This is a genomic window from Streptomyces sp. NPDC057002, assembly GCF_042673825.1.
GTDB lineage: Bacteria > Actinomycetota > Actinomycetes > Streptomycetales > Streptomycetaceae > Streptomyces.
In genome coordinates this window covers 57672-113376 of the sequence record NZ_JBHURZ010000013.1, presented here as the reverse complement: position 1 = coordinate 113376, position 55705 = coordinate 57672, and the positions used below count along the sequence as shown (strand labels likewise).

52 protein-coding genes, 1 pseudogene and 1 riboswitch (2 of these 54 only partly in view) are annotated in these 55705 nt (G+C 72.1%); of the genes and pseudogenes, 34 read left to right on the top strand and 19 right to left on the bottom strand.

Going from position 1 to position 55705, the window contains the following annotated elements; translation table 11 throughout:
- A protein-coding gene (locus tag ACFT32_RS42270; RefSeq protein ID WP_382499819.1) for a nucleopolyhedrovirus P10 family protein crosses the window boundary here: on the top strand, positions 1-506 show its 3' portion. 208 nt of this gene lie to the left of the window's left edge; 506 of the gene's 714 nt are visible here — the last part of the coding sequence; its start codon lies beyond the left edge, outside the window; its stop codon occupies positions 504-506.
- A gap of 30 nt (positions 507-536) precedes the next feature.
- Here ACFT32_RS42270 and ACFT32_RS42265 read toward each other — a convergent pair whose 3' ends face one another.
- From ACFT32_RS42265 to ACFT32_RS42255, 3 genes are all read right to left on the bottom strand, one after another.
- A complete protein-coding gene (locus ACFT32_RS42265) occupies positions 537-1340 on the bottom strand; it encodes an enoyl-CoA hydratase/isomerase family protein (protein ID WP_382499817.1) in 804 nt (267 codons plus the stop codon).
- Between the two features lie 106 nt (positions 1341-1446).
- Entirely contained in the window at positions 1447-1665 is a 219-nt protein-coding gene (locus ACFT32_RS42260; RefSeq protein WP_010037790.1) for a helix-turn-helix domain-containing protein, read from the bottom strand.
- Between the two features lie 352 nt (positions 1666-2017).
- Positions 2018-3616, bottom strand: a complete 1599-nt coding sequence (locus tag ACFT32_RS42255) for an ABC-F family ATP-binding cassette domain-containing protein (RefSeq protein WP_382499816.1) — start codon at positions 3614-3616, stop codon at positions 2018-2020.
- Positions 3617-3773: 157 nt separating this feature from the next.
- Here ACFT32_RS42255 and ACFT32_RS42250 point away from each other — a divergent pair, with 157 nt between their 5' ends.
- Complete coding sequence (locus tag ACFT32_RS42250; protein WP_382499814.1) at positions 3774-4187, top strand: VOC family protein; 414 nt, start codon at positions 3774-3776, stop codon at positions 4185-4187.
- Here the strand turns inward: ACFT32_RS42250 and ACFT32_RS42245 are convergent.
- From ACFT32_RS42245 to ACFT32_RS42235, 3 genes are all read right to left on the bottom strand, one after another.
- Positions 4184-5584 carry a hypothetical protein gene (locus tag ACFT32_RS42245; RefSeq protein WP_382499812.1) on the bottom strand — a complete coding sequence of 467 codons (1401 nt, stop codon included), beginning with the start codon at positions 5582-5584 and terminating at the stop codon, positions 4184-4186. The genes ACFT32_RS42250 and ACFT32_RS42245 overlap by 4 nt on opposite strands.
- A 203-nt stretch (positions 5585-5787) precedes the next feature.
- A complete protein-coding gene (locus ACFT32_RS42240) occupies positions 5788-6915 on the bottom strand; it encodes an alpha/beta hydrolase (protein WP_382499810.1) in 1128 nt (375 codons plus the stop codon).
- Between the two features lie 764 nt (positions 6916-7679).
- Positions 7680-8411, bottom strand: coding sequence for a class II aldolase/adducin family protein (locus tag ACFT32_RS42235; protein WP_382499808.1), 732 nt, complete (start codon positions 8409-8411; stop codon positions 7680-7682).
- 198 nt (positions 8412-8609) lie between these two features.
- Here ACFT32_RS42235 and ACFT32_RS42230 point away from each other — a divergent pair, with 198 nt between their 5' ends.
- The 3 genes from ACFT32_RS42230 to ACFT32_RS42220 all read left to right on the top strand — a co-directional run bounded on the left by ACFT32_RS42230 (position 8610) and on the right by ACFT32_RS42220 (position 11000).
- On the top strand, positions 8610-9362 hold the full coding sequence (locus tag ACFT32_RS42230; protein WP_382499806.1) for a lysozyme: 753 nt from the start codon (positions 8610-8612) through the stop codon (positions 9360-9362).
- A gap of 145 nt (positions 9363-9507) precedes the next feature.
- Positions 9508-10743 (top strand): anion permease, encoded by a 1236-nt coding sequence (locus tag ACFT32_RS42225; RefSeq protein ID WP_382499804.1) that lies wholly within the window; start codon positions 9508-9510, stop codon positions 10741-10743.
- 35 nt (positions 10744-10778) lie between these two features.
- A complete protein-coding gene (locus tag ACFT32_RS42220; protein WP_184599685.1) occupies positions 10779-11000 on the top strand; it encodes a hypothetical protein in 222 nt (73 codons plus the stop codon).
- A gap of 60 nt (positions 11001-11060) precedes the next feature.
- Here the strand turns inward: ACFT32_RS42220 and ACFT32_RS42215 are convergent, their stop codons facing one another.
- Positions 11061-15281: a trypsin-like peptidase domain-containing protein gene (locus ACFT32_RS42215; protein ID WP_382499803.1), complete on the bottom strand. Its 4221-nt coding sequence runs from the start codon at positions 15279-15281 to the stop codon at positions 11061-11063.
- 244 nt (positions 15282-15525) lie between these two features.
- A riboswitch (cobalamin riboswitch) is annotated at positions 15526-15599 on the top strand.
- A gap of 120 nt (positions 15600-15719) precedes the next feature.
- Between ACFT32_RS42215 and ACFT32_RS42210 the strand changes: the two genes are divergently transcribed.
- The 8 genes and pseudogenes from ACFT32_RS42210 to cobC all read left to right on the top strand — a co-directional run bounded on the left by ACFT32_RS42210 (position 15720) and on the right by cobC (position 24689).
- Positions 15720-16661 (top strand): cobalamin biosynthesis protein, encoded by a 942-nt coding sequence (locus ACFT32_RS42210; protein ID WP_382499801.1) that lies wholly within the window; start codon positions 15720-15722, stop codon positions 16659-16661.
- Complete coding sequence (locus tag ACFT32_RS42205) at positions 16658-18169, top strand: cobyric acid synthase (RefSeq protein ID WP_382499799.1); 1512 nt, start codon at positions 16658-16660, stop codon at positions 18167-18169. The genes ACFT32_RS42210 and ACFT32_RS42205 overlap by 4 nt, the downstream gene beginning before the upstream one ends.
- 103 nt (positions 18170-18272) lie before the next feature.
- The gene (locus ACFT32_RS42200; protein WP_382499797.1) at positions 18273-20282 is read left to right on the top strand and encodes a putative cobaltochelatase; all 2010 of its coding nucleotides are present in this window, start codon (positions 18273-18275) and stop codon (positions 20280-20282) included.
- Positions 20282-20881, top strand: a complete 600-nt coding sequence (gene cobO, locus ACFT32_RS42195) for a cob(I)yrinic acid a,c-diamide adenosyltransferase (protein WP_311124958.1) — start codon at positions 20282-20284, stop codon at positions 20879-20881. Before ACFT32_RS42200 ends, cobO begins: the two co-directional genes overlap by 1 nt.
- Positions 20881-22263, top strand: coding sequence for a cobyrinate a,c-diamide synthase (locus tag ACFT32_RS42190; protein WP_382499794.1), 1383 nt, complete (start codon positions 20881-20883; stop codon positions 22261-22263). Before cobO ends, ACFT32_RS42190 begins: the two co-directional genes overlap by 1 nt.
- A gap of 20 nt (positions 22264-22283) precedes the next feature.
- Positions 22284-22721: pseudogene (locus tag ACFT32_RS42185) on the top strand (cobalamin biosynthesis protein); the annotation flags it as partial.
- A 101-nt stretch (positions 22722-22822) separates the two neighbouring features.
- The gene (locus ACFT32_RS42180; protein ID WP_382499792.1) at positions 22823-23644 is read left to right on the top strand and encodes a sirohydrochlorin chelatase; all 822 of its coding nucleotides are present in this window, start codon (positions 22823-22825) and stop codon (positions 23642-23644) included.
- Positions 23634-24689: an Rv2231c family pyridoxal phosphate-dependent protein CobC gene (cobC, locus tag ACFT32_RS42175; RefSeq protein WP_382499789.1), complete on the top strand. Its 1056-nt coding sequence runs from the start codon at positions 23634-23636 to the stop codon at positions 24687-24689. The genes ACFT32_RS42180 and cobC overlap by 11 nt, the downstream gene beginning before the upstream one ends.
- Before the next feature lie 196 nt (positions 24690-24885).
- Here the strand turns inward: cobC and ACFT32_RS42170 are convergent, their stop codons facing one another.
- Both ACFT32_RS42170 and ACFT32_RS42165 read right to left on the bottom strand, forming a co-directional pair.
- Positions 24886-25809 carry an SCO1860 family LAETG-anchored protein gene (locus ACFT32_RS42170; RefSeq protein WP_382499787.1) on the bottom strand — a complete coding sequence of 308 codons (924 nt, stop codon included), beginning with the start codon at positions 25807-25809 and terminating at the stop codon, positions 24886-24888.
- 156 nt (positions 25810-25965) lie between these two features.
- The gene (locus ACFT32_RS42165; protein WP_382499785.1) at positions 25966-27057 is read right to left on the bottom strand and encodes an amidohydrolase family protein; all 1092 of its coding nucleotides are present in this window, start codon (positions 27055-27057) and stop codon (positions 25966-25968) included.
- A gap of 120 nt (positions 27058-27177) precedes the next feature.
- Between ACFT32_RS42165 and ACFT32_RS42160 the strand changes: the two genes are divergently transcribed.
- The 6 genes from ACFT32_RS42160 (at position 27178) to thpD (ending at position 32481) form a co-directional block, all read left to right on the top strand.
- Positions 27178-28278, top strand: a complete 1101-nt coding sequence (locus tag ACFT32_RS42160) for a pyridoxal-phosphate-dependent aminotransferase family protein (protein ID WP_382499783.1) — start codon at positions 27178-27180, stop codon at positions 28276-28278.
- 129 nt (positions 28279-28407) lie between these two features.
- A complete protein-coding gene (locus ACFT32_RS42155; protein ID WP_382499780.1) occupies positions 28408-28947 on the top strand; it encodes a DinB family protein in 540 nt (179 codons plus the stop codon).
- A gap of 340 nt (positions 28948-29287) precedes the next feature.
- A complete protein-coding gene (gene ectA / locus ACFT32_RS42150; RefSeq protein WP_382499778.1) occupies positions 29288-29794 on the top strand; it encodes a diaminobutyrate acetyltransferase in 507 nt (168 codons plus the stop codon).
- Positions 29795-29852: 58 nt separating this feature from the next.
- Positions 29853-31124 carry a diaminobutyrate--2-oxoglutarate transaminase gene (ectB, locus tag ACFT32_RS42145; protein ID WP_382499776.1) on the top strand — a complete coding sequence of 424 codons (1272 nt, stop codon included), beginning with the start codon at positions 29853-29855 and terminating at the stop codon, positions 31122-31124.
- Between the two features lie 43 nt (positions 31125-31167).
- Positions 31168-31566, top strand: coding sequence for an ectoine synthase (locus tag ACFT32_RS42140; protein WP_184599670.1), 399 nt, complete (start codon positions 31168-31170; stop codon positions 31564-31566).
- 6 nt (positions 31567-31572) lie between these two features.
- Positions 31573-32481 (top strand): ectoine hydroxylase, encoded by a 909-nt coding sequence (gene thpD / locus ACFT32_RS42135; protein WP_382499774.1) that lies wholly within the window; start codon positions 31573-31575, stop codon positions 32479-32481.
- Between the two features lie 65 nt (positions 32482-32546).
- Here thpD and ACFT32_RS42130 read toward each other — a convergent pair whose 3' ends face one another.
- The 5 genes from ACFT32_RS42130 to ACFT32_RS42110 all read right to left on the bottom strand — a co-directional run bounded on the left by ACFT32_RS42130 (position 32547) and on the right by ACFT32_RS42110 (position 37318).
- On the bottom strand, positions 32547-33599 hold the full coding sequence (locus ACFT32_RS42130; protein ID WP_382499772.1) for an aminotransferase class V-fold PLP-dependent enzyme: 1053 nt from the start codon (positions 33597-33599) through the stop codon (positions 32547-32549).
- Positions 33600-33696: 97 nt separating this feature from the next.
- A complete protein-coding gene (locus ACFT32_RS42125) occupies positions 33697-34437 on the bottom strand; it encodes a DsbA family oxidoreductase (RefSeq protein ID WP_382499771.1) in 741 nt (246 codons plus the stop codon).
- Positions 34438-34529: 92 nt separating this feature from the next.
- Positions 34530-35036 (bottom strand): GNAT family N-acetyltransferase, encoded by a 507-nt coding sequence (locus tag ACFT32_RS42120; protein ID WP_382499769.1) that lies wholly within the window; start codon positions 35034-35036, stop codon positions 34530-34532.
- A 45-nt stretch (positions 35037-35081) separates the two neighbouring features.
- Positions 35082-35690 (bottom strand): DUF1349 domain-containing protein, encoded by a 609-nt coding sequence (locus ACFT32_RS42115; protein WP_382499767.1) that lies wholly within the window; start codon positions 35688-35690, stop codon positions 35082-35084.
- Positions 35691-35788: 98 nt separating this feature from the next.
- Positions 35789-37318, bottom strand: coding sequence for an aldehyde dehydrogenase (NADP(+)) (locus ACFT32_RS42110; protein ID WP_382499765.1), 1530 nt, complete (start codon positions 37316-37318; stop codon positions 35789-35791).
- A 150-nt stretch (positions 37319-37468) separates the two neighbouring features.
- Between ACFT32_RS42110 and ACFT32_RS42105 the strand changes: the two genes are divergently transcribed.
- The 6 genes from ACFT32_RS42105 (at position 37469) to ACFT32_RS42080 (ending at position 43291) form a co-directional block, all read left to right on the top strand.
- Entirely contained in the window at positions 37469-38242 is a 774-nt protein-coding gene (locus tag ACFT32_RS42105) for an IclR family transcriptional regulator (RefSeq protein WP_193480774.1), read from the top strand.
- Positions 38243-38245: 3 nt separating this feature from the next.
- Positions 38246-38716 carry a GNAT family N-acetyltransferase gene (locus tag ACFT32_RS42100; RefSeq protein ID WP_382499762.1) on the top strand — a complete coding sequence of 157 codons (471 nt, stop codon included), beginning with the start codon at positions 38246-38248 and terminating at the stop codon, positions 38714-38716.
- A 90-nt stretch (positions 38717-38806) separates the two neighbouring features.
- Complete coding sequence (locus ACFT32_RS42095) at positions 38807-39817, top strand: hypothetical protein (protein ID WP_382499760.1); 1011 nt, start codon at positions 38807-38809, stop codon at positions 39815-39817.
- The gene (locus ACFT32_RS42090; protein ID WP_382499758.1) at positions 39814-41067 is read left to right on the top strand and encodes a sensor histidine kinase; all 1254 of its coding nucleotides are present in this window, start codon (positions 39814-39816) and stop codon (positions 41065-41067) included. The genes ACFT32_RS42095 and ACFT32_RS42090 overlap by 4 nt, the downstream gene beginning before the upstream one ends.
- A gap of 49 nt (positions 41068-41116) precedes the next feature.
- Positions 41117-41779 (top strand): response regulator, encoded by a 663-nt coding sequence (locus ACFT32_RS42085; RefSeq protein WP_382499756.1) that lies wholly within the window; start codon positions 41117-41119, stop codon positions 41777-41779.
- Between the two features lie 54 nt (positions 41780-41833).
- The gene (locus ACFT32_RS42080; RefSeq protein WP_382499754.1) at positions 41834-43291 is read left to right on the top strand and encodes a peptidoglycan D,D-transpeptidase FtsI family protein; all 1458 of its coding nucleotides are present in this window, start codon (positions 41834-41836) and stop codon (positions 43289-43291) included.
- 96 nt (positions 43292-43387) lie between these two features.
- Here the strand turns inward: ACFT32_RS42080 and ACFT32_RS42075 are convergent, their stop codons facing one another.
- Positions 43388-44845 (bottom strand): NCS2 family permease, encoded by a 1458-nt coding sequence (locus tag ACFT32_RS42075; protein WP_382499752.1) that lies wholly within the window; start codon positions 44843-44845, stop codon positions 43388-43390.
- Between the two features lie 271 nt (positions 44846-45116).
- On the opposite strand from ACFT32_RS42075, the gene ACFT32_RS42070 reads away from it, so the two are divergent.
- Complete coding sequence (locus ACFT32_RS42070; RefSeq protein ID WP_382499750.1) at positions 45117-45716, top strand: SigE family RNA polymerase sigma factor; 600 nt, start codon at positions 45117-45119, stop codon at positions 45714-45716.
- Positions 45713-46576, top strand: coding sequence for a hypothetical protein (locus tag ACFT32_RS42065; RefSeq protein WP_382499748.1), 864 nt, complete (start codon positions 45713-45715; stop codon positions 46574-46576). The genes ACFT32_RS42070 and ACFT32_RS42065 overlap by 4 nt, the downstream gene beginning before the upstream one ends.
- 366 nt (positions 46577-46942) lie before the next feature.
- Here the strand turns inward: ACFT32_RS42065 and ACFT32_RS42060 are convergent, their stop codons facing one another.
- From ACFT32_RS42060 to ACFT32_RS42045, 4 genes are all read right to left on the bottom strand, one after another.
- Entirely contained in the window at positions 46943-47437 is a 495-nt protein-coding gene (locus ACFT32_RS42060) for a cupin domain-containing protein (RefSeq protein ID WP_382499747.1), read from the bottom strand.
- Positions 47438-47598: 161 nt separating this feature from the next.
- Complete coding sequence (locus ACFT32_RS42055; RefSeq protein WP_382499745.1) at positions 47599-48822, bottom strand: MFS transporter; 1224 nt, start codon at positions 48820-48822, stop codon at positions 47599-47601.
- Positions 48823-48969: 147 nt separating this feature from the next.
- Positions 48970-49380 (bottom strand): hypothetical protein, encoded by a 411-nt coding sequence (locus tag ACFT32_RS42050; RefSeq protein WP_382499742.1) that lies wholly within the window; start codon positions 49378-49380, stop codon positions 48970-48972.
- 156 nt (positions 49381-49536) lie between these two features.
- The gene (locus ACFT32_RS42045; RefSeq protein ID WP_382499740.1) at positions 49537-50460 is read right to left on the bottom strand and encodes a LysR family transcriptional regulator; all 924 of its coding nucleotides are present in this window, start codon (positions 50458-50460) and stop codon (positions 49537-49539) included.
- Between the two features lie 49 nt (positions 50461-50509).
- Between ACFT32_RS42045 and ACFT32_RS42040 the strand changes: the two genes are divergently transcribed.
- The 7 genes from ACFT32_RS42040 to ACFT32_RS42010 form a co-directional block, all read left to right on the top strand.
- Positions 50510-51478, top strand: a complete 969-nt coding sequence (locus ACFT32_RS42040) for a nitrilase-related carbon-nitrogen hydrolase (RefSeq protein WP_382499738.1) — start codon at positions 50510-50512, stop codon at positions 51476-51478.
- Positions 51479-51545: 67 nt separating this feature from the next.
- Positions 51546-51737 (top strand): alpha/beta hydrolase, encoded by a 192-nt coding sequence (locus ACFT32_RS42035; RefSeq protein ID WP_382499930.1) that lies wholly within the window; start codon positions 51546-51548, stop codon positions 51735-51737.
- Between the two features lie 84 nt (positions 51738-51821).
- Positions 51822-52655 carry a pectate lyase gene (locus ACFT32_RS42030; RefSeq protein ID WP_382499736.1) on the top strand — a complete coding sequence of 278 codons (834 nt, stop codon included), beginning with the start codon at positions 51822-51824 and terminating at the stop codon, positions 52653-52655.
- Positions 52656-52923: 268 nt separating this feature from the next.
- Positions 52924-53496, top strand: coding sequence for an RNA polymerase sigma factor (locus ACFT32_RS42025; protein WP_382499734.1), 573 nt, complete (start codon positions 52924-52926; stop codon positions 53494-53496).
- A complete protein-coding gene (locus tag ACFT32_RS42020) occupies positions 53493-54323 on the top strand; it encodes a zf-HC2 domain-containing protein (RefSeq protein ID WP_382499733.1) in 831 nt (276 codons plus the stop codon). Before ACFT32_RS42025 ends, ACFT32_RS42020 begins: the two co-directional genes overlap by 4 nt.
- A gap of 31 nt (positions 54324-54354) precedes the next feature.
- Positions 54355-55164 (top strand): ABC transporter ATP-binding protein, encoded by an 810-nt coding sequence (locus tag ACFT32_RS42015; RefSeq protein WP_382499731.1) that lies wholly within the window; start codon positions 54355-54357, stop codon positions 55162-55164.
- Positions 55161-55705, top strand: partial view of a hypothetical protein gene (locus ACFT32_RS42010; protein ID WP_382499729.1) — the start only. 787 nt of this gene lie beyond the right edge of the window; 545 of the gene's 1332 nt are visible here — the first part of the coding sequence; the start codon lies at positions 55161-55163; its stop codon lies beyond the right edge, outside the window. The genes ACFT32_RS42015 and ACFT32_RS42010 overlap by 4 nt, the downstream gene beginning before the upstream one ends.

The window sequence follows — 55705 nt, the reverse complement described above, 5'->3', positions numbered from 1 at the left end:
TACCGGCCCCGCCGAGTGCGCAGCCGCCCGGACCGCTGCGGGTGACGGCGGAGTTCGCGGCCACGGCCTCGCAGCCGCTGCCGGCGACGGCGTCCCAGCTGCGGGCGACGCTGGCGACCGCCGCGACGCAGGGGCTGGGTCTGGCGGTGTCGGAGGTGGACCTGCGCGTGACGGGGCTGCTGGACGAGGAGCCGGAACCCGGGCCCGCCGTACGTCTCCCCGAACCTCCTCGGGCCGCGCGGCCCGAGGGCGGTGACGAGGGCCGCGTCGCGACCGCCGCGCTCGAGGTCCCGGGCGTGCTCCACCTCACCGCCGCGCTGGGCCACCCGGTGCACATCGAGGAACTCCCGGGCGAGGCCGCGCTGCCGCACCGTCATGTCCGGCTGGAACTCGCGGTGGGCGCGGACCACCAGGCCCGTGAGGTGGCCCGCGCGGTCCGCACGGCGGTGCGCAGGACACTGCCGGACCACCCGACGGTGGCGGTCCTGGTGAGCGGGATCGGCTGAGGGATCCCTGCTGGGCCGGGAGGTTCCGCCTCAGTCCCCGATGCCCGCGAGGTCCCGCAGCCGGCGGGCCTGAGCCTGGCGTTCCGCGCCGCGCTGGGCCTCGTACGTGCGGTCCTGAGCGCCGCGCAGCAGCGCCTTGGTCTCGACGACGGCGTCGCGGGGCGCGGCGAGCACGGCCGAGACGAGGTCGCGGACCGTGTCGTCGAGCTGGCCGGCGGGCACGGCCACATTGGCCAGGCCGGTGTGCACGGCCTCCTCGGCCGTGACGAAGCGCCCCGTCACGCAGATCTCCAGCGCGCGGGCGTATCCCACGAGGCCCACCAGCGGATGCGTGCCCGTCAGATCGGGCACGAGTCCGAGGCTGGTCTCGCGCATGGCGAACTGCACGTCGTCGGCAACGACGCGCAGGTCGCAGGCGAGGGCGAGCTGGAAGCCCGCCCCGATGGCATGCCCCTGGACGGCGGCGATGGAGACGATGTCGCTGCGCCGCCACCAGGCGAACGCCTCCTGGTACTCGGCGATGGTCGCGTCCAGCTCGGCGTCGTCACCACGCGCGAGGTCGATGAACGACGGTTCCCCGTCGAAGCCCTCGGGCGTGAACGCCTGCCGGTCGAGGCCGGCCGAGAAGGACTTTCCCTCGGCCCGCAGCACCACGACACGGACGGAGCCCGGCAGCTGCCGACCGGCCTCGGTCAGCGCCCGCCACAGAGCGGGGCTCTGCGCGTTGCGCTTGACCGGGTTGGTCAGCGTCACCGTGGCGACCGCGTCGTCGACGGTGAGCCGTACGCCGTCCTTGTCGAGTACGGGAACGAGGTCCTTGTCGGGCGAAGCCATGGACGCCTCCGATGTGTGCGGTCAGCTAAGTGACTGCACAGTAACCACCCGGTCGATCAGCCGACCGACCGGGTGGCCACCATCGAAGCCGAGGGGCCACCCGGGGTCAGGCCGTGGCCTTTTTGCCCCGGGTCGCCCCGCCACGCCCTCGCAGCGTGACGCCCGACTCACTGAGCATGCGGTGCACAAAGCCATACGAGCGGCCGGTCTCCTCGGCCAACGCCCGGATGCTCGCACCGGCGTCGTACTTCTTCTTCAGGTCTGCCGCGAGCTTGTCGCGCGCGGCGCCGGTCACCCGGCTGCCCTTCTTCAGAGTCTCGGCCACCCGTGCCTCCTCATGGGAAGTGCGCTCTGGTCTCCTCATGATCACCCCTCCGGGCCTTGATGGCCACCCATTCGGCAAGGTCCGTGAGACAAGGTTGTGACGACGGGAGCACATCCCCACATCCGGAATACGGAATTCCGAAGAGCGGCGTCCGTACGGCCGAACGGATTGTCCCGGGAAATGCCAGGTCAGAAAGGCGTCACGGCCGAGCCCGGAAGAATCGTGGGCTCGGCCGCGAAATCGATGTAGGACACACCTCGGTACGAGGAGATCTCACACAGATGATGGATCACCGCTAGGCCGAATGATCCATACGCCGTTGATCACGTATTCGATCAAGCGGCACTGACGCTCAGGCCAGGGCGACGAGGTCCGCGTAGTCGGCGCCCCACAGGTCCTCGACGCCGTCCGGCAGCAGGATGATCCGCTCCGGCTGGAGCGCCTCGACCGCGCCCTCGTCGTGCGTGACGAGGACGACAGCGCCCTTGTACGTGCGCAGCGCGCCGAGGATCTCCTCGCGGCTGGCCGGGTCGAGGTTGTTGGTCGGCTCGTCGAGGAGCAGGACGTTCGCCGAGGACACGACCAGGGTGGCGAGCGCCAGACGGGTCTTCTCGCCGCCGGAGAGGACCCCGGCCGGCTTGTCGACGTCGTCGCCGGAGAACAGGAACGAGCCGAGCGTCTTGCGGACCTCCACCAGATCCAGGTCGGGGGCGGCCGAGCGCATGTTCTCCAGGACCGTGCGCTCCGGGTCGAGGGTCTCGTGCTCCTGCGCGTAGTAGCCCAGCTTGAGGCCGTGGCCCTCGATGACCTCGCCGGTGTCGGGCTTCTCGGCCCCGCCGAGCAGCCGGAGCAGGGTCGTCTTGCCCGCGCCGTTGAGGCCGAGGATGACGACGCGCGAGCCCTTGTCGATGGCCAGGTCGACGTCGGTGAAGATCTCCAGCGATCCGTAGGACTTCGACAGGCCCTCGGCCATGAGCGGGGTCTTGCCGCACGGCGAGGGCTCGGGGAAGCGCAGTTTGGCGACCTTGTCGGACTTCCGCTCCGCCTCCAGGCCGGCCAGCAGCTTGTCCGCCCGGCGGGCCATGTTCTGCGCGGCGACGGTCTTGGTGGCCTTGGCCCGCATCTTGTCGGCCTGCGAATGGAGCGCGGAGGCCTTCTTCTCGGCGTTCTGCCGTTCGCGCTTGCGGCGCTTCTCGTCGGCCTCGCGCTGCTGCTGGTAGAGCTTCCAGCCCATGTTGTAGACATCGATCTGGGAGCGGTTGGCGTCCAGGTAGAACACCTTGTTCACGACCGTCTCGACCAGCTCGACGTCGTGGGAGATCACGATGAAGCCGCCGCGGTAGGTCTTCAGGTAGTCGCGCAGCCAGATGATCGAGTCGGCGTCGAGGTGGTTGGTCGGCTCGTCGAGCAGCAGGGTGTCCGCGTCGGAGAACAGGATGCGGGCCAGCTCGATACGGCGGCGCTGACCGCCGGAGAGCGTGTGCAGGGGCTGGCCGAGCACACGGTCGGGCAGATTGAGCGCGGCGGCGATGGTGGCGGCCTCGGCCTCGGCGGCGTACCCGCCCTTGGTGAGGAACTCCGTCTCCTGGCGCTCGTACTGCTTGAGCGCCTTCTCGCGGGTGCCGCCCTTGCCGTTGGCGATGCGCTCCTCGTTCTCGCGCATCTTGCGGATCAGTATGTCCAGGCCGCGCGCGGAGAGGATGCGGTCGCGGGCGAGGACGTCGAGGTCGCCGGTGCGGGGGTCCTGCGGGAGGTAGCCGACCTCGCCGGAGCGGGTGATGGTGCCGCCGGCGGGGATGCCGTCGCCGGCGAGGCACTTGGTCAGGGTGGTCTTCCCTGCGCCGTTGCGGCCGACCAGGCCGATGCGGTCGCCCTTGGCGACTCGGAAGGTGGCGTTTTCGATGAGGACGCGGGCACCGGCGCGCAGCTCGATACCGGAGGCGGAGATCACGGACAGACTCCAGGGCGGATACGGGGGCGGGATGGACGGCTGAGGACGTTCCCGCCGTCTAATGCGCGAGGAGAATGGCCATGGGGGACAGTCTAACGGGGACGTGCAAGCACTTTTTGACTGAGTCAGGCAGCGGGACAAAGAGGAAGTGATCGCCATGGCAGGCTCGTCCGGCGGACGTCCGAGCATTTACCCGACGCTGCTGTACACGGACGCGAAAGCGGCGATCCGGCAGCTCACGGAGGCCTTCGGCTTCACGGAGCTCTCGGTGTACGAGGGCGAGGACGGCTCGGTGATGCACGCCGAGCTGACGCAGGGCAACGGCGCGGTGATGGTCGGCAGCAAGGGCCGCGGCGGCCTGTTCGACGCGGCCATGAAGGAGGCGGGCACCACGGGGGTGTACGTGGTGGTGGACGACGTGGACGCACACCACCGCCGCGCCGTGGACCACGGCGTGGAGATCCTGATGCCCCCGACGGACCAGGACTACGGCTCGCGGGACTACATGGCCCGGGACCTCGAGGGCAATGTGTGGAGCTTCGGGACGTACACGCCCGAGATAACCCTCTAGCTGCCGCCGGTGTGCACCTGGAACGCGGCCCGGCGTACGGCCTTGGCCAGGGCCGGGTCGGGGTGGGCCGCGGCGAGGGCGACCAGGACCTGCACGGTGCGCGGGTGCCCGACGGCGCGTACCTCGTCCAGGAGCATCGGGATGGTGGGCTGGATCGCCGATTCCAGGTGCCGGACGAGCAGCGGGGCCTCACCGTGGTCGGCGACGGCGGCCGCGGTGTCCACCCACAGCCAGGTCGCCTCCTGACGGGTGAGGACCTCGTGGGCGTCCTCCGGGTCGGCGCCGTCGTGCTCGGCCAGCCACAGCAGGGCGTACGGCCTGAGCGTCGGCTCGGCGACCACGCCGCGGACGTCGGGCTCGGCGGGAGCGCCGACCACGCGCAGCGCCTCGAAGGCGAGGCCGCGCAGCAGGGCGTCCTCGCCGCGGGCGGCGCCGAGGAGTTCGGTGACGGCGCTGCCGACGGGGCGGGCGGCGAGCCAGGCGCGGTACTCGGCGCGGGCCGCGTTCGGGCGCAGCTGGGCGCAGCCGCGGAGCATGTCCTCGGCCGCCTGCTCGATGTTCCCGGCGGGGCTCTGCGCGGCGACGCAGATCTGCTCCAGCTTGACCCAGACGGCCCAGCTGCCGAGCGGGGTGAGCGTGGCCTGGCCGTCGCCGTAGGTGAGGGCGCCGACGGAGGCCAGGGCGCGCAGGGCCCAGTCGAGGAGGGGGGCGAGCGGGGCGTCGGTGGGCTCCGGCTCGGCCACCGGCTCGGGCCGGGGGCCGTAGGGGATCTCGCAGCGTGCGGTGCGCAGCTCGGTGACGCGCTGCTCCAGGAGGTCGAGGAGCTGCTCCACGGGGACGGGGCCGGCGGACAGCTGGAGGAAGGAGAGCGCCTGCGGCATGGCCGAGACGACCTCGGCGACGGCGGCGGCCTCGCGGTCCCCGGGCTCCGGATGGGCGAGCGACCAGGCGTCGAAGAGGGCGACCCAGCCGCGCAGGACGGCGCTGTCGTCGCGGTCCCAGGCGCGCAGCCGCCAGCCGGGGCGGGCGCTGTCGCCGTGCACCTCGACGAGGCCGGCGAGGCGGGCGGTGTCCCAGTCTCCTCTGACCTGAGCCGGGGTCAGGCCCAGGTCGCGGGCGGCCCGTTCGGCGGTCGCGTCGGAGAGGGTGGCCTTGCCGTCGGCGGTGGCGCTGTCCCCGCCGGGGCCGAGCGCGGCGTCGGCCCAGCGGGCGACGCGGGCCGCGGCGGCCAGACCTGAGCGCGCCATTCTGGCCAGCTCCGCCGGTGCCGGGGTGCCCTCCGGGGGGCGCGGTGCGGGTCGGCGCGAGCGCCGCTGGTTCATCGCTCTGGGGGCGGCGGCCAGGGGTCGCGGGCGGACGAGTCGAAGCCTGGAGTCGCGCGGGATACGGGACGTCACGGGTGCAGTCTTCCGGTTGACGGTCCGAAAACCCAAACGGAATGTCACGGCGGGCGACGGGGATGGCCAACGCACCGGGCCCGGCGAGCGGCCGAGGGCCGGAAACAAGCCAGTGGTACGACGCTAAACGGAATCATCGCGACCGGTCGGTGCGGAGCGGGGCGGGACATGGTCGCGACGGGGCGCGGGGGCGAGTGGCGGGGTCACATGAGTGGCGTCAGGAAGCGTCGCAGCGCCTCCTCGTAGGCCTGCGGGTCGGCGTTCCACATCGCTCCGTGGGGCGCGTTGCCGACGGTGTAGAGGGCGACCATGTCGGGGCGCGCGTCGGCGAGGTGGCGGGAGAACCGCCAGGGAGCCACCGTGTCGTCCGGGCCGTGGAAGACGAGCGCCGGGATGTGGAGCCCGTCGAACGGGGCCGGGCCAGCGACGCCGTCGTCGTACAGGCCGGTGCGGCCCTGGGCGGCGCGGACCGCGAGGGGCAGCAGCGCGCCCGGGGTGCGGCGGGCCGCGGCGAGGGCGCGCAGGGTGGTCTGCCAGCTGAGCACCGGGGAGTCCAGGACCAGCCCCGAGACGCGGTCGCGCAGTCCCGAGTGCGCGGCGGCGCGCAGGGCCATGGTGGCGCCGGTGGACCAGCCGTGCAGGACGACCTGCCGGGCGCCGTGGCGCACGGCGTAGCGGATCGCCGCGTCGAGGTCGCGCCACTCGGTCTCGCCGAGGTGGTTCAGTCCGTCGGGCCGGCGGGGTGCGCCCAGGTCGCCGCGGTACGCGAGGGCGAGCACCGGGAAGCGGTTGCGGTGCAGGAACTCCATGACGTTCATGGCCAGTTCCCGTGTGGTGCCCAGGCCGTGCACGGCGATCACCCAGGTGTCCCGGGCGCCGGGCACGAACCAGGCGGGCAGGGCGCCGAGTTCGCCGGGGATGTCGACGTCGGCGTGTTCGAGGCCGAGGGCGGCGCTCGGGTTGCCGACGTACACGTTCGCGGTGAGCCAGGCCTTGTCTCCGGCCTTCAGGGTGCCGTGCGTGACGCTCTCCAGGCGGCGTACGACGGTGTCGGCGGTGTGCGGGGCGGTGTCCAGCACGGGACCGACCACCGCGTGGGAGCCGTCCCCGGAGAGGCCGTAGCGGCCGGGCCGCAGGGCGGCCAGGTCCCGGGTGAGGGTGATCTGGCCCGCGTCGGTGCCGTGCACGGTGAGCCGGGGTTCGGTGGGCAGCGGCCTGCCGGGGGGCGCCTTGAGCGCGGCGTCGCTGGCGACCCGGCCGGCGGCCACGGCGGCTGCCCCGGCTCCGATCACGGCGGTGGCGGCAGCGGCCGCCGCTCTGACAGTGCGCACGGCTCCAGTCTCCCGGCGGACCGGGCGAGGGACCAGTGGGCGGGGGCGGTGGGGTGATGTGCGCCGGAGCGGGGGTGATCGGCCGGGTGACGAGCGCCGGGGCGCGGGTGATCGGCGGGGCGGCGGTTTCCGGTGGGCGGGCCCGGACAGCCGACGGAGCGATGGCCGCGCCCGCGGGGCGGGATGCCGGTGGCCGGTGGCCGGTGGAGCCGACAGCCGCCGCGGGGCGGAATGCCGGCGGCCGGCGATGGCGCCCGCGCCTGCGCGGCGAGATTCAGGTGGCCGGCAGAACGACGGCCGCGCCCGCAGGGCAAGACGCCGACAGCCCACGGAGCCGTGGCCGCGCCCATCAGGGCGGAATGCCGACGGCCGGCGGTGGTGCCCGCACCTGCGCGGCGAGATTCAGGTGGCCGGCAGAACGACGGCCGCGCCCGCAGGGCAAGACGCCGACAGCCCACGGAGCCGTGGCCGCGCCCATCAGGGCGGAATGCCGACGGCCGGCGGTGGTGCCCGCACCTGCGGGGCGAGATTCAGGTGGCCGGCAGAGCGATGGCCGCGCCCACGGGGCAGGACGCCGGCGGCCGACGGTGATGGCCGAGCCTGCAGGGTGGCTTGCCGGCGGCCGGCGGTGGTGGCCTCGCCCGCAGGGCGGGATGCCGGGCGGCCGGTGGAGCGGTGGCTGCGCAAGCGGCGGGTTGTGTGACGGGCACCCGGGGGATGGGCGACGGCGAGGGTCGGTGGGGCAGGAGGCCGGGGCGGACGGGTCAGCCGCGCTGGCCGTATCCGCGGAGCCGGTTCTCCACCTCCGTCAGTTGTTCCGTGGACAGCAGGCTCGGGGACAGGCCCGGGACCGATGCGGCGGTCAGCCACAGCCGGCACATCCATTCCAGCTGGGCGGTGCGGTCGTAGGCCTGGTCCAGTGATGCGCCGTAGGTGATCGTGCCGTGGTTCTGGAGGAGGCAGCCGGAGCGGTCGGCGAGGGCGCGGAGCATGTTCTCGGCCAACTCGTCACTGCCGTACGTCGCATACGGGGCAACCCGGACGGGTCCGCCGAGCGCGGCGGCCATGTAGTGGATCAGCGGGAGCTCGCTCACGAGGGTCGAGACGGCCGTCGCGTGCACGGCGTGGGTGTGGACGACGGCGCGGGCGCCGGTCGTGCGGTAGACGGCGAGGTGCATGGGCAGCTCGCTGGTCGGGACGAGCCCGCCGAGGACCTGCCGGCCGTCGAGGCCGACCCCGGTGACGTCGTCCGGCGCCAGCCGGTCGTAGGGCACGCCCGACGGCGTGACCAGGACGATGTCCCCGACGCGCACCGAGACGTTGCCGGACGTTCCGACGACGAGCCCGTCGCTGACCGTCCGGCGGGCCGTCGCGACGAGGTCTTCCCAGGCGCGCGCCTCCTCGGGGCGCACACCCCTCCGCCGTGACTCCGTCACATCCTGTCCGCCGCCTCGGACGTCCCCCGTGTCCCGCGCGTCGCCTCGCTGCTCAGCCATGCGGCGATCCTGCCAGGCAGCCCTTCAACGCGCCGCCGGGCGGGGGCACTTTAGGCCGGAAACCGAGCATCCGTAAGGGCGCATACCGGCACAAACACATCGCGGATCTCTCTTGGCCGGAGATCATCGGACATTCAACGGCCCTCCAGTACTCTCTGGGGGATTTGCCGTGCACGTAGCCATTCCGGGGGGAACCACATGGCCCGTGACTACATATCGACCCGCCGACGCGGCCGCTTACTGGCGGTCTCCGCCGCCGCACTCGCGCTGGGAGGGACCTCGCTCGCGGAGTTCCCGGCCGCGGCGGCGAGCCGCCCCAAGGGGCACGACGTCTCGTCCCACCAGAAGAACGTCGACTGGCGGAGCGCGAAGGCGAAGGGCGCCAGATTCGTCTACGTGAAGGCGACCGAGTCCACCACCTACCGCAACCCCTACTTCAGCCGGCAGTACAACGGCTCGCGCGCGGCGGGCCTCGTCCGCGGCGCCTACCACTTCGCGCTGCCGAACAGGTCGTCGGGCCGGGCACAGGCGGCCCACTTCGTCCGCAACGGCGGCAGTTGGAGCGCGGACGGCTGGACGCTGCCGCCGGCGCTCGACATCGAGTACAACCCGTACGACAAGAAGCACAAGTGCTACGGCCTGAGCAAGGCCGGGATGGTCAGCTGGATCAAGTCGTTCAGCGACGAGGTCAAGCGGCTCACCGGCCGCCGCCCGGTGATCTACACGACCACCCACTGGTGGAACACGTGCACGGGCAACAGCCGCGCGTTCGCCGCGAACCACCCCCTGTGGGTCGCCCGCTACAACGCGGCGAGCGCGGGGCCACTGCCGGCCGGCTGGTCCTCCTGGACCTTCTGGCAGTACGACAACGGCGACGGCACCCTGCCGGGTGATCAAAATCTCTTCGGGGGGTCACTCGATCGACTGAAAAAGTTCGCCAGGGGCACGTGATCGTTGGGGCGCAAGGGCCGCCGCACCAGGGCGGAATGACGGCCCCCCGGTTGCGGACACCCCTGCGCCCCTCCCAGTTCATCTTCCGTTCACTCGGGTTACCTACGTTCGTCCCGCCAACGACGCCGAACGATTGCCTGGGTAAATGGAAAGCTTCTCGCTGATCCTCGCGATTGTGGTGGTGACCGCACTTGCGTTCGATTTCACGAACGGTTTCCACGACACCGCGAACGCGATGGCCACGACCATTTCCACGGGCGCCATGAGACCGAAGATCGCGGTGGCCATGTCCGCGGTGCTCAACCTGGTCGGCGCCTTCCTGTCCGTCGAAGTCGCGAACACGATCTCCAAAGGCCTCGTCGACGAGGCCGGCATCCGTCCCGAGGTCATCTTCGCCGCCCTGGTCGGCGCGATCCTCTGGAACCTGCTGACCTGGCTCGTCGGTCTGCCGTCCAGTTCGTCGCACGCCCTGATGGGCGGCCTGATCGGCGCCACGATCGCCTCGGCGGGCGTCGGCGCGGTGCACGGTGACGTGCTGGTCACCAAGGTGCTGATCCCGGCGGTCGCCGCCCCGCTGGTCGCGGGCATCGCCGCGCTGCTGGCCACCCGGTTGACGTACTCCCTCGGCAAGAAGGCCGACGGCAACGCTTCCAAGAAGGGCTACCGGGCCGGCCAGATCGCCTCCGCGGGCCTGGTCTCGCTGGCCCACGGCACCAACGACGCCCAGAAGACGATGGGTGTCATCACCCTCGCCCTGGTCGCCGGCGGCGCCGTCGCCCCCGACTCCGACCCGCCCATGTGGGTCATCCTCTCGGCGGGTATCGCCATCGCACTCGGCACCTACCTCGGCGGCTGGCGCATCATCCGCACCATGGGCAAGGGCCTGACCGACCTCCAGCCGCAGCAGGGCTTCGCCGCCCAGACCAGCGCGGCGACGGTCATCCTGGCCTCCTCGCACCTCGGCTTCTCCCTCTCCACCACCCACTCCGTGTCCGGCGCGGTGATGGGCGCGGGCCTCGGCCGCAAGGGCGGCGTGGTCCGCTGGTCGACGGCGACGCGGATGTTCGTCGCCTGGGGTCTGACGCTGCCGGCGGCGGCCCTGGTGGGCGCGCTCGCCGAGTACGTGACCGGCTTCGGGAACTGGGGCACGGCGGTCGTGGCGATCTTCCTGATCACTTCCAGCGGGGTGATCTGGAAGCTGTCGCGCCGCGAGGTCGTCGACCACACGAACGTCAACGAGGTCGACGAGGAGCCGGCCGGCGTAGTGACCACCGCCATCGCCGCGGTGACGCCGCCTCCGGCGGGCCCGTCCGAGGAACTGGCCGCCACGATCCCGGCCCAGGCCGATCGGAAGCCCTCCACCACGACCACCTCGGTCTGATCCCGCCCACCCGGTGACAAGGAAGAATCTCTGAGATGAAGATCGACTGGGCGACCCTCGGCTCCGTCTTCGGCGTCAGCCTCGTGGCCACCGTGACCCTCGTCGGCCTGTTCACCCTCGGCATCACCGGCCTGTCGCGCCGTGAGCGGGCGGTGGCGGCGGGCGGGTCCGCGGGGCTTGCGGTGACGGGCGCGTATGCGTGCTTCGCGGCGTGTGCGGCGGCTGTGGGGTATGGGATCTATCTGATCGTGGCCTGATCCACGGCCGATTCCGCCGGGCGGATACGGGACCTGGTTCCGTACCCGCCCGGGTGCGTTTCAGGGACACGGGGACTCCAGCGTCGCCCCGGCTCTCTCGAGAAGGCGCTCCTCGGCTCGCGAGTAGGCACCGTCCCAGGAGCGGCAGAGAGTGTGGTGCCAATCGTCGGGACGCAGCGGGATACGCATCTGTGCGTCGGCCTGCTCGACGATGAGATGGTGCCGCGACAGACGAAGGTCGTCGGTGGCCGCGCTGAAGGGAAGCGTGACGAACGGCTCCTGGGTGTCCTCAGGGCGCCACAGAGCCATCTGGTCGATGTCCTCGGTCAGGAGCGTTCCATCGGCTGACAGCATTCGCGCCGAGACGGTGACGGATCCTCGGACGGTCCGCCCGACGCGACGATCGCTCTCCACCTGCCGGCGGACGACGGTGGTCTTGTCCGGAGAGGTGGCGACCATCGTGCCGCTCGGGTCGAACACCACGGTCTTGGAATGAAGTTCACCCCCGGCAGCCAGCAGGATGCCCGTCTCCTGGGGCGCCTCCCGTGTCGCGACGTTCCAGAAACGCACCCTGCCGAACGCGTCAGCGACCGCGACCTGCTTGTGGCCAGGGCGTACGGCAACGTCCCGACAGGCCCAGCCCTCACCCCGGCACGGGTTCTCCGCGAGGACCTGGCGCTTCTTGTTCACCACGTCATACCTGATCAGCCGGCTGTCCGTCAGCACCACCACGGTGCTGCCGTACACGGCCAACACCCTGTGAATCCTCTCGGGGAATTCGGCGGTGTCCGCCGTGGCCGGCCGGCCGGTGCGCCTGGCCGACAGGACGTCGCTGTTCCAGAGCAGCAAGTAGCGGTTGTCGTGTGTGAACGTCGCCCCGTCGGGCCACTCGTCGAACTCGGACAGCGCGAGGGGAACTGCTCTGCTTTCGGTGCCGCGCCGGGCGACGACCAGACTGCTCCCGTCGTCCGATCCGGAGAACTGCGCCCGGTAGGCGCCGTCGACGGAGCGGATGTAGGTGTCGCTGCTGGACCAGTCGTGCGGAGACACATCAGGCAGCGGGGGGTCCCGGTCGGCCACCGTCCGAAGGACCAACAGGTCGGAACCCAGCGCCAGAAGAACGAGTGGAGGGCGGCTACCGCGCGGAAGGACGGCCACGGCACTCTTCGCCCTCTTCCATACGAGGTCGCCGACACCCGGGCCGCCCGGAACCCCGTACCGCAGTCCTGTCTCGAGGTCCGTTACGGACAGCGAACCGACGAGTTCGACGACGTACCGACCCGTGACATCCGGCCCGGCCGACTCGACCGCGAGGAAGCGTCGCTCCGGATGTTCCTCCGACCCCTTCACGGCTCTCACCGAGTGGCGGCCGTAGCCCTCGTCCGTAATGACAGCCGCGCCTCGTCGAGCGATCCATTCGGCCTCCGGGACCTTCTCGCGGACGGTGCCGTCCGCCACGTCCCGCACCTCCGCGACAGGGTCCTCCACGGCCCTCGGATCGTCGAAGTCACGCGTCAGGTAGACGATCTCGCTGCCATCCCGCGCAAGCGCCGCGTCCCCCACCTCGGGTCCGGGAGGAACGCCCTTCTGCGATGCCGGTACGGGCCGACCGCCGCGGGCGCCCCACACCTGGACCAGGGAGGAGGACTGTCCGTGGCCCTCCCCGCCGGGGGTGCGGTTCACAGCGACGCGCAGCAGCCGACGCCCGTCCGCGGAGAAGTCCAGGGCGGCTGTTTCGGGCCGGCCGCGAGCGCCGAGCGCCGGTTCCGGGCGCATCCACAACCGCGTCCGACTCGGTACGTCCCAGACGGCCACCGATCCGTCTTCGGACGCGATGGCCAGCAGTGTCCCGTCGTCACTCAGTTCGGCCGTTTCCGGGATGCCCGGGGGAACGCCCCGGACCCGCCAAGGCCGGGCACGCCCTTCGAAGATCCCGCTCCACACCTGAGCGTGTCCGGCCCCGTCCGGCCCCTGTGATGTCGTCACCGCGATCGCGCCGTCCGGTGTCATGTCGAACCCCCGGATCTGTTCCGACCCCTGACCCCGGTAGCCGCGGACCACGGAGGCACCCAGCAAGTACGCCTCCAGCAGGGCCTGTCTCGCCTCCTTGCCCCGCGCGTTGCGCCAAGCGGCCAGGGCCAGTCGTACGGACGACACGGGAGACGTGTCGGCGATACGGGACGACTCCTCCGCCAACGCCCGGGAGGCGATGGCCCGCCCACGCTCTTCGAGCGCTGAGCCCTGCCGCCAGGCCTCTCCTGCCAGGACGCCCGCCAGCAGAGCGAGGACGACCAATGCTGCCGCCGCCAACCGCCAGCGCCTCAGGCCGCGTTCCTGATGACGGTGGCTGGCCTCGATGTACTCGAGTTCGAGCTGCGTGATGCCTACCCGAAGAGACGGGTTCGCCGCCTTCTCCAGCGACGTGGCCAGCATCGTCCCCCGCAGCAGTGCACCCGTCTCCTCACCGGTGTCCGTCCAGTGCGTCAGGGATTGCAGGAGCCGCTCCTGCCATGATCGGAAGTCCCGTGACTCCTCCAGCCATCCCCGCAGGCGCGGCCAGGACCGGACCAGTTCCTCGTGCGCCAGGTCCACGATCGGTTCGTCCTCCGGACCGTGGGTGATCCGCACAAAGCGGGTGCGCGTGGCCAGCGCTTCGGCTGCTGACCGGATCTTCGCGGGCAGCGGGGCCAGGCGTACCGGCTTGCGGCTGAAGCCACCCGCTTCATCAGGGCGGGCCAACTGCGTGAACAGGCGGCGGACGGGCTCTTCGCCATGGTCCACGATGACCTTGCCGACCCAGGTCTCGGCGTGTGCGGACAGAGCACCGGCCACTCCGCCCAACGCCTCGTAGCCGGCATGGGTGAGGCGGACGCCCTTCTCCCGCGCCCAGAGTTCCGTGAGCAGGAACTCCACCATGGGCAGGCTGCCCGGCTCATTCTCGGCTTCGTCGACGATGCGTTCCGCCAGGCCGGGCTCCAGAGTGAGGCCCGGCACACGGACCACAGGTTCCTCGATGGCACGGAGCAGACCGGTACGGCCCAGGGGCGCGACGATCTGGGCGCAGTCGCTGAGGATGTCGGCCGTGGCGGATTCCACGAGGTCGTCGAGGCAGGCGGAGCGGAGCGTGGCGAGGACGCGGAGCCGTTTGCCGTCGGCCGGGACGGAGGCGAGGGCGACGACCAGGGCCAGCAGGGTGCGGGCGGTGGCCGGTTCGGCGGCGACGGTCTCCTCGAGCTGGTTGAGGAAGAAGACATGGCCGCGCGGGCCGCAGCGGTGCAGGAGTCGCAGACCGAGGGCGGCGGCCGCCGGGCCGCCCTCGGAGTCCAGCAGGGCTGCCAGCTTCGACGCGCCGCGCTCCTGGTCGGCCACGCCCGCGTCCGGTTCCAGCAGCGGCGCCAGCGCCCGCGCCAGGGTGAGCGAAGCACGTGTCCCGGGCAGCGGCCGGATCTCCGACACCGTATGGCCGTCGGCGCGCAGGTGGGGCAGCGCGCCGGCCCGGACGAGTGAGGTCTTGCCGCTGCCGGACGGGCCGACGACGGGTACGACGAGGTGCCGGTCGACGGCGTCGAGCAGGCGTCGGGTCTCCTTCTCGCGGCCGAAGAAGTGCTCGGCGTCCTCCTCGCGGAAGGCGTCGAGTCCTCGGTACGGGCAGCGGCGCAGGCCCGGCTGGAGGTCCAGGAGGGCGGCCGCGGGGATGAGGTAGGAGGTGCCGGCCGTGCGGCCGCGGTCGGTGGCGACCGTCATGCCGACCACGGCCGCGAGTTGCTCGTCCCAGACGGGGGCTCCGCTGCACCCCGGGGAGATGTGGTGTGCGGTGCCCTCCGCCTCCATGGAGATCCAGCCCTGTCCGACGGCGCCGAGCAGCCGCCCGCCGATCCAGGCGCCGTGTTCGGCCGTGGCGGGGAAGGCCAGGATCCGGAAGCGGTGGTCCCAGACGTCGCCGGCGCCTGCCAGCGGGACCGGCGTGGTGGGGATGTCAGGGGTGTCTTCGGGCAGCCGCAGCAGGGCGATGTCGCCCGTGCCGTCCGCGGCCACCGGCCGCCAGGCCGACACCGAGGCCGCGTAGGCGATGTTGCCCCGCTGGAGCGGGAACTCGACCGTCACGGGGCTCGTCGGTGCGGATTCGGCCCGTGCGTCGGTGCGCAGGGCCTGTGCGACCACGTGGGCGCAGGTGACCACCGTGCCGGGGGCGAGCAGGAATCCGGAGCCGACGGGAGTGCCGTCGGCGGACCGGACCCGGGCCACCGCGGAGCCGAGCCCCTCCGGGAACCGGTCGTTCACTGGGCCTGTCCTTTCCGCATGTGTGCACCCCCGTGCGAGGTATTGGAGGGTTTGCGCAAGGCACCCGGCAAGCGGGTCGGCGGAACATGCCCCGCACAGGGGAATTCGCCCCGAGCCGGTCCCCGGGAGCGGCGCGTCGTGCTAGCGCGGTGTGGGCTTGTCCACACTCTCCCCTCGCAGGTCAACGGCAAGTTGACGGCTGTTCGCGGCCGTGGTGGACTGCCGGGGCCAATACGGCGGCAGGAGAGGAAGCCGGTGGAAGTCCGGCGCGGTCCCGCCACTGTCACCGGGGCGACAACCCCCGGGAGCCAGGAACTCTCACCGCCGGTCTCGTCGAACCAGGGCGTGGACACCCTGAGTGAGGACATATCGTCATGTTCGGCTGCCGATCGAGGGTCAGTACCCCACCGTTGTCCGCCCCCGTGGCCGGCTGAGCCCATGGGTGCCGGTCGCGTTCACGCGTACGGTGCCGCCGTCGGCCTGATCGGTGATCTGCTGTTCGGCGATCCTCGCCGGGGGCATCCGGTCGCCGCGTTCGGGCGGGCCGCGGGTGCCGTGGAACGGGTGTTGTGGCGGGACCACCGGGGGTGGGGCGCGCTGCACACCGTGGTGTGCGCGGGCGGGGCCGTCGCGCTGGGGGCCGTCGCCGCGCGTGCCGTGCGTACATCCGCCCCCGCTGCTGTCGGACTGACCGCTGTCGCCACCTGGGCCGTCGTCGGGGGGACTTCGCTCGCGCGGGAGGCGCAGGCCATCGGGCGCGCCCTGGCGGCCGGGGACGTCGACGCGGCCCGTGCGCGGTTGCCGCGTCTGTGCGGACGGGATCCGCAGGCCCTGGACGCCGACGGGATCGCCCGGGCCGTCGTCGAGTCCGTCGCGGAGAACACCTCCGACGCCGTCGTCGGGGCGCTGGTGTGGGGGGCCATAGGTGGCGTGCCGGGGCTTCTCGGGTTCCGGGCCGTCAACACCCTCGACGCCATGGTCGGGCACAAGTCGGCGCGGTACCGGTGCTACGGGTGGGCCTCCGCGCGGCTGGACGATGTCGCGGGGTGGCCCGGGGCCCGGCTGACCGCCGCGCTCGCGGCCGTGGCCGGGGACGATCCTCGGGGAGCCGTGACGGCCTGGCGTGCCGATGCCGCCAAGCATCCGAGTCCCAACGCCGGGCCCGTGGAGGCCTCGTTCGCGGGGGCGCTCGGGGTGCGGCTCGGCGGGACCCTGTCCTACGGCGGGCGCGTAGAGCACCGGCCCGTCCTCAACGGCGCGGGGCGCGGCGTCGAAACCCGGGACATCGAACGGGCCGTACGGCTGTCCAGGCGGGTCGGCTGGCTCGCGCTCGGCGTCTGTGTCGCCGCGCGCCACATCGTGAAGGGGCGTACGTCATGACGGGCGGTGGGCTTCTCGTGGCAGGCACCACCTCCGACGCCGGCAAGAGCGTCGTGACCGCCGGGATCTGCCGGTGGCTGGTGCGTCAGGGCGTCAAGGTCGCGCCCTTCAAGGCGCAGAACATGTCCCTGAATTCGTTCGTGACGCGGGAAGGCGCCGAGATCGGGCGGGCGCAGGCCATGCAGGCGCAGGCGTGCCGGGTGGAGCCGACCGCGCTGATGAATCCCGTGCTGCTCAAGCCCGGCGGCGAGCAGAGCAGTCAGGTCGTGCTGCTGGGCAAGCCGGTCGGCGAGCTCAGTGCGCGCGGGTATCACGGGGGTAGGCAGCAGAAGCTGCTCGGGACGGTGCTGGACTGCCTGGAGCGGTTGCGGGGCACGTATGACGCGGTGATCTGTGAGGGGGCCGGTTCTCCCGCCGAGATCAATCTGCGGCGGACGGACATCGTCAATATGGGGATCGCCCGCAACGCCGGCCTCCCCGTGCTCGTCGTCGGCGACATCGACCGGGGTGGGGTCTTCGCCTCGTTCTTCGGGACCGTCGCCCTGCTGTCGCGCGAGGACCAGGACTGCGTCGCCGGGTTCCTCGTGAACAAGTTCCGCGGGGACGTCTCCCTGCTGGAGCCGGGACTCGACATGCTGCACGGCCTCACCGGGCGGCACACTTACGGCGTTCTGCCCTTCCGGCACGGGCTCGGGATCGACGAGGAGGACGGGCTGCGCGTCTCCCTGCGGGGGACGGTCCGGGAGTCCGTCGTCGCGCCGCCCGTCGGCGAGGACGTACTGCGCGTCGCCGTCTGCGCGGTCCCTCTCATGTCCAACTTCACGGATGTCGACGCGCTGGCCGCCGAACCCGGTGTCGTCGTGCGGTTCGTGGACCGGCCGGAGGAGCTGGCCGACGCCGACCTCGTCATCGTGCCGGGGACCCGGGGGACGGTCCGGGCGCTGGAGTGGCTCAGGGAGCGGGGGCTGGCCGAGGCGCTCGTGCGCAGGGTCGCCGAGCAGCGGCCCGTCCTCGGCATCTGCGGCGGCTTCCAGATCCTCGGCGAGCACATCGAGGACGACGTCGAGAGCCGCAGGGGCCATGTCGACGGGCTCGGGATCCTGCCCGTGCGGGTGCGGTTCGACCGCGAGAAGACCCTCACCCGGCCGACGGGCGAGGCCCTCGGGGAGCAGGTCGAGGGCTACGAGATCCACCACGGGGTCGCCGACGTCACCGGCGGTACTCCCTTCCTGGACGGCTGCCGGGCCGGCCAGACCTGGGGCACGCACTGGCACGGCTCGCTGGAGTCGGACGGATTCCGGCGGGCCTTCCTGCGCGAGGTGGCGGCCGCCGCGGGGCGCCGCTTCGTACCGGCGCCGGACACCTCGTTCGCCGCGCTGCGCGAGGAGCAGCTCGACCGGCTCGGCGACCTGATCGAACAGCACGCGGACACGGACGCGCTGTGGCGGCTCATCGAGTCCGGCGCGCCGCCGGGGCTGCCCTTCGTCCCGCCGGGAGCACCCGTATGAGGACCACGGGCCACCTGAGACGCTGGACCGGCTGCCTGATCCCCGGCCTGATCCCCGGCCTGATCCATCCGCAACGCGAAGGCGACTTGGAGGACGACGAAAAGTGACCACCCCCTTTCCGTTCACGGCCGTGGTCGGCCAGGACGATCTGCGGCTCGCGCTGCTGCTGAACGCCGTGTCACCGGCGGTCGGCGGTGTGCTGGTGCGCGGTGAGAAGGGCACGGCCAAGTCGACGGCCGTGCGGGCGCTGTCGGCGCTCATGCCGGAGGTGGACGTCGTCTCCGAGTGCCGCTTCTCCTGCGACCCCGGCTCGCCCGACCCCGGCTGCCCCGACGGGCCGCACGAGCCGGGGGGCTTCGCCTCCCGGCCGGCCCGCATGGTCGAGCTGCCCGTCGGCGCCTCCGAGGACCGGCTGGTGGGCGCGCTGGACATCGAACGGGCGCTGTCGGAGGGCGTGAAGGCCTTCGAGCCCGGCCTGCTCGCCGACGCGCACCGCGGCATCCTCTACGTCGACGAGGTCAACCTCCTCCACGACCACCTGGTCGACCTGCTGCTGGACGCGGCGGCGATGGGCGCCTCGTACGTGGAGCGTGAGGGCGTCTCCGTGCGGCACGCCGCCCGCTTCCTGCTGGTCGGCACCATGAACCCCGAAGAGGGCGAACTGCGGCCGCAGTTGCTCGACCGGTTCGGGCTGACCGTCGAGGTCGCGGCCTCGCGCGAGCCCGAGCAGCGTGTGGAGGTCGTACGACGGCGGCTGGCGTACGACGACGACCCGGCCGGGTTCGCCGCCCGCTGGGCCGAGGAGGAGGCCGATGTCCGGGCCCGGATCGTGGCCGCGCGGGCCCTGCTGCCGTCGGTGCGGCTGGGCGACGACGCGCTGCGGCAGATCGCGGCGACCTGTGCGGCCTTCGAAGTGGACGGCATGCGCGCCGACATCGTGATGGCCCGCACCGCCACCGCGCTGGCGGCCTGGGCCGGTCGTACGGACGTGCTCGCCGAGGACGTACGGCAGGCCGCCCTGCTCGCGCTGCCGCACCGCCGGCGCCGCAACCCCTTCGACGCGCCGGGCCTTGACGAGGACAAGCTGGACGAGACCCTGGAGGAGTTCTCCGGGGACGACGACCCGGATCCGGACCCGGATCCGGGCTCGGGTCCTGACGGGCCCGATGGGGGCGGCGGGCAGCCGGCGCCCGACGAGGGGCCCCAGGACGGTGACACGGGCGCCCGGCCCGAGGCCGGGGAGGACAAGCAGCCGCAGCCCTCAGGGGCGGGCGAGCAGTCGGCCGCACGCGCCTCCGAACCCTTCCGGACCAAGGTGCTGAGCGTGCCCGGGCTCGGCGAGGGTGCCGCCGGGCGGCGTTCGCGGGCCCGGACCGAGCACGGCCGGACCACGGGCGCCCGGCGGCCGAAGGGCTCCCTCACCAAGCTGCACCTGGCGGCGACCGTGCAGGCCGCGGCCCCGCACCAGAAGGCACGCGGGCGGTCCGGGCCGGGACTGGTCGTGCGCCGGGACGACCTGCGGCAGGCCACCCGCGAAGGCCGCGAGGGCAATCTCGTGCTGTTCGTCGTGGACGCCTCCGGGTCGATGGCGGCGCGGCAGCGGATGAGCGCCGTGAAGGGGGCCGTGCTGTCGCTGCTGCTGGACGCGTACCAGCGGCGGGACAAGGTGGGTCTGGTGACCTTCCGGGGATCGGGCGCGGAGGTCGCGCTGCCGCCGACCTCGTCCGTGGACGCGGCGGCGACCCGGCTGGAGTCGCTGCCCACCGGCGGCCGGACGCCGCTGTCCGCCGGGCTGCTGCGCGCGCACGACGTGCTGCGGGTGGAGCGGCTGCGCGATCCCGCGCGACGGCCGCTGGTCGTGGTGGTGACGGACGGGCGGGCCACCGGCGGCCCGGAGCCGGTCGCCCTGGCCGGGCGTGCGGCGCGGCTGTTCGCGGCCGAGGGCGTCGCGTCCGTCGTCGTGGACTGCGAGTCGGGTCCGGTGCGCCTGGGGCTCGCCGGGCAGCTCGCCGGTGAGCTGGGCGGCACCGCCGTGACGCTGGACGAGCTGCGGGCCGACTCCATCGCCGGTCTGGTCAAGGATGTGCAGGGAACTTCGAGGAGGGCCGCGTAATGCCGCAGGGACAGCCGAGTGTCGTTCCGGACGATGGTCTGACGACCCGACAGCGCCGGAACCGGCCGCTCGTCTTCGTGCACACGGGCGTCGGCAAGGGCAAGTCGACCGCCGCCTTCGGGCTCGCGCTGCGGGCCTGGAACCAGGGGTGGCCGATCGGGGTGTTCCAGTTCGTCAAGTCGGCGAAGTGGAAGGTCGGCGAGGAGAACGCGCTGCGCGTGCTCGGGGCGTCCGGTGAGGGCGGGTCCGTCGACTGGCACAAGATGGGCGAGGGCTGGTCGTGGGTGCAGCGCGACGGGCAGATGGACAACGAGGAGAAGGCCCGGGAGGGCTGGGAGCAGGTCAAGCGTGACCTGGCGGCCGAGACGTACAAGCTGTATGTACTGGACGAGTTCGCCTACCCGCTGCACTGGGGCTGGATCGACACCGACGAGGTCGTGGAGGTGCTGCGGAACCGGCCCGGTACCCAGCATGTCGTGATCACCGGGCGGAACGCGCCCGAGAAGCTCGTCGACTTCGCGGACCTCGTGACCGACATGTCCAAGGTGAAGCACCCCATGGACACCGGTCAGAAGGGGCAGAGGGGCATCGAGTGGTGATGTCCTCGTCCGTCCCCCGGCTGGTCGTCGCCGCGCCTGCTTCCGGCAGCGGCAAGACCACCGTTGCCACGGGGCTGATGGCCGCGTTCGCCGCGCGGGGACTCGCCGTGTCCCCGCACAAGGTCGGGCCGGACTACATCGACCCCGGGTATCACGCGCTCGCGAGCGGGCGCCTGGGACGGAACCTCGACGCCTATCTGTGCGGGCCTGAGCTGGTCGGGCCGTTGTTCCTGCACGGGGCGCGGGGGTGTGACATCGCCGTCGTCGAGGGCGTGATGGGGCTGTTCGACGGGGCGGCCGGCGAGGGCGAGCTGGCGTCCACGGCTCATGTCGCCAAGTTGCTGCGGGCGCCGGTGGTGCTGGTCGTCGACGCGTCGTCGCAGTCCCGGTCGGTGGCGGCGCTGGTCCACGGGTTCACCTCCTGGGATCCGGAGGTGCGGGTCGGGGGCGTGATTCTCAACAAGGTCGCGTCGGACCGGCACGAGTGGCTGCTGCGGGAGGCCATGGAGCAGGTCGGGGTGCCGGTGCTCGGGGTGCTGCGGCGGGCGCCGCAGGTGGACACGCCGTCGCGGCATCTGGGGCTGGTGCCGGTCGCCGAGCGGCGCGAGGAGGCCCTCGGTGCCGTGGCGGCCATGGCCGCGCAGGTTTCCGAGGGCTGTGATCTGGACGCGTTGATGCGGCTGGCCCGGGGTGCGGGCACGTTGTCCTGCGCGCCCTGGGACGCGGCCGAGGCGGTCTCCTCGCCCGTCGACCGGCCGAAGCGGTCGCACGAGAGACCCCGGCCCCGGATCGCCGTGGCCGGCGGTGAGGCGTTCACCTTCTCCTACGCCGAGCACACCGAGCTGCTCACCGCCGCCGGTGCCGAAGTGGTGCCCTTCGACCCCCTGCGGGACGAGGAACTGCCGGAAGAGACAAGCGGGTTGGTGATCGGGGGCGGGTTCCCGGAGATGTACGTCTCCGAGCTGTCGGCCAATGAACCCCTGCGCAAGGCCGTCGCGGGCCTGGCCGAGAGCGGCGCCCCGGTCGCGGCCGAGTGCGCGGGGCTGCTGTATCTGTGCCGGGAGCTGGACGGGCAGCCGATGTGCGGGGTGCTGGACGCCGGGGCGCGGATGACGCAGCGGCTCACCCTGGGGTACCGGGACGCCGTGGCGGTCGGCGACAGTGTGCTCGCGGCGGCGGGGACACGCATGCGGGGGCACGAATTCCACCGGACGGCAGTGGAGCCCGGCTCGGGGCCGGATCCCGCCTGGGGATTCCGCTCCCCGGAGCGGCGGATCGAGGGGTTCGTACGACGCGGTGTGCACGCGAGCTATCTGCACACGCACTGGGCGTCCGAGCCCGGTGTCGCCCTCCGGTTCGTGGAGAGGTGCCGGACGTCATGAGCGGCACGCTGGTCGGGGTCGAGGGGGTGCGGAGGCCGCCGTCCCTGGTCGTCGGGGTCGGGGCAGCGCGGGGCGCTTCCGTCGAGGAGGTGCTCGGACTGGTCGAGGACGCCCTGCGGGAGGCCGGGCTGGCCGCGGCGTGCGTCGCCGAGCTCGCCACCGTCGACGCCAAGGCCGGGGAGCCGGGCGTGGTCGAGGCCGCGCGGCGGCTCGGGGTGCCCCTGGTGACGTACTCCGCCGGGGAGTTGGCGGAGGTCGACGTGCCGAACCGGTCCGACGCGCCGCTCGCCGCCGTCGGCACCCCGTCGGTGGCCGAGGCCGCCGCGCTCGCCGGCGGGGGCGAACTCCTCGTCCCCAAGCGGAAGTCGGCCGCGAGCCCGGCGCGGGCGACCTGTGCCGTCGTCCGGCGGCCGGCGCTCCGACGGCTTGCGGTGGACGGGCTCCGGGCGGGTGCCCGCCCGGACACCTCACACGACATCGAGACGTCCGCGGCGGGCATCGCGTACCCTGCCGCGCTCAACGTCCCGCCGTACCAGCCCACTTCCGCCGAGGAGCGCCTGTGACCACCCCGCCCGCCCTGCTCATCGCCGGCCAAGGCACCGCCCGTGACGACACCGGATCCGAGGCGTTCCGCGCGTTCGTACGGCAGCTGGGGGCCCGGCGCCCCGAACTGCCCGTCGCGGGGGGCCTCGTCGAGCCGTCGCGGCCGCCGCTGGGCGAAGCCGTCACCGAACTGGTGGAGCGGGGCGTACGGCACTTCACCGCCGTTCCGCTGACGCTGGTGCCCGCCGGGCACACCCAGGGCGGTATCCGGGCGGCCCTGGCCCGTGAGCAGGAGCGGCACCCCGGGATCTCGTACACGTACGGCCCCCCGCTCGGCTCGCCCCCGGTGCTGCTGGACGTGCTGGAACGTCGGGTGGACGAGGCGCTGGGCGGCGCCGCGGGGCGCAGGCCGGGTGACCGGGCCGATGTGACGGTGCTGCTGGTGGGGCCCGGGTCCACGGACCCCGGCGCCAACGCCGAGGTGCACAGGGCGGCGCGGCTGCTGTGGGAGGGCCGCGGGTACGCAGGGGTCGAGACGGCGTTCGCGTCGCTGGCGGCGCCGGACGTGCCGTACGGGCTCGACAGGTGTGTGCGGCTGGGGGCCCGGCGGATCGTGGTCCTGCCGTACTTCCTGCTCACCGGCGTCCAGCCGGACCGGGTGCGGCAGCAGACGGAGGGCTGGGCGGAGGCGCACCCCGGGATCGAGGTGCGCTCGGCCGGCGTCATCGGTCCGGGGCCGGAGCTGCTGGACCTGGTGTGGGAGCGGTACGAGGAGGCCGCCGGGGGCCACCACGCGCCCGGGCACCTCCACCAGGGGGCGGACTCGCATGCGCACTGAGAGCGGGCACGATCTGCGGCACCACGGGGACGCGGAGGTCCGGGACGACGGCGGCTCGCTCGTCGATCTGGCCGTGAACGTCCGGGCCGACACACCTCCGGTGTGGCTGCGGGAGCACATCGCCGCGTCGCTGGGCGGGCTCGCGGCCTACCCCGACGGACGGGCCGCACGCGCGGCGGTGGCGGAGCGGCACGGGCTGCCTGCGGAACGGGTGCTGCTGACGGCGGGCGCGGCGGAGGCGTTCGTCCTGCTGGCTCGGGCGCTGAAAGTGCGGCGGCCGGTCGTGGTCCATCCGCAGTTCACGGAGCCGGAGGCGGCGCTGCGGGACGCGGGGCACACCGTCGGCCGGGTGCTGCTGCGCGCGGAGGACGGCTTCCGGCTGGACCCGGCGGCCGTTCCCGAGGACGCGGACCTGGTGGTGATCGGCAATCCGACGAACCCGACGTCGGTGCTGCATCCGGCCGAGACCATCGCCGGGCTCGCCCGTCCCGGGCGGGTGCTGGTCGTCGACGAGGCGTTCATGGACGCGGTGCCGGGCGAACGCGAGGCCCTGGCGGGCCGCGTCGACGTCCCCGGCCTGGTGGTGCTGCGCAGCCTGACCAAGACCTGGGGGCTGGCCGGGCTGCGGATCGGGTACGTGCTGGCGGCGCCCGAGACCGTCGAGGACCTGGAGCGGGCGCAGCCGCTGTGGCCGGTGTCGACACCGGCGCTGGCCGCTGCGCGGGCGTGCGTGGGCCCCCGGGGCGTGGCCGAGGCGGCCCACGCCGCCCATCGCATCGCGGCGGACCGCGCCCACCTGGTGGCGGGCCTCGCGCGGTTCGCCGCGGCGGGGCTGCGGGTGGCCGAACCGGCGGAGGGCCCGTTCCTCCTCGTCCGTCTCCCGCACGCGGCGACCGTACGCCGCCGCCTGCGCGACCTCGGCTACGCCGTGCGCCGCGGCGACACGTTCCCCGGCCTTGACGAGGAGTGGCTCCGCCTGGCAGTACGGGACCGGACGACGACGGACGGGTTCCTGCGGGCACTGGAGCGTGCGGTGACGGGCTGACGGTTCACGCGTCGGCCCGTCGGGCTCGCCGAGCTGTCGGACGGCATCGGCAGGCGGCTGCCCGGCCTGGGCGGCCCCCGTCGGCTCCGCCTCGGTCGGTGTGCCGGGAACCGTCCGGGCGGGTCGGCAGGGCAGCGCGCGGTCCGGGCCCTGCGCCCGCCCAGGAACGGCCCTCCGCCCCCGCGCCCCTGGAAGGTCAGCCCCGGCGGCGTGCCAGGGCCACCGCTCCCCCGCCCACGGCGAGCAGGGCGATCGCGCCGCCCATGATGTACGGGGTCGTCGAGCTGCCGCCCGTCTCGGCCAGGCCCTCCTCGGCGGGGGCACCCTGCGGCTCGATCTCGGCGGGGGCGTCGGACGGCTCGGCGGACGGCTGGGCAGGGGCCTGTGCGGCCGGTGCTGCCTTCGGGGTCTCGCAGGTCGCCTCGGCCAGGGTGAGCGTGCCGTTCACCTCGGCCACGTTCAGCTTCAACGGGTTGACGGACACCTTGAGTTCGAGGGCGGTGGCGGCGGCCGTCCGGGACGTCGTCCGCGTCTTGGAGAGGTCCAGGCGTACGTCGCCGACGCCCGGCACCTCGACGTCCGTCGGGCCGCCGGCGGTCAGGGTGACGCGCTTGCCGAGCACGGTCACCGAGCCGGGCAGCTCGGTCGTGGCGACCGGCTTCTTCCCGGCCTCGCAGACGGCCTTCGAGGTGACCTGCTCGATCTCGACGACCGACAGCAGCGGCAGGCCGGGGACATGGACGCGGGCGCGGGCCAGGGTGGTGCTCCCCTCGGCCTTCGTGGCGGTCGCGGTGGCTCTCGCCTCGGCCGTGTCCGCGCGCAGCACGCTGAAGGGCTGTCCGCCGTTCACCCCGTCCAGGCGGGCGGTCAGTGCCGTCTTCTCGGCGCTCCGCGGCGCCTGGACCTCGTTGAGGGAGAGCGTGAGCGGGGCTTCGACCGACTTGTTCAGCAGGGAGACATCGAGGCCGGTGCGCAGAACGACGGCGCTCGCGCGTCCGTGGTCGCCGGTGGCGTGCGCCGGGCTCACACCGGTCAGTGCCACAGGCCCGGCGGCGAGAGCCGTGGCCGTCGCCACGGTCGCCAGACGGCGTGCGGGCATGCGGAAGGAAGTGCTGTTCACGGTGGGGACTCCAGGAGAGACAGGCTCGGGACCCGGAAAGAATCGCGCAACCGGCGTACGGCGTCAGCGATCTGACGCCTCTTCACTCCAACGTGGCGATACCGTGGAAGTTTTCGATTCTCCCGGCACAGGCGTTCCCCGGTGTCACCCTCGCGGCTACCCGACCACGCGCCCGTTCAGCACCACCCGGCGCGGCGCCGCCAGTACGCGTACGTCGGCCCGGGGGTCCTCGTCGTAGACGATCAGGTCGGCCGGGGCGCCCTCGTCCAGGCCGGGGCGGCCGAGCCAGGTGCGGGCCGTCCAGGTTCCCGCGGCCAGGGCGTCGAGGGGCGGGATGCCGGCGGTGACCAGTTCGGCGACCTCGGCCGCCGCCAGGCCGTGGGCGAGGCCGCCGCCGGCGTCGGTGCCGACGAAGACGGGGATGCCGGCGTCGTAGGCGCCCCGGACGGTGTCGTAGCGGCGTTCGTGGAGCCGGCGCATATGGGCCGACCAGCGCGGGAACCGGTACTCGCCGCCGTCGGCGAGCTGCGGGAAGGTCGCGATGTTGACCAGGGTCGGCACGATGGCGACGCCCCGTTCGGCGAACAGCGGGATGAGGTCCTCGGTCAGGCCCGTCGCGTGCTCGACGCAGTCGATGCCCGCCTCGACGAGGTCCTGCAGCGAGTCCTCCGCGAAGCAGTGCGCGGTGACCCGGGCGCCCAGGCGGTGGGCCTCGGCGATCGCCGCCTCCACCGCGCCGCGGGGCCAGCAGGCCGACAGATCCCCGAGGTCGCGGTCGATCCAGTCGCCGACCAGTTTGACCCAGCCGTCGCCCCGCCGGGCCTCCTGGGCGACGTAGGCGACCAGGTCCTCCGGCTCGATCTCCCAGGCGTAGTTGCGGATGTAGCGGCGGGTGCGGGCGATGTGCCGCCCGGCGCGGATGATCTTCGGCAGGTCCTCGCGGTCGTCGACCCAGCGGGTGTCGGAGGGCGAACCGGCGTCGCGGATCAGCAGCGTGCCGGCGTCCCGGTCGGTCAGGGCCTGCTTCTCGGCGACGTCCTGGGGGACCGCGCCGTGCCGGTCGAGTCCCACGTGGCAGTGCGCGTCGACGAGGCCGGGCAGGGCCCAGCCCTTGACGGTGCGGATGTCGCGGGCACCGGCGGGACGGTCGTAGGTGACGCGGCCGTCCACCACCCACAGTTCGTCGCGGACGTCCTCGGGCCCGACGAGCACCCGTCCCTTCACGTGCAGCACCGTGCGTTCGCTCATGCACCGCACCCTAGTGAGCCGCGGACCTCGGCTGCGAGGGGGGACGTACCCGCCGGTTACCCTCGATGCCGTCGGCCCCGGGCAGACGCCGCCCGCCCCGTGAATGAAGAGAGCCCCACCGTGACGCACCCGTTTCTGGACCTGGCCCCGCTCGGCGCGGACCGCTTCGCCGCGATCGAGGACCGTGTGGCGCGGCTGCTGAGCACCGAGCAGGACGTCGTGATCATGCAGGGCGAGGCGCTGCTGCCGCTGGAGGGCGCGATCCGTGCCGCGGCCGGGCCGGGGACGACGGCGCTGAACGTCATCACGGGCCCGTACGGGCAGACCTTCGGCGACTGGCTGCGGGACTGCGGTGCCACGGTGGTCGACCTGGCGGTGCCCTTCCACACGGCGGTCACGGCCGAGCAGATCCGGCAGGCCTTCGCCGAGCATCCGGAGATCGACTTCGTGTCCCTGGTGCACGCGGAGGCGGCGACCGGGAACACCAACCCGGTCGCGGAGATCGGCGAGGTGGTGCGGGCGCACGGGGCGCTGTTCTATCTGGACGCGGTGGCGTCGATCGGTGCCGAGCCGGTGCTGACGGACGCGTGGGGCGTGGACCTGTGCGTGATCGGGGCGCAGAAGGCGATGGGCGGTCCCGCCGGTGTCTCGGCGGTGTCGGTGAGCGAGCGGGCCTGGGCCCGGATGGCGGCGAACCCGCGGGCGCCGCGCCGGTCGTATCTGTCGCTCCTCGACTGGAAGGAGCGGTGGATCGACGGCGGCCGCAAGGCGCTGCCGCACGCTCCTGCGCAGCTGGAGATGCTGGGGCTGGAGGCGTGCGTGGAGCGGATCGAGGCGGCGGGGCTGGATGCCGTGATGGCCCGGCACGCCTCCGCCGCGGCGGCCGTGCGGGCCGGGGCGGTCGCGCTCGGTGGCGGCCTGGAGCCGTATGTGTACGAGGCCCGGGACGCGGCGCCCGTCGCCACGACGCTGCGGGCGCCGTCCGGGGTGGTGGCGTCGGAGCTGGTGGCCAGGGCGCTGAAGTCGGATCCCGCCCTGCCGGTCGCCGCCGGCGGGGGTGCGCTGGCCAAGGAGATGATCCGGGTCAACCACTACGGGGCGGATGCGACGCGCGGGGCGGTGCGGGCGAGCTTGGCGGCGTTGGGGGTGGCTCTCTCCGAGCAGGGGCTGCGGGTGGATGTGGAGGGGGCACTGCGGGCCGTGGAGAGGGCGTGGCGGTAGTCGGGGACTGAGGCCTCCGCTGGGGCCTCCGCTGAAGCCTCCGCTGGGGGCTGCGCCCAGACCCCCGCTTCGACCGGGCTGCGATGCGGGACACCGGCCGTTGTCAGTGGCCCGTGCCATGCTCCCCGCATGACCACCGACACATCTGCCGAGCACACCCCGACCCTCCCCGACGGCCGCCCCGTGCCGCACCTCAGCGGTGATGAGCGGGCCATGCTCGAGAGCTGGCTGGACTTCCACCGGGCCACGCTGGAGCTGAAGTGCGCGGGGCTGGACGACGCGCAGGTGCGGATCCCGTCGGCCGCGCCATCCGCGCTGACGCTGCTCGGGCTGGTGCAGCACCTCGCCGAGGTCGAGCGGAACTGGTTCCAGCGGGTCACCGCCGGTCTGGAGGCCCCGCCCCTGTTCGAGGACCCGACCGGTTACGCGCTGGAGCCGGGGCGGGGTCTCGACGAGGCGCTGACGATCTGGCGGCGGGAGATCGCACGCGGGCGGGAGCTGTGCGCGGAGCTGCCGCTGGACCATGTCGGGCGGGTCGCCGAGGGGCCGGTCCCGGGGATGGAGGTCAGTCTGCGATGGGTGCTGATTCACATGATCGAGGAGTACGCACGGCACAATGGCCACGCCGATCTCCTACGGGAAAGCATCGACGGAGTGACCGGGGCCTGAATTACACGTGGTTTTCCGCCGCCTACCGTATGTAAGCTGTCCCACAATTAGGAATTCATCAAGGAACAGCTTCCCGTATTCTTCTGCCCGCTTTTCCCGGTCCTAAACCCAGAGATTTTGGGGACACCCGGCGGGGAAATTCGGGCAGATCTCGTGGGGATTACATGGCTGTGACGCGTTACACACAGTGACCGTTTCGCCCGTTATTCCCGGGACAATACCAGACATTCGGCCACCTCCGCACCTTAAGACTCGCGCCCGCGCGATAACACAGTCATGGCTCATACGTAACCCCGCCCGGCGATGCGATTTTGAATTTCTCTGGGTAAATTCAATTGGTATGACTGCCGTACAAGCAGATCCGCAAATCGACCGTCCCACCGTGGCCGACGGAGCCGCACTGTGGCGGATGGCGAAGGACTCCAAGGTTCTGGACCTGAACTCGTCCTACAGCTATCTGCTGTGGTGCCGCGACTTCGCGGCGACGTCGGCCGTGGCGCGTGACGAGCACGGCGAGCCGATGGGCTTCATCACCGGGTACGTGCGGCCGGACAGCCCGCGCACCCTGCTGGTCTGGCAGGTGGCCGTGGACGAGGCCCACCGCGGGCGCGGGCTGGCCGCCACGATGCTCGACGGCCTGGTCGCCCGGACCGTGGCCGAGCGCGAGGTGACGACGGTGGAGACCACCATCACCCCGGGCAACACCGCCTCGGAGCGCCTGTTCACGTCGTTCGCCGAGCGCCACAGCGCCCGGCTGGAGCGCGAGGTGCTCTTCGACACGGCCGTGTTCCCCGACGGGCCGCACGACCCCGAGGTCCTGTACCGCATCGGCCCGCTGCCCCACTGACTTCCCGCACCGCCCCCACTCCCGCACTCTTCCCCCACGTACCGAGGAGCGATCCGTCGTGACCATCACCCAGCCCGACCTGAGTGTCTTCGAGACCGTTGAGTCCGAGGTGCGCAGCTACTGCCGCGGCTGGCCCACCGTCTTCGACCGCGCCGTGGGCAGCCGTATGTACGACGAGGACGGCCATGAGTACCTCGACTTCTTCGCCGGAGCAGGGTCACTGAACTACGGGCACAACAACCCTGTTCTGAAACGCGCCCTGATCGACTACCTGGAGCGTGACGGCGTCACGCACGGGCTCGACATGTCGACCACCGCCAAGCGCACGTTCCTGGAGGCCTTCCAGAACCTGCTGCTGCGACCGCGTGACCTGCCCTACAAGGTCATGTTCCCGGGCCCGACCGGCACCAACGCCGTGGAGGCCGCGCTGAAGCTGGCGCGGAAGGTGAAGGGGCGCGAGTCGATCGTGTCCTTCACCAACGCCTTCCACGGCATGTCGCTGGGCTCGCTGGCCGTGACCGGCAACGCCTTCAAGCGGGCCGGCGCCGGTATCCCGCTGGTGCACGGCACGCCCATGCCGTTCGACAACTACTTCGACGGCACGGTCGAGGACTTCCTGTGGTTCGAGCGACTGCTGGAGGACCAGGGCTCCGGCCTCAACAAGCCGGCCGCCGTGATCGTCGAGACCGTGCAGGGCGAGGGCGGCATCAACGTGGCCCGGCCCGAGTGGCTGCGCGCCCTGTCCGAGCTGTGCGAGCGGCAGGACATGCTGCTGATCGTCGACGACATCCAGATGGGCTGCGGCCGTACCGGTGCCTTCTTCTCCTTCGAGGAGGCGGGCATCACGCCGGACATCGTCACCGTCTCGAAGTCGATCAGCGGTTACGGCATGCCCATGTCGCTGTGCCTGTTCAAGCCCGAGCTGGACGTCTGGGAGCCCGGCGAGCACAACGGCACCTTCCGCGGCAACAACCCCGCGTTCGTCACGGCCACCGCGACCCTGGAGACGTACTGGGCCGACGGCTCCGCGATGGAGAAGCAGACCCGCAAGCGCGGCGAGCAGGTCGAGCAGGCGCTGATCTCCATCACCGAGGAGAACCTGGCCGATGTGAAGGAGTACCGGGGCCGCGGCCTGGTGTGGGGCCTGGAGTTCCACGACAAGGAGCGCGCGAACAAGGTCGCCAAGCGCGCCTTCGAGCTGGGGCTGCTGATCGAGACGTCCGGCCCCGAGAGCGAGGTCGTCAAGATGCTCCCCGCCCTCACCATCACCCCCGAAGAGCTGGACGAGGGCCTGCGGACGCTGGCCCGCGCCGTCCGAGAGACCGCCTGACACACCAACCGAGCACCACTCACCGAGGAGGCATCGCAGCACCGTGATTGTCCGTTCGTTCAAGGAGATCGAAGGTACCGACCGGCACGTGAAGTCGGCGTCCGGTACGTGGGAGAGCAAACGCATCGTCCTCGCCAAGGAGAAGGTCGGCTTCTCCCTGCATGAGACGGTCCTGTACGCGGGTACGGAGACGTCGATGTGGTACGCGAACCACATCGAGGCCGTTGTCTGCGTGGAGGGTGAAGCGGAGCTGACCGACCACGAGACCGGGAAGTCGTACACGATCACGCCCGGCACCATGTACCTCCTGGACGGGCACGAGAAGCACACGCTGCGGATCAAGCAGGATTTCCGCTGCCTCTGCGTCTTCAACCCGCCTGTCACCGGACGGGAGGACCACGACGAGAACGGCGTATACCCGCTGCTCACCGAGGAGGTGTGACGCTTCATGACCGCCACCTACGACACCACCACCGGTATGCCGGACCTCTATCCGAGTCGTGGCGCCGCCGAGGTGCTGACGCCGCGACAGGACCCGGTCGTCTGGGGCGCGCCCGATGCCCCGGGCCCGGTGGCGCCGGCCGAGCTGCTGTCGTTCGAGCGTGACGGGTTCCTCGCCATCGACGAGCTGATCAGCGATGACGAGGTCGCCGTCTACCGGAACGAGCTGAACCGGCTGGTGCACGACCCGGACATGCGGGCCGACGAGCGGTCGATCGTCGAGCCTCAGTCCAAGGAGATCCGTACGGTCTTCGAGGTGCACAGGATCAGTGAGGTGTTCGCCAGGCTGGTGCGCGACGAGCGTGTCGTCGGCCGGGCACGGCAGATCCTCGGCTCGGACGTCTACGTCCACCAGTCGCGGATCAACGTCAAGCCGGGCTTCGGGGCCAGTGGCTTCTACTGGCACTCGGACTTCGAGACGTGGCACGCCGAGGACGGTCTGCCGCGGATGCGTACGGTGTCGGTCTCGATCGCGCTGACCGAGAACTACGACACCAACGGCGGACTCATGATCATGCCGGGGTCGCACAAGACGTTCCTCGGGTGCTCGGGAGAGACGCCGAAGGACAACTACAAGAAGTCGCTGCAGATGCAGGACGCGGGCACGCCCTCGGACGAGGCGCTGAGCCACATGGCCTCGCAGCACGGCATCAAGTTGTTCACGGGCAAGGCCGGTTCGGCGACCTGGTTCGACTGCAACGCCATGCACGGTTCCGGCGACAACATCACGCCGTTCCCGCGCAGCAACGTGTTCATCGTGTTCAACAGCGTGGAGAACACGGCGGTCGAGCCGTTCGCGGCGCCGGTCCGGCGACCCGAGTTCATCGGGGCCCGGGAGTTCACGCCGGTGCGGTGACGCCCCTTTTGAGCACCGGGCCGGGCCTCCTCGTGTGGGACGGGAGGCCCGGCCCGGTCATGTCTTCAGCCGGACAGGACGTCCAAGAGCCGGTCGACGTCCGCCGGGGTGTTGTAGAGGTGGAACGCGGCCCGCAGATTGCCTGCCCGGTCGGACACCTCGATGCCCGCCCGGCTCAGCTCCCCCTGCCGGTGGCCGAGCCCCGGCACGGACACGATCGCCGAGCCCGGCGCGGACACCGGCGCGTGGCCCAGCCCGTCGAGCCCGGCCCGGAAGCGGTCCGCGAGCGCGAGGTCGTGGGCGTGCACGGCGTCGACGCCGAGTTCCTCGATCAGCGCCAGTGAGGCGCGCAGCCCGGCGTAGGTGAAGAGGGCCGGGCTGATGTCGAACCGCCGTGCGGAGTCGGCGAGTTGCTCGACGGGGCCGTAGCAGCTGTCCCAGGGGACCTCGCCGGCGACCCAGCCGGCGAGCAGCGGCGTGAGCCCCCCGAAGTCCTGCGGGGCGACGAAGAACGCGGCCCCGTGCGGCCCCATGAGCCATTTGAAGCCGACGGCGGCGAGGAAGTCGTCCGCGTCGGCCTCCATCGGCAGCCAGCCCGCGGACTGGGAGGCATCGACGTAGGTGCGGGCCCCGTGTGCCCGGGCCGCCTCGCGCACGGCCGGCAGATCGGCGAGCCGGCCGTCGGCGGACTGGACGGTGCTGACCGCGACGAGCGCGGTGCCTGGGCGGACGGACTCGGCGAGCCGCTCCAGGGGCACCGCGCGCACCTTGAGGTCGCCGCGCACATGGAACGGGTTCACCAGGGAGGCGAAGTCGCCCTCCGCCGTCAGGACTTCGGCGCCGGCGGGCAGCGAGGCGGCGATCAGCGCGCCGTACTCGGCGACCGAGGCGCCGGTCGCGACGCGCTCGGCCGGCACCCCGGCCAGCCGGGCGAAGGACGCGCGGGCGGCCTCCGCGTCCTCGTACAGGGGACCCAGGGGCGTGCCCTCGGCACGCATCCGCACCGCCTGGTGCAGGGCGGTGACGGCACGGGCGGGCAGGAGCCCGTTGCTCGCGGTGTTGAGGTAGGTGTGCTTCGGGGTGAACTCGGCACGGACGAGGTTCTCGAAGGTCTCCATGGGACCACTCTGCGTCCCCGGGGAACCCCCCGTCCATTGCCGATAACTGCGTGATGTCGCTAAGAAGCGCTTATGGATACGCCCCGACCTGCGGGTTTCAGTGCTGGGGCACCGCACAGCCGTCCGGACCACACGCGTCCGCGCCGTCCGCGCCGTCCGCGCCGTCGATGGATCCGCTGTCGACGATCTTCAGCGGCGCGCGCTCGCCGAACGCCTGCGTCAGGGCCTGGGCGAAGACCTCGGCGGGCTGGGCTCCGGAGACGCCGTACTTGCGGTCGAGCACGAAGAACGGCACACCGTTCGCGCCGAGCTGCGCGGCCTCCCGCTCGTCGGCCCGGACCTCGGCGGCGTACGCCTCCGGGTCGGCGAGCACCGCACGGACGGCGTCCGCGTCGAGCCCGGCGGCCACGGCGAGCTCCACGAGCCGCTCGTCCTCCCCGAAGACCGAGCGCTCCTCGGCGAAGTTGGCCCGGTACAGCGCGTCGAGCAGACGCTCCTGGCGGCCGTGCTCCTTGGCGAGGTGGAGCAGGCGGTGCATGTCGAAGGTGCTGCCGTGGTCGCGGCCCCGGGTGCGGTAGTCCAGCCCCTCGGCGGCGGCCTGCGCGCCCAGATTGTCCTCACCGGCCTCGGCCTGCGCGGCGCTCATCCCGTACTTCCTGGTGAGCATCGTGATCACGGGCTGGATGTCGTCCTTGGCGCGGCCCGGGTCCAGCTCGAAGGAACGGTGCACGACCTCGACCTCGTCGCGGTGCGGGAAGTCCCGCAGCGCCTTCTCGAAGCGGGCCTTGCCCACGTAGCACCAGGGGCAGGCGATGTCGCTCCAGATCTCGACGCGCATGTCTCGGCTCTCTCCAGCTCGTACGGGTACGGAGGCTCCCTCCGCCGAGTGCATGAACGTTCAAGCAGGAGGCTTCATTCCCGCAGGACGCTTCATTCCACGGGCACGGCGAAGCACAGCCGTATGTGGTGATCGCCTGGGCCGGCCGGCGCCTCCGGGTCCGGTATCCAGCCCTGGCGACCGTAGAAGCCCCGCGCTCGCTCGTTGTCCACATGCACGTCGAGCCCGGCCGTGCGCACCCCGTCGATCCGCCACTCCTCCACACAGGCGGCATGCAGGGCGGTGCCGATGCCGGAGCGCCACCGGCCGGGGTCGACATGGAACTGGAACAGCTTGACGGTGCCGTCGGGAGCCCCCTCCGCCCTGCGGAAGGAGGCGATCCCGGCCAGGCGCCCGTCACGCACCGCGCACAGCACCCGCCCGTCGGTGCGCCCGACCGACTCCCGCCACCTGCCCGGCCAGTCGGCACCGTCGTCCGGGAACCCGTCCGGGTAGTACGTGGCCCGGGCCCGCCGGTGCAGCGCGGCGATGTCGTCGGCTTCGGCGGGCAGTGCGGTCCTGATCACCAGGGGTGCGGCGGTCCGGTTCGTTTCGATCATGCCGCGGAGGACGTGCCCGGTGGCGGCGCGGTTCCCCGGCGGGCCTCAGCTGCCGTCCCGCAGGTCCTTCGGCCAGTTCGGGCGGAACTCGATGTGGTCGTACGTCACCACGCAGCCCTCTCCCATCGGGGACTGCGTCATGAAGCCGACCAGGGCCGCGCCCGTCTCCTTCTCCTCGCCCAGGGTGAAGAGGCGGACGAAGGTCCAGTGTTCGCCGTCGCGGGAGGCGTGGAAGCCGAAGGCCCGGCCGGTGCGGCTGATCCGCAGCCAGACGGAACTGCCCTCGACCGTGAAGGAGTTGGCGTCGTCGGAGTGGCCCCGGGTGACGACCGTGCAGACGGTGGGGACGTCCGGGGAGTACTCCAGGCAGAGCTTGGCCCAGGCCCGCTCCCCCACATGCACGTAGAGCACGCCCGCGTCGAAGGCGGCACCGAACCCCACCGTGACCCGGGCGATCAGCTGGAAGTCCCCTTCGGGCGCCCCGAGCAGCCGCGGCGCGTCGGCGGCGGGGTCCAGCCCCTCCCCGGTGGGCGGCACGAACCGATCCTGCCTGGGCCCGGCCCACCCGGAGAGCACACCGTCCTCGTACGACCAGTGACCATCGGGCCCATAAGTACGCAGACCGAAAGGAAGTTCGGAAAGTTCCAGATCCATCCAACCAACTCTTTCAGGTCCGCCCCTCAGGGGCGCGGGGAACTGCGCGATCAACCACGACGAACCGGCAGACCGCGATTCACCGCACCCCCACGGCGCTACCGCTCCAAACGCCCGTTGAACCGCCGAGGCAGCCCCAGCGGGTTCTCGTCCCGCAGCTCCGCGGGAAGCAACGCAGACGGCGCGTTCTGATAAGCCACCGGCCGCAACCACCGCTCGATAGCCGTACCACCGACCGACGTCGACGTCGAGGTCGTAGCCGGGTAGGGCCCACCGTGATGCTGGGCGGAAGCCACAGCCACACCCGTCGGCCACCCATTGACCAGCACACGCCCGGCCAGCGGCGTCAGCTCCGCGAGGATCTCGGACCCCCGGCCCTCCCCCGCCGCCTCCTCCTCGGAGAGCTGCACCGTCGCCGTGAGATTCCCCGGCAGCCGCGACAGCACCGCCTTCACCTCGGCGTCGTCCTCATAGCGGGCCACCACGGTGACCGGCCCGAAGCACTCCTCCAGGAGCAGATCGTGCTCGCCCTCCGCGGCCAGCCTGCTCGCCGGGACGGTGAGGAAGCCCGCGCTGACGGTGTGCTCGCCGCCCGAGCCGGGCGTGACCGGGGACTCCACGTCGGACAGCCGCGCGCGCTCGGCGACACCGGCGACGAAGTTGTCGCGCATGCGGTGGTCGAGCAGGACTCCGGCGTCGGTGTCGCTGACGGCGTCGGTCAGGGACTTCAGCAGCGCGTCACCGGCGGCGCCGGCGGGCGCGAGGACGAGGCCCGGCTTCACACAGAACTGGCCGACGCCCAGCGTCATCGACCCGGCGAGGCCCGCGCCGATCGCCTCGGCGCGCTCGGCGGCCGCGGCCTCGGTGACGACGACCGGGTTCAGCGAGCCCAGCTCGCCGTGGAAGGGGATCGGGACGGGGCGGGCGGCCGCCGCGTCGAAGAGGGCCCGGCCGCCGCGCACCGAGCCCGTGAAGCCGGCCGCCGCGACCTGCGGGTGCTTGATGAGCTCGACGCCCGCCTCGAAGCCGTGCACCAGCCCGACGACGCCCTCGGGGATGTCGTGCCGGGCGGCGGCGCGGCGCAGCACCTTGGCGACGTACTCGGAGAGGGCCGGGTGGTCCGGGTGGGCCTTGACGACGACCGGGCAGCCGGCCGCGAGGGCGCTCGCGGTGTCGCCGCCCGCGACCGAGAAGGCGAAGGGGAAGTTCGACGCCGAGTAGACGGCGACGACGCCCAGCGACACCTTGTAGCGGCGCAGGTCCGGGATCGGCGGGGTGGCGGTGTCGTCGGGGTGGTTGATGACGACGTCGAGGAAGGCGCCCTCGTCGACTATGTCGGCGAAGGCCCGCAGCTGGAAGCAGGTGCGGGCGAGTTCGCCGGTCAGCCGGACCGGGCCGAGCGCGGACTCGGCGTCGGCGGTCTCGACGAGACCGTCCTTGGCCGCCTGCAGCTCGTCGGCGGCGGTGCGCAGGAAGGCCGAGCGGACGGCGCGGTCGGCGAGTGCGCCCCGCGCCTCGTCCGCGGCCCGGACGGCGGCGTCCACCTCCTGGGCTGTGGCCTCCACCGCAACCTGCTCGCGCTGCTTCCCGGTTCGGGGGTCGACACTCCAGACTGGTGCTGCTGCCACCGCGGGTCCCTCCACATTCGTTGCCGCATGCAATGCCGCAGTATGTACGTCATCACCAGGGATGTTCGATATACTGAACGCTGTCTCTGATGATGAATGCTGTCGGAGACTATATCTCCAGCTTCTCGTCGAACGAAGGGGTCAAGGGCGATGTCGGCAGGCGAGACAGGCGGCGGTGCGCAGGTCAAGAGCGCGGTGCGGACCGTGGAACTGCTGGAGTACTTCGCGGGCCGGCCCGGCATGCACTCCCTGGCGGCGGTCCAGGAGGCCGTCGGCTATCCCAAGTCCAGCCTGTACATGCTGCTGCGCACCCTGGTCGAGCTGGGCTGGGTGGAGACGGACGCGACGGGCACGCGCTACGGCATCGGCGTCCGGGCCCTGCTGGTCGGCACGTCGTACATCGACGGCGACGAGGTGGTCGCGTCGGCCCGCCCGACCCTGGACCGGCTCTCGGACGACACCACGGAGACGATCCACCTGGCCCGGCTGGACGGCACCAACGTCGTCTACCTCGCCACCCGCCAGTCCCAGCACTATCTGCGCCCCTTCACCCGGGTCGGCCGCCGGCTGCCCGCGCACTCCACGTCCCTCGGCAAGGCGCTGCTGAGCACGTACTCGGACGAGCAGGTCCGCAAGATGCTCCCGGAGACACTGCCCGCGCTGACCGAGCACACGATCACCGACCGGGAAAAGCTCATCGAGGAGCTGCGCCAGGTGCGCGAGCAGGGCTTCGCCGTGGACCGCGAGGAGAACACGCTGGGGCTGCGCTGCTTCGGCGTGGCGATCCCGTACCGCACTCCGGCGCGGGACGCGATCAGCTGCTCGGTGCCGGTGGCCCGGCTCACGCCGGCGCACGAACAGCTGGTGAAGGACGCGCTGTTCGACGCGCGGGACCGGCTGACACTGGCCACCCGTAGGCTCTGAGGCATGAATGTCGAGCTGCGTACGGTCCACGACAGCGATCTGCCGGTCTTCTACCGGCAGATGAACGACCCCGAGGCGCTGCACATGGCGGCCTTCACCCCCAAGGATCCCTCCGACCGGGACGCCTTCGACGCCCACTGGGCCAGGATCCGCTCCTCGTCCGCCGTCATCCGCACGGTGCTGGCCGACGGCGACGTGGTCGGCAGCACGGCGGTGTACGGGGAGCCGGGCGAGCGCGAGGTGACGTACTGGATCGACCGCGCGTACTGGGGGAAGGGCATCGCGACCGAGGCCCTGCGGGCGCTGATCACCGAGGTGGACGAGCGTCCCCTCTACGCGCGGGCGGCTTCGGACAATGTGGGGTCGCTGCGCGTCCTGGAGAAATGCGGGTTCCGTGCCGTGGCGTCGGCCACGGGGTACGCCCAGGCCCGGGGTGCGGAGATCGACGAGACGGTGCTGCTCCTGGAGGGCTGAGAAGCCCTCCGCGGGTCTCCCCCGTCCGGCGGAGGCGGATCGTCGCCGCTGAGGACGTGCCGTCCGCGTCCCGCGCGGGAGCCTGATCGCATGACGCAGTCGATCACTCCCCTCGCGGTTCCCCGCCCCGCCGTCCCTTCGAGCCGCCCCCGGCGGATTCTGCGTGCCGTGGCCGTCCTCTCCTGCGTGCCGTACCTCGGGCTCAAGGCCGCCTGGATCGCCGGGAGCCACATCGGCATCCCCGAGGGGAGCGCCCTGCTCGACGACCGTGTCGGCATGGCCGTGATCAACGGTCTCTCCGTGCTGCTGGACAGCTCGGTGATCGTGCTGGCGCTGGTGCTGACCCGGCCGTGGGGGCTGAAGGTGCCCGCGTGGCTGCCGGCGTTCCCCGTCTGGGTCGCCACCGGGCTGCTCGCGCCGATCATGACGGGGTTCCCGGCGCAGCTCGTCGTGAAGGCGTTCGGCAGCGGTGCCGCACCGGCCGCCCAGGGCCATGACACCTTCCTCCACGCCTGGGTGTTCACCGTGGTGTACACCGGGTTCATCCTCCAAGGGATCGCTCTCGGCGCCCTGTTCGTGCTCTACGCCCGTGACCGCTGGGGGCACCTGTGGCGCGGCCGGGTGTGGGAACTGCCCGTCGGAGTCGTCGGGCCCGCCCACCGCGCCCTGGCCGTCGCGGCCGCCGTACTCGCCCTGCCGCCGCTCACCGTCCACCTGCTGTGGGCCTGCGGTGTCGCCGCCGGGCTCAGCGAGGGCCGGGCAGCGGACCGCGCCGCCGACTTCTATGTCCTGGAGGCCGTCTACGTACTGTTCCTCCTCGCGGCCGTCGCCGGCGGTCTCCTGCTGGCGTTCCGGCGCGGCCGGGCCCTGCCCGTGGCGGTGCCGCTCGGGCTCGCCTGGGTCGGCTCGGCTGCCGTGGCCTGCTGGGGCGGCTGGCTGTCGCTGGCCTCGCTCGGCGGTGTGGAGGACCTCGCCGACCGCCCGACGCCGCTGATGAGCCTCGCCTACGCTGGGCAGATGCTCGTCGGCTTCCTCGTCGCCGCCATCGGCGTCTACTACTTCGCGGAGCGCTCGGCCAGGGCCGCACGGCAGGCGGCGTGAGCCAGGCCGCCCGGCTCCTGTTCGGCCGGCGGGCACGGTTGCGCTGGGTCCATATGATCCTCGGCGGCGCGCTCGCCATGCCGTATGTGCTGGTGGGCTCGGTGATCATCGGCCCGGCCACCGGCGGCACCGACGTCTTCGGGTCCTTTCCCCTCCAGCTCGCCTCGTTCGGGGTGGGGCTGCCGATCGCCGCCGTCACCTCCGTGTTCCCTCTGACCCGGCCGCTGGAAGCCGCCGCCGTGCGCTGGCTGTGCGGTGTCGACGCGGACCGGCTCGCCTTCGGACCGGCCGCGACGCGGGGCGAGAAAGGGCGTACGGCGGCCTGGTTCACGCTCCACCTCGGGCTCGGCGGGATCATCGCGGGGATGTCGCTGGCCGTGCCGCCGTTCGCCGTCGCGCTGATCGTGCTGCCGCTCATCGCGGGGCTGCGCGGCACGCCGTCCGGGGTGCCCGAAGTCCTCGACCACGCCTGGGTCCTGGCGCTCGCGCCGCTCGCGGGCGCGGTGATGCTCGTCGCCCTCGCGGGCTGCGCGGCCGGGGGCGGCGCGCTGCTGGCCCGCTGGGCTCCTGACCTGCTCGGCCCGTCTCCCGAGGGCCGGCTGGCCGCTGCCGAGGCCCGCGCCGCCGACCTCGCCGTACGCAACCGGCTGGCGCGGGAGCTGCACGACTCGGTCGGCCACGCGCTGAGCGCGGTCACCCTCCAGGCGAGCGCGGCCCGCCGGGTCCTCGACTCCGACCCGGAGTTCGTCCGTGAGGCCCTCGCCGCGATCGAGGACACGACCCGGCGTACCGTCGGCGAACTCGACGCCGTGCTGGGTGTGTTGCGCGAGGGCGACGGCCCCGGCACGGCCCCGGCGCCCACCCTCGCCGGCGACCTCGACGGCCTGCTGTCCCGCACCCGGGCGGGCGGGGCCCGGGTGACGGCCACGGTCGGCGCCGACCCGGAGGCGCTGCCTCCGCTGCTGTCCCGCGAGGCCTATCGCATCGTGCAGGAGGGGCTGAGCAACGCCCTCAGGCACGCCGGCCACCGGGTCGCCGTGGACGTGCGGATCGCGGTGGCGGACGGGGGGCTGGAGATCACCGTGGAGAATCCGGTGACCGGCCCCGCGCCCTCCCGGCCCGGCGGCGGCCACGGGCTGCGCGGCATCGCGGACCGGGCCAGGCTGCTGGGCGGGACGTCGACGGCCGGACCGACCTCCGCACAGACCTGGCGGCTGCGCGTACGCCTGCCGATGAAAGGGCCTGTATGACGGGCCTGTTTGACGAGCCCGAACGAAGGCCCGCGACGAAGGGACCCGCATGACCCGCCCGGCAACCGTCCGTGTCGTCCTCGCCGACGACGAGCGCATGGTGCGCACCGCGCTGCGCGCCATCCTCTCCGCCGAGCCGGACCTGGAGGTGGTGGGCGAGGCGGCCACCGGTGCCGAGGCCGTGTCGGTCGTACGGGACCTGCGGCCGGACGTCGTCCTCATGGATGTGCGCATGCCGGAGATCGACGGCATCCGCGCCACCGAGCAGATCCTGGCCACCCTGGACGAGCCGCCCCGGATCGTCGTCGTGACGACCTTCGAGAACGACTCCTATGTGTATGACGCGCTGCGCGCCGGAGCCGCCGGGTTCCTGCTGAAGCGGGCGGACGCCGACGCGCTCGTGCAGGCGGTCCGGCTGGTGGCGCGCAGCGACAGCCTGCTGTTCCCGTCGGCCGTCCGCACCCTCGCGACCGAGCACGCACGCGCGCACCCCGCGCCGCCCGCGTGGGTGGCGAGGCTCACGGGCCGCGAGCGGGAGGTCCTGCGGCACATGGCCGCCGGACTGACCAACGCGGAGATCGCCCGCCGGATGGAGGTCGGCCCCGCCACGGTGAAATCGCATGTGGCGGCGGTCCTGGCCAAGACGGGCACCCGGGACCGCACACAGGCGGTCATCGCGGCCTACGAGGCGGGCTTTCTAAACACAGAATGAGAAAACGGACGGGCGGGAACGATCCGCCCCTCCTGGCTCGTCCTCATGTTCGGGATGAACAAGACGATCAGGCGCGCATCGGTCTTCGCGCTGCTCCTTGTGTTCGCTCTGCTGGTCAGGGCGACCTGGGTGCAGTTCTACGACGGCCAGGCGCTCGCAGACGACAAGGACAACCGGCGGAACGCCATCGAGACGTACTCGGCGCCGCTCGGGAACATCATCGTGGGCGGCCGGTCGGTCACCGGCTCGGCCAAGACGAAGACAGGCGACCTCAGGTACAAGCGCACATACACGGACGGTGAGCGGTACGCGGCGGTGACGGGCTACGCCTCGCAGGCGTATGCGCCGACCCAGCTGGAGGGCATCTACACCGACCTCCTGAACGGCACGGACAACCGTCTGAAGTCGGTGATGGACACCGTCACCAACCAGCGGGCCGAACCGGGCAACGTGGTCACCACGGTCGACCCGGACGTGCAGAAGGCGGGGATCGACGCGCTCGGCGACAAGAAGGGCGGCGCCGTCGCCATCGACCCGAAGACGGGGAAGATCCTCGCGGTCGTGTCGACGCCGTCGTACGACCCCTCGTCGCTGACGGACGCCAACACCGCGGGGACGGCCTGGAAGAAGCTGACGAGCGACCCGGAGAAGCCGCTGACCAACCGCGCCCTGCGGCAGCCGCTGCCGCCCGGCTCGACGTTCAAGCTGGTCGTGGCGGCGGCGGCGCTGGAGGACGGGCTGTACGAGTCGGTGGACGACAAGACCGACAGCCCGGACCCGTACACGCTGCCGGGCACCAGCAAGAAGCTGTCGAACGAGAACCCGAGCGCGCCCTGCACGAACGCCACGATCCGCACGGCGCTGCAGTACTCGTGCAACAACGTCTTCGCGAAGATGGCCGTGCAGCTGGGCCAGGACAAGGTGAAGGCGATGGCGGAGAAGTTCGGGTTCAACGACGACCAGCTGGATGTGCCGGTCCGGGCCTACACGAGCGTGTACCCGTCGGACATGTACCCGTCGCAGACCGCTCTGACGGGCATCGGCCAGTTCGACGTCACCGCGACACCGCTGCAGATGGCCATGGTGTCGGCGGCCATCGCCAACGGCGGCAAGCTGGTCTCGCCGCACATGGTGTCGCAGATCACCAACAGCGGCGGTGATGTGCTGCAGGACTACGACGACGAGGCGGACTCGAAGGAGATCGTCAGCTCTTCGACCGCCGAGCAGTTGCAGTCGGCGATGCAGACCGTCGTGGACAAGGGCACGGGCTCGAACGCCCAGATCGCGGGCGCGACGGTCGGCGGCAAGACGGGTACGGCCCAGCACGGCGAGAACAACAGCCAGGTGCCGTACGCCTGGTTCACCTCCTACGGGAAGTCCGACTCGTCGGGCAAGGAGGTCGCCGTGGCGGTCATGGTCGAGCAGTCGAACGCCGCCCGCTCGGAGGTCAGCGGCAACGGCCTGGCGGCGCCGGTCGCCAGGGCGATGATGGAAGCGGCGCTCAAGGACTGATCCTCCGACTGAACCTTCGCCGTACGAAAGCCGTCTCTACAGACAGATGGGCCGCCCCCTTCCCCCCGGGGGCGGCCCTTCGCCTTGGCCCAGACGTCACTTGGCTCCGAGCAGCTGCTCGATGGGGTCGATCGCGAAGTACACGAGGAACAGCGCCGAGGTCCCCCACAGCAGCCAGTGGACCTCCTTGGCCTTGCCGAGCACGGTCTTGATGACGACGTAGGCGAGGAAGCCGGCGCCGATGCCGTTGGTGATGGAGTAGGTGAACGGCATCACGGCGATGGTGAGGAACGCGGGGATGGCGATGTCGTAGCGGTCCCAGTCGATGTGCTTGACCTGGGTCATCATCAGGAAGCCGACGGCGACCAGGGCCGGGGCGGCCGCCTGGAGCGGGACGATGGTGAGCAGCGGGGTCAGGAACAGCGCGAGGCCGAACAGGCCGCCGGTGACGAGGTTGGAGAAGCCGGTGCGCGAGCCCTCGCCGACGCCGGCCGCCGACTCGATGTAGGAGGTCGCCGAGGAGGCGGAGGCCGCGCCGCCCGCGACCGCCGCGGCACCGTCGATGAGCAGCACCCGGCCGAGGTTCGGGACCTTGCCGTCCTCGTCCAGCAGGCCGGCCTCGGCGCTGACGCCGACGACGGTGCCCATGGTGTCGAAGAAGTCGGACAGGATCAGGGTGAAGATCAGCAGGACGACCGTGATGACGCCGACGCCGGGGGCGCTGAACGCGCCGAACAGGTCGAAGTCTCCGATGAGTCCGAAGTCGGGGGTGTCGACGAGGTTGCCGGGCCAGGACGGTGTGGTCAGGCCCCAGGTCTTGATGTCGGCGATGGAGTTGATCACCAGGGCCACCGCGGTCATGCCGACGATGCTGATGAGGATGGCGCCCTTGACCTTGCGGGCGAGCAGGCCGATCGTCAGCAGCACGCCGAGGCAGAAGACGAGCATCGGCCAGCCGGCGAGGGTGCCGGTGCCGCCCAGCTGAACGGGCACGGTGGTGTTCGCGGCGTCCGGGATGCGGCTGACGAACCCGGCGTCGACGAAGCCGATGAAGGCGATGAACAGGCCGATGCCGACGCTGATCGCCTGCTTGAGCGGCTGGGGTATGGCGTGCATGACGGCCTCGCGCAGACCGGTCACCACCAGCACGCAGATCAGCAGGCCTTCGAGGACGATCAGGCCCATCGCGTCGTCCCAGCTCATCAGCGGGGCGATCTGGAAGGCGACCACGGCGTTCAGGCCGAGTCCGGCGGCGAGCGCGAGGGGCAGATTGCCGCCCACGCCCATGATGATCGTCATGACCGCGGCCACCAGGGCGGTGGCGGTGGTGAGTTGGACGGCGTCCAGCTGGTGCCCGAACTTGTCCTTCGCGCTGCCCAGGATGATGGGATTCAGGACAAGGATGTAGGCCATCGTGAAGAACGTGGCGAAGCCGCCGCGAATCTCACGGCCGAAGGTGGACCCCCGCTCGGAGATCTTGAAGAACCGGTCGACGCTGTTCACCGGTGGTGGTGCGGCGTCGGACCGGTCGGCCACCTTCTGCGATTCGGACATGACGAGTGCTCCTTGATGCCTGGGTGATCGGTGTGCGGGTGCTGGCTGGATTTTCCTCGCGTTGAACCACGTTCAGGTTTTCTTCGTGTTACGGATTCGAAGTCCGGCCCGCCATACGCCGTTCGAAGCTCCGTACGAACCATCCTGACGAACGCTGCTACGCTTCCCGATCTCGTCCGGGCCTCCCCCGGATGATCACATGTCATCTACATGACACGCACAGGCGCCCCCGTCCGGGAGTGCCCGAAGCCGCTGCGAGGAGAGGTCGCCCGTGGGCACAGTCGTCGACGACGCCGCCTCCGTGGAGTTCCACGCCTTCTTCGAGCGCCACTACGCCGAACTGTCCCGTCTGGCCTATCTGCTGACGGGCGAGTCGGACACCGCCGACGACCTGGCGGCGGACGCGTTACTGGCGCTGTGGCACCGCTGGGACCGGGTGCGCGCCGCCGACCATCCGGCGGCGTACGCCCGCGGTGTGGTCGCCAACCTGGCCCGCACCCGCATCCGCAGCGCGGTGCGCGAGCGGCGGCGCATCGCCCTGTTCTGGTCGCAGCGCGAGGAGAACACCGAGAACCCGGACGTGGCGGGGGTGGTCGACGTCCAGGAGGCGCTGCGCAGGCTGCCGTTCCGCAAGCGGGCCTGTGTGGTGCTGCGGCACGCCTTCGACCTGTCGGAGAAGGACACCGCGCTCGCCCTCGGCGTCTCGGTGGGTACGGTGAAGAGCCAGACCTCGAAGGGAATGGCCGAACTCCAGCGGCTGCTGGGCACACAGGGAGTGCCGCAGCGGATGCACGCGACGCTGGGCGCGCCCCGTTGCGCGCCCGCCGTGGAGGGCTTGCGCACCGGTGAGGGCGGAGGGAGGGACCGATGACCATGCGGCGGGACGTGCACGAGGAGCTGCGCGCCCGGCTGCACGAGGCGGCCGGGGGGCACGAGCCCGACCGGGAGAGCATCCTGGCCCGGGTCGAGCGCGGCATGGCCGGTCCGGCCGCGTCCGCCCATCGGGCCACGCGTCCGCCCGTGTTCGGCTGGATGCGGGTGGCCGGTGCGACCGCCGCGGTGGCGGGCGTGCTGGCGGTGGGCGGCTACGCCGTCGCGTCCGCGGTGAAGGACGAGGCCGCACCGCGGCAGCAGGAGGTGGCGACGTCACCGACGCCCACGCCGTCGCCGGAGGCGACGAGCCGGGCCCCCGTGCCACCGGTGGATCCCACGCCGACCACCTCGCCGGAGCGCCGCGAGTCCGCCCCGCCGCCCTCCGGGAAGCCGAGCGCCTCCGTCACCGCGCGGCCGCCCGCCGCCACCGAGGACGGGCCGCTGTGGTCGGACGGCTCGGTCGACCCGCACAGCAACGACTTCTGGGCGCAGAGCAACATCACGATCAAGACCCGCGAGGAACTGACTGCGCTGACCGTGCGGTTGAGCGTCGACCAGACCGGCGGGGTCTCCGACGCGGGCGCCTGGCGGTCGCTGCCCGAGAACGACTTCACTCTCACGGTGGGCGAGCGGGACGGCGCCCTCGTCTACACCTGGACCCTCAAGGAGGGCCGGAAGGTCCCGGCGGGCGAGTGGGTGTTCGCGGGCCAGTTCGACCACGACCGCGGGGGGCGTGACGCGGGCGGGGACCGCTACACGGTGACGGCCGCCGCGGGGTCGGACCGGCTGTCGGTGGGCGGCGGCTTCGCGGCCGCGGACGACACGGACGGCGCGGACGACGCCGGGGGCGACTCGTAGGTCCCCCGTTCGCCATTCGGCCGTGGCCGGCTCGCGCGGGGCGCCGGGCCGGGCTGCCGTGGACACGGATGCGTGCAGGCCTCCAGCGCGTACGGGCGTCGGGCGCGAGGCCGTGGAGGACACAACCATGCACATATCCGGACCGAGCGTGAGCCGGCGGCGTGGCGCCGCGGTCGTCGCCGCGCTGGTGATTGCTCGACCGTGCTGACCGGGCAGCACCTCGCCGCGGCCGGAGGGGCCCGCCCTGTCGGTGCCGACCCCGAGGCCGGCCTGGAGACCCTGCGTCCAGGGCAGCCGGATCCGCTGACCAGGCGGCACTGGCCCTCGACCACCGCGAGCCCGTGACGCCCTCGCGTGGGGTTGTATCTAGTCGTCGGGCATGTCTGTGAAGTAGGTGTCGTGTCGCGCCTGGAAGGCTTTGAGTTCTTCGCGGTTGCGTTCCGCGTACTCGGCGGCCTTCTCGAAGTACTCCTCGCGGGGCGCGCCCGGCGAGAAGATCATGAGCATGGACAGGGGCTCGTCGGCGTCGTTCTGGAAGGCGTGCAGGCCGCCGGCGGGTACGTAGAGGAAGTCGCCCGGCCCGCCTTTGGTCCAGCGTTCGCCGTTGTAGAACTGGACTTCGCCGGAGAGGACGTAGAAGGACTCCGAGATCGTCCGGTGGAAGTGTTCCTGGGCGCCCATGGTCTGCGGTCCCATGTCGACCTTGTACAGGCCGTACTCGCCGTCCGCGGTATCCGGGGTCGCCACGTAGCTGATGCTGGAGGCGCCGATGAAGCCGGTGTCCGGTTCGTCGGGTGCGGGGCGGTACTTCGCGCTGATCTCGCCCCTGTCGCTGAGGTAGCGCGGGTCGGAGTAGGACATGGTGGTTCCTTTCGCGAGGGCGGTTCGACTCCGTGACGGGGTCCTTCGGACAGGTGGTTGGGCTGCGGTGCCCGAGGCACACGCCCTCGGCGGTGTTGTCGCAGGCAGTAGTGCTGGGTCGAATGAGCGTGGCGCTTGCCTGGCCGGTGGTGCGTGCGGCGTCAGTGAAGGACGAGCATGGTGGCGAGGGCCGGGCCGAGGGCTCCGCCCATGAGGTAGCTGAGCTGGAACAGGCCGATGCCGGTGGGGCGTTGGCGGTCGGGGACGGCGGAGGCGGCGGCCATGGACTGGGTGGCGTTGGCTGCGGTGGCGCTGAAGAGGGCGATACCGATTGCCATCAGCAGCGCGATCGCGCTGTGGGCGAAGACGGCCGCCGCCGCGGCGAGCGCCCCGATCGTGAGCAGGATCGCCCGCACGTTGGTCTGGCCCAGGCGGGCGGCGACGGCAGCGAAGACAAGGGTGAGCACGGATCCGGCGATCATGGCGGTCATCTGGCCGACGGCCACCGAGCCGGTCGACCAGCCGGCCCGATCGGCGATCAGCTGCGGGATCGCGAACAGCAGGGTGAAGTACGACACGGACAGGGCGAGGGCGATCAGGACCGAACTGCGGAAGAGGCGTGAGCGCACGGCGACTGCGGGGACATATCCGTCGGGGCGGTGCCGGATGTGCAGGGCCAGCAGGATGCCGGCGACGGCTGCTACGACCAGGGCGGGCAGCGGGTTCGACGGCAGCAGGACCAGCCCGCTGGACAGGAAGGCCAGCAGTACTGCGCCGCGGGCGTCGAAACGGCCTTCGGCGGGCGGTGCCTGCGTGGTGTGGCGGCTGACCGCGGGGACGGCCAGGAGGGTGACCACCAGGATGGACAGCGCCGCCCGCCAGGAGAACGCGTCGGTGAGGCGCTCGCCGAGCAGCGGCCCCACCGCTCCGAGCATTCCGGACCCGGCACTGATCACGCCCATGCGGCGGGCAGTGCCGGCCAGGTTCATGGCGATGGCCATCATGCCCGCGCCGCCCGCCGCCTGAGCGGCTCGCCCGACGAGGGTGAGCGGCAGCCACGGCGAGACAGCCACCAGCAGGGTGCCGACGGCGACGAAGGCGGCGCCGGCCCACAGGGCGGTGCGCGTGCCGCGGCGTCGCAGCAGCGTCGCGATCAGCGGTGTCGCGATCGCCAAGGCCAGGGCGAACACCGTGACCAGCCACGATCCGGTGGCGGTGGTGATCCCGAGGGAGCGGCTCATGTCGTCGAGGATCAGGACGGCCGCGTTGTTGGCGGCGGCGACGGGCGTGGCGAGCAGCGCCAGCCAGAGGACGGGAACGCTGCGGGAGGGGTCGCTCACGGTGGCGGGGGTGCGCGTGGCGGCCGCCCTGAAGGTGGAGAACATGACTCTTTCTCTGCCTGGGGCTGTTGGTGATCTCTGGAGGTGACGGCGGGGCGGGTTGGGCTCGTGGTTGCGGCTGGAGTGTTCGAAAGCCGCGCCCCGAGCAGCCGGCAGGGGCGAGGCGGCAGCCGGCTGCTCACACGGTGCGGGTCAGTTCGCCTTGATGTCGTTCAGCAGCCGGGGGGCGTCGCCGGTGAAGTCGATCCACGGGTTCGTGCCCAGGACCTCCGCCCCTTCGGCGGTGGAGTCCTCGTAGCGGATGACGAACTTCTCGGGGCCGTGGGCGTAGGCCACGGTCAGGCCGTGCTCGGCGTCCAGGAAGGCGGCGTGCGGCCGGATGCCGGGGTAGCTGATGCGCCAGGCCAGGTCGCCGATCTCCACTGCGCCCACCGACAGCTTCGCCACCGTGCCGTCGGGAAGCCGGTAGAACCAGATCCAGGGGCCGCCGGACACCACGGTCATCACTTCGTCGATGCCGACACCGTCGTCGGAGCGGTTGACGTGGAGCTTGCCGAACCGCTGCTGCACGTAGTGCCGTGCGGCGGTGTCCATCGTCTTCATGTCGTACACCTTCGGGTAGGGCGGGACCCCGTGCTCGGAGGTGTTCAGGAAGCCGCCGCGGTCGGCCTCGGGCTTGCGGCCGGCAAGATCGATCTGTTTCAGGAGCTGGTCTCGGTCCAGGCTGAACAGCGCGATGAGGTCCGCCTGCTCCTCTTCTCAGAACTCGCCCGTGCGGGCCGCCTCGTAGACGAGGCGGCGCAGCCACACATGGGCGGGATCGTCGGTGCGGCTGCCGTGCCAGATCGAGCTGACGGTGTACGTGGGCATCGGCAGGGGCGGCGGGGAGGTCGCCAGGCCCAGGGTGCCGGCGTAGACGGTGGCCGCGTGGGTGGGGAGAGTGGCCAGGGCGGGCAGGGTGGCGAGCTGGAGGGCGGCTCCGGTGAAGTGGGTGGTGGAGGCGATCACCCGGCGGTCGAGGCCGCGTGCTTCCAGGAGGTCGTCGACGATGCCGCGGCGGCCGTCGTAGGAGATCAGCAGGTGGGGGTGGGCCAGGTAGTCGTCCAGGGTGAGGGGGACCTCGAGCGGCAGTAGGCGGGGGTTGAAGAGGCAGGTGTAGCCGGAGGTGAACAGGCTGCGGCTGCGGTGTTCGGCGCCGTGCGCGGGGGCGGCGGCCACACCGAGGTCCGCCTCGCCGCGGTCGATCATGCCGGCGACGGTGTTCCGGCTGGCCTGCCGTACGGCGAGCCGGATGCCCGGCAGTGCGGCCGTGGCGTGCAGCAGGCGGGGCAGCAGCGCCGTTTCCAGGTCGTCGGACATGCCCAGGGTGAAGGTGCGCCGGGCGGTGGCCGGGTCGAAGCGGTCCCCGTCGGTCACGGCGCCGTGGATCAGGCCGAGAGCAGGCTCGATACGACGGGCCAGCTCGACGGCGCGGGGCGTGGGTTCCACGCCGGTGCGGGTGCGGGTGAACAGTTCGTCACCGAAGAGCCCGCGCAGCCGGCCGAGGGCGGCACTGGCCGCGCCCTGGCTCATATGCAGGGCCGCGGCGGCCCGGGTGACACTGCGCTCGCGCATGAGAGCGGCGAAGACGACCAGCAGATTGAGATCGGCCTTCCGGAATTCGGTTCCGTAGATGTCGATCATCGCGAAGATTGGTTGGCGGGATGCACGACCTCCTTTCTACCGTCGACGCATGAACTCCGCCTCAGCTGAGCCCCGCCGTGCCGTGACCGTCGCCGTCGTCCAGGCGGCCGCCCCGCTGTTCGACACCCGGGCCGCAGTGGCCCGGGCCGAAGAACTCATCCGCGAGGCCGCCGGCCGGGGTGCCGAGGTCGTCGTACTCCCCGAGGCGTTCCTCGGCGGCTACCCCAAGGGACTGGACTTCGGCATCACGGTCGGCAGCCGCACCCCGGCCGGCCGCGACCTGTTCCGCCGCTACCACGCCGCGGCCATCGAGATCCCCGGCCTGGAGACCGAGGCCCTGGCCGCGGTCACCCGCGAGTTGCGCTGCCACGCCGTGGTCGGCGCGGTCGAACGCCAGGGCGGCACGCTGTACTGCGTCGCGCTCTTCTTCGGCCCCGACGGCTACCTCGGCCTGCACCGCAAGCTGATGCCGACGGCCGCCGAGCGCTACCTGTGGGGCCAGGGCGACGGCTCCACCCTCCCCGTCATCGACACCGGCACCGCCCGCCTCGGCGCGGCCATCTGCTGGGAGAACTACATGCCGCTCTTCCGCACCGCGATGTACGCCAAGGGCGTGGACCTGTGGTGCGCACCGACCGTCGACGACCGCGACGCCTGGCAGGCCACCATGCGGCACATCGCCCTGGAAGGCCGCTGCTTCGTCCTCAGCGCCAATCAGTACCTGCGCCGCGACGCCTTCCCAGCCGACCTCCACCCCGTCCAGGGTGACGCACCGGACACGGTCCTGATCGGCGGTGGCTCCGTCATCGTCTCCCCGCTCGGCGAGGTCCTGGCCGGGCCGCTGCGCGACGGCGAGGGCATCCTGACCGCCGAACTCGACCTCGACGACCTCGCCCGTGCCCGCTTCGACCTCGACACCACCGGTCACTACGCCCGCCCCGACGTCTTCACCCTCCGCGTCGACGAATCCCCCCACGCCACCGTCACCGGCGGCCGGCCGACCTCACAACAGCTGTGAAGAACCCGTCCGGCGCCCCCGGCGGCGTAGCCGTCCACCCGGAGTCGCCGGACGCTTCGTCGGCACGATCTACGCCCCCTCCACCCCGTACACGGCCGCCAAGGTCATGGCCGCCGAACCGGCCGACGCCCGGCTGCTCACCAACGACGGGTACGGGCACACGGCACTGATCAACCCCAGCCGGTGCGTCCAGGACCACGAGAGCCGCCACCTCATCGATGGCACCCTGCCGCCGACCGGGTCTGACGCACGCGTGTGAAAAAGATCCGAAGACATGGCAACCCTTTCCTCACCGGTGACGACCACAACGCGCAAAGAGTCCCCCCACTCGAGGAATCGGTACATGACTGCACCAGCAGAACAGCGCGTCCGCCATCGCCGCAGCGTCGCCAAGCGGCGGGGTCTGATCGCCGGGCTGTCCGCGTTCGGCATCACGGGAGCGGCGATCGTCACCACGTCGATGCTGTCCACCGCGGGCGCCGCGTCCTCCTGGCCCTCGGACACGGGCAGCAAGCCCGTGCCGAAGACGATCCCGGTCTCCGGTGTGCACGACGGCGGGATGAAGAAGTTCTACGGCAGCGGCGCGCTCGGCGGCGACAGCCAGGACGAGGGCCAGGACCCGCTCTTCGAGCTGGCGGACGGCGCGACGCTGAAGAACGTCATCATCGGCACCCCGGCCGCGGACGGCGTGCACTGCAAGGGCAGTTGCACGCTGCAGAACGTGTGGTGGCTGGACGTCGGCGAGGACGCGGCCAGCTTCAAGGGCAAGTCCGCCTCGGCGGTGTACAAGGTGATCGGCGGCGGCGCGAAGAACGCCGACGACAAGGTGCTGCAGTTCAACGGCGCCGGCACGCTGAACGTGTCGGGCTTCCAGGTGCAGAACGCCGGCAAGCTGGTCCGTTCCTGCGGCAACTGCGGGACGCAGTACAAGCGCACGGTCGTGCTCAACGACATCGACGTGACGGCGCCGATGAACTCGATCGTCGGCGTCAACCAGAACTACGGCGACACGGCCACGCTGTCGAAGATCCGCATCCACGGCGACAGCAAGAAGAAGATCAAGACGTGTGTGCGCTTCACCGGCAACAACACGGGCAAGGAGCCCACGGAGCTGAAGCCGCCGGGCCCGGACGGCAAGACCTGCAAGTTCAAGGCCTCCGACATCAGCTACCAGTGAGGCAACGCCCCAGGTGAACCCCCGGCCGGCCCGAATCCCCCCTCGGGCGGCCGGATGCCGGACGTCCGGGCCCCCAGTCGGACCTTCGGCACCCGACCCTCCGGAGCCCCCCTCCGGACGGTCGGACGGTACTGGCCGAGCCCCCCTCGGCCAGTCGGCAGGACGCCCCCGCCGGTGCGAACCGGCGGGGGCGTCGCCATGTGCGCACGTGACCGGCATCACAGCCCGGCGGTGAACCCGCGGGGACCCGCCGGACGACCGACCAGGTGTGTGGAGAAGAGGGGCCGCCGTCGGGCGGCTGGACGAGGAAGGCCTGCTGCGCCGGGTCGCCAAGGGCGACCGTGCGGCGTTCGAGGAGTTCTACCGCCGTACCTCGCCCTGGCTCGCGGTGCGGCTGCGGCGCCGGTGCGCCGACGAACAACTCGTGGGCGAGGTGCTCCAGGAGACGTATCTGACGGTGTGGCGGGCGGCGGGTTCGTTCGCGGGGGCCGCGGCCGGCGGCAGTGCGACGGGCTGGCTGTGGACGGTGGCCGCCCGGCGGCTCGTCGACGCCTTCCGCACGGAGGGGCGGCACCGGACGAGTGTCGAGGCGGTGGCCGCCGTCGACCCGGCCGGGGCGGACACCCCGAGCGCCGAGCAGACGCTGCTGGAGTCCACGCTCGCCGGTGACGTGGGCGACGCCCTCGCCGGCCTCGCGCCCGAACTGCGCCAGGTCCTCCGGGCGCTGGTGCTGGACGGGCTGAGCGTCCGGGAGACCTCGGCGCTGCTCGGAATACCGGAGGGAACGGTCAAGACGCGGGCCCGGCGCGCGCGGCTGGCCATGCGGAAGGCGATGTCATGACCGGCAGCACCGGCCCCCACGCGGGGCCAGACCTGATCAGTGCCTATGTCGCGGGGGACGCCGCACTGCCCCCGGACGCCGAGTGGGCGCTGGAGGCGCACCTGGAGAACTGCGCGGAGTGCCGGCGGCTCGTGGCCGAGGCGGTCACGACGCGAGCGCCCGCGGTGCACACGCTGCTGGACCGGGTGTGGGAGGAGGTGGACGCGGCGGCACCCGACCGCCCCGCCCGGACCCCTTCCCCGTTGCTGCGTGCCGTCCGCCGCTGGGCGCCCCCGTCGCAGTCGCCCTGGCTGCTGATGAGCGTGCTGGTGGTCCTCTCGGCGCTCGGCATCGACCTGCTCGCCCGGGGGACGGACGTGCCTTCGCTGGTCCTGCTGCTGTCCCCCGTGGTGCCGCTGCTCGGGGTCGCGGCCTCCTGGACCCAGCGGCTGGATCCGATGGGCGAGTTGACCTCGACCACACCGCGAGCGGGCCTGCGGCTGGTGCTGCGGCGCACCGCGGTGGTGCTGGCGGTGGTGATCCCGGTGCTGGCCGCGGCGGGGGGTGTGGTCGGGGTGTCGCCGGCCCTGTGCCTGCTGCCGTGTCTGGCCCTCACCGTCGGCACGCTCGCCCTGGGCAGCGTGACCGGCCTGCGGCGGGCGGCCGTGCTCCTGGGCTCGGCCTGGGTGCTCGCGGCGATCGTGCCCAGTCTCGTCACCTCCCGCCTGTCCGTGCTGCTGGCCCCGCAGAGCCTGCCCGTGTGGGGTCTGGCGCTCGTGGTGGCCGCGCTCGCGACGACCGTACGGGCCCGTGCCTTCACGGTGCTGCCCGGCACGGAACTGCCCTGACCGACCGATGACAGTCCAAGAGGAGAACTCGATGGTGCGAGCGGTTCCCCCCGCCGATCTGAAGCCGACCACGTACGCCTGGCACATCCAGGCCCGGGACCTGCGGGTGCGGGCCGGGCGCCGGGTGGCGGTCGACGGCCTCGATCTGCGCCTCGGCCAGGGCGTGCACGGCCTGCTGGGGCCCAACGGCTCCGGCAAGACGACACTGATCCGCGCGCTGGCGACAGTGCTGCGGCCGGCCGGCGGTGAACTGGAGCTGCTGGGCCGGACGATCGGCGGCCGGACCGATCTGCGGGCGCTGCGCAAGCGGATCGGGTATCTGCCGCAGGAGTTCGGCTACTACCCGCGGTTCACGCTGCGCGAGTTCGTGGAGTACATGGCGTGGCTGAAGAAGATGGACGCGCGTGAGGTGCCCGGAGCGGTGCAGCGGGCGATCGAGCGGGTCGGGCTCGCGGACCGCGCCGACGACCGGCTGAAGACGCTGTCCGGCGGCATGCTGCGCCGCGCGGGCATCGCCCAGGCGATCGTGAACGACCCGGAGGTGCTGCTGCTGGACGAGCCGACCGTGGGCCTGGACCCGGCGCAGCGCCTGGAGTTCCGGACGCTGCTGCGGGATCTCGGCGCGCAGGCGTGTGTCCTGGTCTCCACCCATCTCGTCGAGGACGTCGCCGCCTCCTGCACCCAGGTGGTGCTGGTCGACGACGGCCGGCTGGTGTTCCAGGGGACCCCGGAGGAGGTGGCCGGGCTCGGTGATCCGCTGGACGTCGGGGACAGCCCGATCGAGCGCGGCTACACCGCCCTGCTCGCCCGTCCCCGCGCGCGACGGGAGACGAGCCGGTGACCGCTCGCATCCTGGGCATCGAGCTGCGCCGCTCCACGGCGGCGGTCCTCGGCGTGCTGGTCGCCGCGTTCGGAGCGGCCGGGCTGTGGTCCCTGGCCCTGTCGAGGCAGACGGAGCTGTGGGACGCGCAGTGGACGATGCTGGCGGCCTTCCAGCGGATCATGCTGGTCCTGCTCTGGCCGCTCGCTCTCGGCGGCGGCGCCTGGCAGGCCCGGCGTGACCGGCGGTGCGGTATGGAGGAGTTGCTGGGCACCACCCCGACGCCGGTCTGGCGGCGCGCCCTGCCCACCGCCGTCGCGATGGGGGTCTGTCTGGTCCTCGGCTACCTGGCGACGCTGGCCGCGGGTGCCGTCCGGGTCGCCGGCAAGACCGGCTATCTGCCCGGCGGCTGGCTGCACATCGCCGCCGTGGGGGCGCTGACGCTGGTGGCGGCGGGCTGGCTGGGCATGGGCATCGGACGGCTGCTCCCCTCGGCCTACACCCCTCCGGTGCTGGTGGTGGCGGGCTTCCTGGTGCTGCTCCTTCCGGTGCAGCTGTCCAA

Excerpts from the sequence above, each read along its gene's own strand:
- ACFT32_RS42265 (WP_382499817.1), bottom strand. The coding sequence starts at position 1,340 with ATGGCTTCGCCCGACAAGGACCTCGTTCCCGTACTCGACAAGGACGGC.
- ACFT32_RS42250 (WP_382499814.1), top strand. The coding sequence starts at position 3,774 with ATGGCAGGCTCGTCCGGCGGACGTCCGAGCATTTACCCGACGCTGCTG.
- ACFT32_RS42235 (WP_382499808.1), bottom strand. The coding sequence starts at position 8,411 with ATGGCTGAGCAGCGAGGCGACGCGCGGGACACGGGGGACGTCCGAGGC.
- ACFT32_RS42230 (WP_382499806.1), top strand. The coding sequence starts at position 8,610 with ATGGCCCGTGACTACATATCGACCCGCCGACGCGGCCGCTTACTGGCG.
- ACFT32_RS42225 (WP_382499804.1), top strand. The coding sequence starts at position 9,508 with ATGGAAAGCTTCTCGCTGATCCTCGCGATTGTGGTGGTGACCGCACTT.
- ACFT32_RS42220 (WP_184599685.1), top strand. The coding sequence starts at position 10,779 with ATGAAGATCGACTGGGCGACCCTCGGCTCCGTCTTCGGCGTCAGCCTC.
- ACFT32_RS42210 (WP_382499801.1), top strand. The coding sequence starts at position 15,720 with ATGGGTGCCGGTCGCGTTCACGCGTACGGTGCCGCCGTCGGCCTGATC.
- ACFT32_RS42205 (WP_382499799.1), top strand. The coding sequence starts at position 16,658 with ATGACGGGCGGTGGGCTTCTCGTGGCAGGCACCACCTCCGACGCCGGC.
- cobO (WP_311124958.1), top strand. The coding sequence starts at position 20,282 with ATGCCGCAGGGACAGCCGAGTGTCGTTCCGGACGATGGTCTGACGACC.
- ACFT32_RS42190 (WP_382499794.1), top strand. The coding sequence starts at position 20,881 with ATGTCCTCGTCCGTCCCCCGGCTGGTCGTCGCCGCGCCTGCTTCCGGC.
- cobC (WP_382499789.1), top strand. The coding sequence starts at position 23,634 with ATGCGCACTGAGAGCGGGCACGATCTGCGGCACCACGGGGACGCGGAG.
- ACFT32_RS42165 (WP_382499785.1), bottom strand. The coding sequence starts at position 27,057 with ATGAGCGAACGCACGGTGCTGCACGTGAAGGGACGGGTGCTCGTCGGG.
- ACFT32_RS42155 (WP_382499780.1), top strand. The coding sequence starts at position 28,408 with ATGACCACCGACACATCTGCCGAGCACACCCCGACCCTCCCCGACGGC.
- ectA (WP_382499778.1), top strand. The coding sequence starts at position 29,288 with ATGACTGCCGTACAAGCAGATCCGCAAATCGACCGTCCCACCGTGGCC.
- thpD (WP_382499774.1), top strand. The coding sequence starts at position 31,573 with ATGACCGCCACCTACGACACCACCACCGGTATGCCGGACCTCTATCCG.
- ACFT32_RS42130 (WP_382499772.1), bottom strand. The coding sequence starts at position 33,599 with ATGGAGACCTTCGAGAACCTCGTCCGTGCCGAGTTCACCCCGAAGCAC.
- ACFT32_RS42125 (WP_382499771.1), bottom strand. The coding sequence starts at position 34,437 with ATGCGCGTCGAGATCTGGAGCGACATCGCCTGCCCCTGGTGCTACGTG.
- ACFT32_RS42120 (WP_382499769.1), bottom strand. The coding sequence starts at position 35,036 with ATGATCGAAACGAACCGGACCGCCGCACCCCTGGTGATCAGGACCGCA.
- ACFT32_RS42115 (WP_382499767.1), bottom strand. The coding sequence starts at position 35,690 with ATGGATCTGGAACTTTCCGAACTTCCTTTCGGTCTGCGTACTTATGGG.
- ACFT32_RS42105 (WP_193480774.1), top strand. The coding sequence starts at position 37,469 with ATGTCGGCAGGCGAGACAGGCGGCGGTGCGCAGGTCAAGAGCGCGGTG.
- ACFT32_RS42100 (WP_382499762.1), top strand. The coding sequence starts at position 38,246 with ATGAATGTCGAGCTGCGTACGGTCCACGACAGCGATCTGCCGGTCTTC.
- ACFT32_RS42095 (WP_382499760.1), top strand. The coding sequence starts at position 38,807 with ATGACGCAGTCGATCACTCCCCTCGCGGTTCCCCGCCCCGCCGTCCCT.
- ACFT32_RS42085 (WP_382499756.1), top strand. The coding sequence starts at position 41,117 with ATGACCCGCCCGGCAACCGTCCGTGTCGTCCTCGCCGACGACGAGCGC.
- ACFT32_RS42080 (WP_382499754.1), top strand. The coding sequence starts at position 41,834 with ATGAACAAGACGATCAGGCGCGCATCGGTCTTCGCGCTGCTCCTTGTG.
- ACFT32_RS42075 (WP_382499752.1), bottom strand. The coding sequence starts at position 44,845 with ATGTCCGAATCGCAGAAGGTGGCCGACCGGTCCGACGCCGCACCACCA.
- ACFT32_RS42065 (WP_382499748.1), top strand. The coding sequence starts at position 45,713 with ATGACCATGCGGCGGGACGTGCACGAGGAGCTGCGCGCCCGGCTGCAC.
- ACFT32_RS42060 (WP_382499747.1), bottom strand. The coding sequence starts at position 47,437 with ATGTCCTACTCCGACCCGCGCTACCTCAGCGACAGGGGCGAGATCAGC.
- ACFT32_RS42055 (WP_382499745.1), bottom strand. The coding sequence starts at position 48,822 with ATGTTCTCCACCTTCAGGGCGGCCGCCACGCGCACCCCCGCCACCGTG.
- ACFT32_RS42050 (WP_382499742.1), bottom strand. The coding sequence starts at position 49,380 with ATGAAGACGATGGACACCGCCGCACGGCACTACGTGCAGCAGCGGTTC.
- ACFT32_RS42045 (WP_382499740.1), bottom strand. The coding sequence starts at position 50,460 with ATGATCGACATCTACGGAACCGAATTCCGGAAGGCCGATCTCAATCTG.
- ACFT32_RS42040 (WP_382499738.1), top strand. The coding sequence starts at position 50,510 with ATGAACTCCGCCTCAGCTGAGCCCCGCCGTGCCGTGACCGTCGCCGTC.
- ACFT32_RS42030 (WP_382499736.1), top strand. The coding sequence starts at position 51,822 with ATGACTGCACCAGCAGAACAGCGCGTCCGCCATCGCCGCAGCGTCGCC.
- ACFT32_RS42020 (WP_382499733.1), top strand. The coding sequence starts at position 53,493 with ATGACCGGCAGCACCGGCCCCCACGCGGGGCCAGACCTGATCAGTGCC.
- ACFT32_RS42015 (WP_382499731.1), top strand. The coding sequence starts at position 54,355 with ATGGTGCGAGCGGTTCCCCCCGCCGATCTGAAGCCGACCACGTACGCC.